Origin of the sequence: Virgifigura deserti, from assembly GCA_003576685.1 — a bacterium.
Classification (GTDB): Bacteria; Pseudomonadota; Alphaproteobacteria; order Dongiales; family Dongiaceae; genus Virgifigura; species Virgifigura deserti.
Map to the genome: position 1 here is coordinate 284,419 of QOZR01000004.1, position 56,061 is coordinate 340,479.

A 56,061-nucleotide genomic window follows, 5' to 3' on the forward strand; every position below is an offset into this window, starting at 1 on the left:
GACGCCGGGATCGGAGAGCAACGTCAAGGAGATCTACGACAAGTGCGCGGAGCTCGCGCGCGATCCCGCCAACGCCATCCTCAACCAGTTCTCCGAGTTCGGGAACTACATCGCCCATTACCACTGCACCGGGCGGGCGCTGCAGAGCGTCTTTGAGCATATCCGCGGCGGCGACCGGGAGCTGCGCCTCGCGGCCTTCGTCTCGGCGACCGGCTCGGCCGGCACGATCGCCGCCGGCGATTACCTGAAGTCGGTCTACGGCACGAAGATCGTGGCGGTCGAGGCCGCCGAATGCCCGACCATGCTCTGCAACGGCTATGGCGAGCACAACATCCAGGGGATCGGCGACAAGCATATTCCGCTGATCCACAATGTGATGAACACCGATCTCGTCGCCGGCGTGTCGGATCGCAGCACCGACGCGCTCGACGTCCTGTTCAACACGGACGTAGGTCAGAAATACCTCGCGACCCGGCAGAAGATCGACCCGGCCGTCCTTGCCGCGCTCGACGGGCTGGGGCTGTCCGGCATCGCCAACGTTCTCGGCGCGATCAAGACCGCCAAGCGCCTGGAGCTGACCGAGGCGGACGTGATCGTGACCGTCGCGACCGACAGCGCGGAACTCTATGCCAGCGAGCGCGCGGAGCATCAGGCGCGCCACTTCCCCGAGGGCTTCGACGAGATCCATGCGGCGGAGGTGTTCGCCCGGCATATGCAGGCCGTAACCGACGACCGGCTGATCGAGCTCAGCCATATCGAGCGACGAAGGATCTTCAATCTCGGCTACTACACCTGGGTCGAGCAGCAGGGCGTTCCGCTCGAGGACTTCGACCGTCGGCAAGACCAGGCGTTCTGGCGCGGCCTGCAGGAATCCGTCACGGCCTGGGACCGGCTGATCGAAGACTTCAATCAGCGCACCGGCGTCAACAGGCCCGCATAGAGACTCGGAGAGGAATAGTGACCCAGACCTACCTTGAACTTCGGCGCAAGACGGAGGAACGGGACAGAAGCCTCCACGAGAAGGTCGTTTCGCTCGAAGAGGCCGCGAAGCTGATCAAGGATGGCGAGACGCTCGGCATCGGCGGCAGCACCTTGTCACGGACGCCGATGGCGATGATCTGGGCCCTGATCCGCGCCGGCCGCAAGAACCTTTCCTGCTCGCGCAGCATCGTCTCCAGCGAAGGCGAGCTGCTGTTCGCGTCGGGCGCCAGCGACCACATCCTGACGAGCTGGTTCAGCCAAGGCATCGTCTGGGGCGTCTCCAAGGTGATGCGGCACTACACCGAGTCGCGGAAGGCGCGGTTCGAGGAATGGAGCCATATGGCCGTCGGCCTGCGCTTCCGCGCCGGCGCGATGGGCGTGCCCTTCCTGCCGATGCGTTCCATGCTGGGCTCCGACGTGATCCGCCGGCTCGAGGACGTCCGCGAGGTCGACTGCCCCTTCACCGGCGAGAAGGTGGTGCTTGTCCCCGCCCTGAATCCAGAGGTCGCGATCATCCACGTCCAGCGCTGCGACCCCTACGGCAACGCCCAGATGGACGGCCTGTCCTTCATGGACATCGATCTGGCGATGGCGGCGAACCGGGTCATTTTGACGACCGAGCGCATCGTCACGAACGAGCAGATCCGCCGCGCGCCCGACCAGACGAAGATCCCGTTCTTCGCCGTCGAGGCCGTCGTCGAGGTGCCGTTCGGCTGCGCGCCGCATGAGTGCTACGGCGTCTACGAGCCGCTCTTCAAGCATCTCGATTCCTATGCCGCCGCCATCAAGAAGGACCCGGAAGCGGCGATGAAGCAGTATCTCGACCGCTATTTCCATGGCCCAAAATCCTGGACCGAGTATCTCGAGCTGCTAGGGCTCGAGGAACTGTTGGACGCCGCCCGCCGCGGGAGAAGCATCTATGACGACTGAGACGACTCCATCCTACACGGCGAGCGAGCTGCTCGCCGTGATGAGCGGACGCATCCTCACCGACGGGCAGGTGGTGTTCGCGGGAGTCGGCATTCCGCTGCTCGCCGCCACGCTCGCCCAGCGCCTGCATGGTCCGGGCCTCACGATCCTGTTCGAAGGCGGTACCATCGGCGCGTTCGTCAAGCCCGGCGAGCTGCCGCCCTCGACCAACGAGCAGCGCTGCACCCGGCGAGCCAACATGCTGCTCGGCAGCACCGACGTGCTGCTGCTCCTGCAGCGCGGCTATGTCGATGTCGGCTTCATGGGCGGCGCGCAGATCGATCAGTACGGCAATCTGAACAGCTCCTATATCGGCGATCCCGACAACCCGACCACCCGGCTTCCGGGGACCGGCGGCGGCAACGACATCTCGAGCCTGACCCAGATGATCGTCGCGATGAAGCATGAGAAGCGCCGCTTCGTCGAGACCGTGGATTTCGTCACCAGCCCCGGCTTCCTTCGCGGCCGCACCAGCCGCCGGGACAGCGGCCTCGTCGCCGGTGGCATGCACCGGGTGGTGACCGATCTCGCGATCCTGGGGTTCGACGAGGAAGCGCGGCGTATGAAGGTCCTCGCGCTTCATCCCGGCGTCACCGCGGATCAGGTCCAGGAGAACACCGGCTTCGAGCTTCTGATCGACCCGCAGGTCCGGGTCACCGAGCCGCCGACGGAGAAGGAGCTCGCGGTCCTGCGGCACCTCGACCCGGACCGGCTCTACATTGCGTAACCCCCCTCCTCCACAAGGGGAGAGGGAAGAAACACCAACTCGATGGGGAGTCCTATGACCGGCTTGTCGAACACATTCGGGATCGCGATGCGGAACTTCACGGCCTATCCGCAGATTCCCGACGCCCAGGCGCTTATCGACTATGGCGTGAGGATGGAGGAGCTGGGGTTCGACTCGCTGTGGGTGTGGGACCACATCCTGCTCGGCGTCGATCCGCATTTTCCGATCATCGACGCGCTTTCGCTGCTGACGGCGGTTGCCGCGCGCACCAGGAAGATCAGGCTCGGCACCGGCATCCTGATCCTGCCGCTGCGCAATCCGCTGGTCTTGGCCAAGCAGCTCTCCAGCATCGACCAGATCTCCAAAGGCCGGTTCATCCTCGGCACAGCGGCGGGCTGGTACAAGCGCGAGTTCGATGCGGTCGGCGTGCCGTTCGAGAAACGCGGCAAGATCATGGACCAGAACCTCGAGATCATGACCCGCCTGTGGACCGAGGATAAGGTCGAGGGCGAGTATCCGCCCTATAATCTCCGCAGCTCGGTGATGTTCCCGAAGCCGGTACAGAAGCCGCGGCCGCCGATCCTGATCGGCGGCTATGTCGACCGCGTGCTGAAGCGGGCGGCGCTCGCCGGCGACGGCTGGCTGACTTACTTCTACACGCCGGAAGGCTTCACCAAGTCCTGGACCAAGATCCGCGACTTCGCCAAGGAAGGCGGCAAGGACCCCGACAGCCTGCTGAACTGCAACCAGCTTCCGATCATGATCGGCAAGTCGCGCGCCGAGCTGGAAGGCCCGATGATGGAGTGGCTCAGCAAGGAGTGGGACTACGCCTCCTGGAGCGACTCGACCAAGGAAAGCGCGATCATGGGCACCGTCGACGAGTGCGTCGCCCAGTTGAAGGCCCACCTCGCGGTCGGCGTCCAGAAGATCATCTTCGTGCCCTACAAGTACCAGATGGACCAGGTCGAGATCATCGCCCGGGAGATCATCCCGCGCCTGAAGAAATAGGCGGGGAGGTTTCGCGCCCCGAGGACCTGCGTTCGTAGCGGCGCGCCGGATCGTTGACCGGCTGCGACAGCGGGCCCGCGGCAAAGGAGGCAGCGCGGCGATCGTCCGGCACCGTGGCGTAGAGCGTCGTTCGCTGAATGGGGACGCGGCCGATCCCGCGGACCAGCGCCTCCATCCGCTCCGGCGACATCTCCTGGCCATGCGCCGCGCCGGCGGCCCGCGAAATGGTTTCGTTCATCAGCGTGCCGCCGAGGTCGTTGGCGCCGGCGCGCAGGCAGGCCTGCGCTCCTGCCGCCCCCATCTTCACCCAGGACACCTGAATGCTGGGAATATGCGGATGCAATGCCAGCCGCGCGACGGCATGCATCAGCACCGCTTCGCGGAAGATCGGCCCCCGGCGGGCGCGCCCCTTCAGATAGAGCGGCGCCTCCATATGCACGAAAGGCAGCGGCACGAACTCGGTAAAGCCGCCGGTGCGGGCCTGGAGCTCCCGGAGCCGCAGCAGGTGCCGCGCCCAGTGAATCGGCGTCTCGACATGGCCGAACATGATCGTCGCGGTGCTGCGGAACCCCACCGCATGCGCGGCCTCCATCACCTCCAGCCACTGCGCGGTGTTGATCTTGTCTGGGCAGAGGATCGCGCGCACCTCGTCGTCGAGGATCTCGGCCGCCGTGCCGGGCAGCGTGCCGAGGCCCGCCGCGCGCAGCTCGGCGAGGAAGGCCGTGACCGTCAGGCCCAGCGTCTGCGCACCCTGCCAGACCTCCAGCGGCGAGAAGGCATGGACATGCATTCCCGGGCTTGCCGCCTTCACCGCGCGGCAGATGTCGAGATAGGTGGCGCCGGTATAGTCCGGGTGGATGCCACCCTGCATACACACCTCGGACGCGCCCCGCGCCCAGGCCTCGCACGTCCGGCGCCGAATCTCGTCCAGCGTGAGGTCGTAGGGCCGGCCGCGAAGATTCTCGCTCAACTTGCCCTTCGAGAAGGCGCAGAACTGGCATTTGAAATAGCAGACGTTCGTGTAGTTGATGTTGCGGTTCACCACATAGGTGACCGCGTCCCCATTGACCTCGGCGCGCAGCGCGTCGGCCGCCGCGCAGACCGCGGTAAACTCCGCACCACGCGCCTGGAACAGCCGCAAGATCTCTGGCTCCGCGAGCGTGGCGCCGGCGCGTGCCTTCGCAAGAATCGCATCGAGCTCACGGCCCGCCTTGGCAGGCGCAGGGCCGCAGACAAGGGCAAGATCGGATCGGGGGACGTCCGCCTCCCGTCCCGGCGACCAGTCGTCCGCACGCCGAAAGCCTTCGGCGTCCACCGCCCGGATCACGGCCGTGCGCAACCGCGGATCGAGCCAGCGGTCGGGCGCCTGGGCAAAAGCAGGATAGATTGCCAGCCGCTGCACGAGCTGCTTGCCGGCCTCCGCCGTCGCGCGGTCGAGCGCGTCGAGATGCGGCCAGGGCGCCTCCGGGTTCACATGGTCCGGCGTTACCGGCGAGACGCCACCCCAGTCGTTGATCCCGGCCTCGACCAACCGGGTCAGAACGCCGGGGCTGAGGTTCGGCGGCGCCTGGATGTTCATGCGCGGACCGTATAGGAGCCGGGCCACCGCAATAGTCCACAGATGCTCCTCGAGCGCGGGCTCGGGTGCGGCGGCCATCCGGGTCCCCGGCTTCGCCCGGAAGTTCTGGACAATGATTTCCTGGATGTGCCCGTAGCGGTCGTGCAGATCGCGCAGCGCGAGCAGCGCCTCAATGCGCTCCGCCCGCGTCTCGCCGATGCCGATCAGAAGTCCCGAGGTGAAGGGCACCGCCGCCTCGCCGGCGAGGCGGATCGTCTCGAGCCGCGCGCCGGGCCGCTTGTCCGGAGAGCCGAAATGCGGACCGCCCCGCTCGCAGAGCCGCTCGGAGATGCTCTCGAGCATGATCCCTTGCGAGACGGACACGGCGCGCAGCGCCGCGATGTCGTCGGCGGCCATCAGACCGGGATTGAGATGCGGCAGCAATCCCGTCTCTTCGAAGACGAGGCGCGCAGCCTCGGCCAGATAGGACAGGGTCGTCTCGTGCCCGAGGCGGGCAAGCTCCTCGCGCGCGACACGGTACCGGTGCTCCGGCTTGTCGCCGAGGGTGAACAGCGCTTCGCCGCAGCCGGCCGCGGCGCCCGCGCGGGCGATCGCAAGGACCTCGTCGAGCCCGAGATAGGCAGCCTCACCCTTGCGCGGCGGATGGGCGAAGGTGCAGTAGTGGCAGACATCGCGGCAGAGCTGGGTCAGCGGGATGAAGACCTTGCGCGAATAGGAGACGACCGCGCCATGCGCGGCGTCGCGCAAGGCCGCGGCCGCCCGCATCAGGCCGTCGAGATCCTCGCACTCGGCCAGGGCGCGCGCCTCGTCGGGCGCGAGGCGACGGCCGGTCATCGCATCCCGGAGCAGATCCCTTGTCATGAGGCGTCCCGCAACGCTGAGGTCGTGAATGGCCGGTCCTGCGGCATGGCGCGGAGCCGCGCGACGATCCCGCGCTCTTCCAGATAGGCATAGGCCCGGGTCGGCGACGGCCGGGCGACGAACCGCCCGAGATCTTCGGGACGGTCGATATCGCGCGCCAGTCCCGGCAGGCGAACGACCCCGGGTTCGATTCCGTGCTGTCGAGCCGCTTCGCGATGTCGCCGGAAGCTCTCCGGCCCGAACCGGAAGGGGATGGCGTCGACCGGCGAGCAGGCTAACGCATTCGAACCGCCGTCGACGACGGCCGGCGCCAGCGTGACGGCGGGTGCCGGACCATGCGCCGCCAGAATCGAGTCGATCTCGGCAGCGGTTATCAGCGGGACATCGGCCGGAACGATCAGCATACCCGTCGCCTGCTCCGTTGCGAGAGTCTGCATTCCCGCCGTCACTGCGGCGGTGACGCCGCGCCCGTCCGTTTCGAGAACGAGCCGGGCGCCAAATGTCCGAGCGAGCCGGGCGAGTTCGCCGTCTGTCGTGACCAGCAGAAGGCCGGCCAGGCCGTGCACCGACGCAAGCGCGGACAGCACATCCTCGAGCATCGCCCGAGCCAGGCCCGACCGCTCCGCCGGAGCAAGCACGGGCGCCAAGCGCTGCTTCGCCCGGCGCAGATCCTTGGACGGCACGACGGCCCAGAAGCCCGTCTCAGCCATGGCGCCTCTCCTTCGCGGTGCTCCCAAGACGCTCAGCAAACGCCAGCACCGTCTTCGCCAGCCGTTCGCGATCCTGAAGGCTGCTCATGACAGTCCCGGTGAGCTCGATAGGCAGATCCAGGTGCGCCGCCTCCGACGCGTCCGCCCGGTCGAGGACGAGCCCGTCGAGCAACCCCCGGTAATGATCCGCCACCGCGGCGGACGAGGCGGGAATGCCGAGCTCGGCCATGATCTTCGCCGTCGGCCCCTTGACCGCCCGCCCGCCGACGATCGGCGACACCGCGACGACCGGTGCCGCGCAGCGCAGGAGCGCGGACCGAATGTCGGGCAGCGCCAGGATCGGATCGATGCTGAGATAGGGGTTGGACGGGCACAGCACCACGGCGCGCAGGTCGGGATCGGCGAGCGCCTGCAGCACGTCGGGGCTTGCCTTCGCCTCGGCAGCGCCCTCGAACGAGAAGCCGGTCGCGACGGGCGCGCAGCGAAGCCGAACGAAGTAATGCTGGAACGGCAACGCGCCGTCGGCCGTGTGAACGACGGTGCGCACCGGATCGTCAGTCATCGGCAGCAACCGGGCCCGAATGCCGAGCCGGGCGGCGAAGTCCCCGGCGATCGCCGTCAGGCTCTCGCCGGCGCGCAGGCGGCGCGTCCGCTCGACGTGGGTCGCGAGATCCCCATCGCCCAGCCGGAACCAGCTCTCGCCGCCGAGCGCCTCGACCGCCGCCATGAAGGTCCAGGTTTCGTTGGCCCGTCCCCAGCCGAGTTCGGTGTTGCTGAGGCCGGCGAGCGTGTAGGTGACCGTGTCGAGATCGGGTGAGATATGCAGTCCGAGATGCTCGAAATCATCGCCCGTATTGACGACGAGCGTCAGCCGGTCGGGACCCAGGACCCGATAGAGGCCGAGCGCCAGCTTGGCGCCGCCGACGCCGCCGCACAGGGCCAGCACTTGGCCATTATCATCTTTCTGCGTCGACCCGGCCATCAGCGAAACAGGTCCCGCTCTTTCGAGCGCAACAAGGCGGCCGCGTTTCGCGGCGGGGCGTCCCAGGATAAGCCCCGCACGAGCACGATCGGCAGCCCTTCGCCCGCCTGCCCCATCAACAGCGACGCGGCGGCGGCCAGTTCGTCGGCGACCGCCACTTCGGTCACGCGCATGGCGCGGCCGAACAGGTCCGGCGCGCCGACGAGGTCGAGAAGCGCCGGCAGCCCGGCCGCGCCGAGCGCCACGCCGACCACGCCGTTGCGCCAGGGGCGGCCGAAGCTGTCATTGATGACCACCCCGATCTCGACACCGAAACAGGCATCCAGCTGCGCCTTGAGCGCGGCGCAGGCGGCGTCGGGATCTTCCGGCAGCAGCAGGACGCGCTCGCTGCCCTGCGGGTGCTCGATGTTCGACTGGTCGACGCCGGCATTTGCCATGACGAAGCCCAGCCGGTGCTCGACGACCAGAACGCCGGGCCGGAAGCGCACCACCTCGCGCGCCTCGGACAGGATCACTTCCACGAGGCGTGGATCCTTGTCCACCGCGGCGGCCAGCTCACGGGCGCGCGGCGATGGCACGATGTCGGCCAAGTCGACATAGCGGCCCTCGGCCTTGGACACCACCTTCTGGGCGATCACTAGGACGTCGCGATCCTGCGGGACGATGCCGGCCCGCTCGAAAGCGTCGATCAGGATCGCCGCGAGATCATCGCCCGGACCGACCAGCGGCAGGTCCGGGATCGCGGTGAAGGTGACGGTCTTCGCATCCATTTCGACCGTCAGGACCCGGCAAGGCCGGTGATGCGGAGTCCGGCGCCGTCCGCCTTGTAACGCCTGTTGATGCCGATCAGGATCGAGGTCAGCGCCTCGGCCGCGACCGAATTGGCGATCGGCCCGGCGTCGATACCGCGCAGACCGATCGCCTCGATGAGGGCGATCACCGCGTCGCGCGCCTCCTTGGCATTGCCGCAGACCAGCACGTCGCAGTCGATGGCGGTGCCTTCCCGCAGCTTGTGCGCGGCGACGTTCTGAAAGGCGGAGACGACACGGACCCCATCGCCGAGGCGCCGCTGCGTGGCCTGCGCGACGCTGCCATGCGGCGGCAGCTGCACGGTCGCCACCTTTGGCGGTATCAGCGGAACGGTCGCGTCGATCACGATCTTGCCGGCGACCGCCGTCTCGATCTCGTCGAGCACAGCGTCGTGGTTGGAGAACGGAACGGCGACGACGACGATGTCGCCGGCTTGCGCGGCAGCCGCATTGTCCAGCCCGCGTACCGCAGGCGCGCCGTTGGCCGCCGCGATCTCGCGCGCCGCGGCTTCGGCTTTCTCGGCCGAACGCGAGCCGAGAATGACGGGATATCCCGCTGCCGCCCACCGGGTCGCGAGCCCTGAGCCCAGAGCGCCGGTGCCGCCGACGATCGCCAAGCTTGGCCGGTCATCGCTCATGGTCACTGCCTCGTCCTGAATTGGAGCGCCGTATCAGCCTAGAGCCATTTCGGTCAGCGGCACGATCTCGACGCCGGCCGCCTCGAGCCCGGAGCGGACGGACCGCGCCAGGGCGACCGCGCTGGGCTCGTCGCCATGCACGCACAGCGTATCGATCCGCCGCGGCAGGCGCTTGCCGTTGCGCGAAACGATCTCCTGGTTCAGCACCATGTTGACGACGTTCCGCGTCGCGACTTCGGGGTCCTTGATCACCGCGCCGGGAATCTTGCGCGAGGTCAGGTTGCCGTCATCCTCGTACTGGCGGTCGCAGAACCCTTCCCGCGCGACCGGCAGGCCGAGCGCCTCGCCCGCCTTCTCCATCTCGGAGCCGGCCAGGGCGACATAGACCAGGCTCGGGTCGACCGCCTTGATCGCCCGCCCGATCGCGCGCGCGAGATCGGCGTCCTCGGCCGCCATGTTGTTCAGCGCCCCGTGCGGCTTGACATGCGTGACCTTGGCATCCGCATAAGAGGCCATCGCCTGCAGCGCGCCGATCTGATAGGCCACCATATATTCGAGCTCCTTAGGGCTCGTGTCGATCCGACGACGCCCGAAGCCCCACAAGTCGTTGAAGCCCGGATGGGCGCCGAGGCTCACCCCCGCTGCCGTCGCCCGAGTGACCAGATGATGCATGGTCAGCGGATCGCCGGCGTGAAAGCCGCAGGCGATGTTGGCCGAGCGGACGATCGGCAGCAGCGCCTCGTCGTCGCCGATCTCATAGGCGCCAAAGCCTTCGCCCATATCCGCATTCAGGTTGATCTGCCGTGCCATTGCGTTGTATCCCGCCTTTGAATCCCGTTACCCGCCGCTCGCCGAAACTGCCGTTTCCGAAAACAATATGCCAAAGGAGTCCGGTGTTTCCCGGAGCGTCGTTGTGATACTAAGAATAGTAAGATAATAAGATAACCCGGAGACCGGAAGCAACGGATTTGTAGCCGGCCCGGGAAGCCTTGGGGGCGATGTGGCGGTTCGATTTCTACCCAGCGGTGACACGGCGCTGCTCGTCGAGTTCGGCGCGGCGATCGACCGGGCGCTGAATGACCGGGTGCTGCAGCTCCGCGCCGCCATCCGCGACGCGAAGCCGGCCGGGGTGATCGAGACGGTGCCGACCTTCCGCTCGCTGCTGGTTCATTACGACCCCTTGCAGACGACCGCCGCCGACCTAACGCGCGCCATCGAGGCGCTTCTGGATCACCGGCAGGAGCGGACTCGGACGGCGAAGCTCTGGCGCGTGCCGGTCTGCTATGACTTGCGTCATGCCCCCGATCTGGCAGAGGTGGCCGAGCGCAGCGGCCTCGACATCGATGCGGTCGTCTCCCTCCACAGCGGCACGCGATATCACATCTATATGATCGGCTTCGTGCCGGGGTTTCCCTATATGGGTGATCTGCCGGAGCGTCTGGCTCTGCCGCGGCGCACCGACCCACGGGTTCGCGTGCCGGCCGGGTCCGTGGCGATCGCCACCACCATGACGGCGATCTATCCGATCGAGAGTCCGGGCGGGTGGCATCTGATCGGCGCGACGCCGATCCGGCTATTCGATACGCGGCGAGACTCCCCGGCGCTGTTCTCCCCGGGGGATGCGGTGCTGTTCGACCCGATCACGGATGACGCGTTCGAAGAAATCCAGGCCGCGACGGAAGCCGGAACTTATCGGGTCCCCTGCGAGGAGACGAGTCCGTGACGACGGTCCACGGGGCTAGCTTGGCGGTGGTTGCGCCGGGCCTGCACACGACGATCCAGGACCGCGGCCGCTTCGGCCACCAGGATGTCGGAATGCCTGTCTCCGGCCCGCTCGACGATGTCGGCCTGCGGCTCGCCAATGCCCTGGTCGGCAATCCGCCCGGGATGGCGGCGCTGGAGATCCTGATGCAGGGACCGACGCTGGAGGTCGCGGCCGAGTCGGTGCGCGTCGCCCTGGCGGGAAGCGGCGCCGGGATCGAGGTCCTCGGCGAGGAGGCGCGCGTCGTGCCGTCCTGGCGCAGCATCACCTTGCGCCGCGGTCAGAGCTTCCGGATCCGTGCCCTGGCCGACTCCGCCTGCGCCTATCTGGCGGTCGAGGGCGGTTTCGCCATCGAACCCTGCCTCGGCAGCCTGTCGACCTATGTGCGCGGGGGCATCGGCGGCCTGCATGGTGGGGCGCTCCGGCCCGGGGACAACCTGCCCTTGCGGTTCGACGCCGCCACGGAACGCGACGAGGTCATGCTCCCCAAGACACCCGATCTCGCTCCGAACCGAACGATCCGCGTCGTCCTCGGGCCGCAGCAGGACTATTTCACGGACGCCGCGGTCGATACGCTGCTGTCGTCGGACTACCGGGTGTCGCAGAACGCGGACCGCATGGGCTTTCGCCTCGACGGGCCGATATTGGCGCACCGCGACGGCTACAACATCGTGTCCGACGGCATCGCGACCGGCGCGATCCAGGTGCCGGGTTCCGGCCAGCCGATTCTGCTGCTGGCCGACCACGGGACCGCCGGCGGCTATCCGAAGATCGCCACGGTGATCTCCGCCGATCTGCCCGTCATCGGTCGGCGTCGGCCCGGCGACGGCATCCGGTTTGCCGCGGTGACGGTCGCCGAGGCGGAGGCGATCCGCCAGCAGGAGGAAGCCGCGCTCCAGACGCTGATCCGCCGGCTGCGGCCCGTTTCCGAGGACGCCGGCATCGACCTCGCCGCGCTCTACAGCCAGAACCTGATCAGCGGCGTAGTCAGCGGAGCCGAGTGAAACCGGGATGGGAGCCCCTCACCCTTGAGGGCGTCGGCAGTTCTGCTTTAATAGGTCCTATTCATACGGTGTTGTGGACAATAGGAAGAGAAGACCCATTATGTCGCAGCTGGCGAGCACCTATAAGCGCAGCCGGATTCCCCTCTATCTCCAGGTTGCGAGCGCGCTGCGTCGACGCATCGAGGATGGCCAGTGGGAGCCGGGTCAGAAGATCTCCACCCTGGATGAGCTGGAGACAGAGTTTCAGGTCGCCCGAGTGACGGTCCGGCAAGCCGTCGACCTCCTGCAGAAGGAAGGCCTGGTTCATCGGCAGCAGGGCCGCGGCACCTTCGTCGCCGACCGTATCCAGAACAAGCGTTGGCTTAAGCTGGCGACGAGCTGGGATTCTCTGATTTCCACCATCAAGGACAACATCCCGAAAATCATTCCGGTTGAAAATCCGCCACCGCAGCCGCGGCTGAACGAAGGTGACGGCAAGCCGGCGGCGGACTATCTGTTCCTGCGCAGCGTGCAGCTCCGCCAGAACGAGCCCTTCGCTGTGGTCAATCTCCACTTGGCCCGTCACGTCTATGAGCGTGATCCGGACGCCTTCCTCACGCATACCGCGCTACCCATTCTCGCCTCTCTCGACGACGTCAAGATCGCGCAGGCGCATCAGAGCCTCGTCATCGGCAGCGCCGACACCGAAACCGCGCATCTGCTGAAAGTCGCCTTGAACTCGCCGACCGCCGAATGTCACTGCGTGGTGGTCGACGCAGAAGGAACGGCAATCTATGTCGCCGAGATCATCTATCCGGGCGATTGCGTGAAGCTTTATATCGACCTCCTTGAGAACGGCAGGGCAAGCCGGTCCCGCAAGAGCCGTTCATAAGCGCCGATCGGTGCTTGAAATCGGCAAGAAGAAAGGCCTAACATACTAAAAATAGGACGATAGGATTTTAAAACCGGATGCCCGGTGACGGTCGACGAAGCTGGCGCGGGCCAGCTCGGCACCGACACGGGACATCGCCGTTACGGGAGTGCGGGGATGACGGTAAAGGGGGTCGGTGGTCGTCTCATCCGAAAGGAGGACGACCGCTATATGCGCGGCCGTGGCCAGTTCATCGCCGATGTCCGATTGGCGGGCATGAAGGACGTCGCCTTCGTCCGCAGTCCCGTGGCCCACGCCCAGATCCGCGGCATCGATATCCCCGACACGCTGCGCCACGCGGTCTTCACCGCCGGCGACACCGATATCAAGCCGATCCGCGCGGTGTCCGGCCTCGCCGGCTTCAAGGTCTCCGAGCAGCCGCCGCTCGCCACTGGCAAGGTCCGCCAAGTGGGTGAGCTCGTCGCCATGTGCCTGGCCGGAACGCGCGCCGAGGCCGAGGACATCGCGGCCGCCGTGAGCCTTGATCTCGAGGAGCTGCCGGCCGTATCGGACATGCTCGAAGGCCGCAAGCCGGGGGCGCCCCTGCTCCATGAGTCCTGGGGCGACAATATCTTCCTCGAGACCCTGGTCGACGCCGACCTGTCCGCGACCGCGCGAACGGCGCCGATTCGCGTGACCCGCGAGATCCGCACGGCCCGCCAATCCATGGCCCCGATGGAGGGCAAGGGCGTAGTCGCCTATTGGGACAGCCGACTCGAGCAGCTCACCGTCTACAGCTCGACGCAGATGCCGCATATCGTGCGCACCGGGCTGTCGGGCTGCCTCGGCCTGGATCACGGCCGGATCCGCGTGATCGCCCCGGATGTTGGCGGCGGCTTCGGCTATAAGGGTATCCTGTCGCCGGAAGAGGTCTGCGTCTGCTGGCTGGCGATCAAGTCCGGCCTTCCGGTGCGGTGGATCGAGGATCGCCGCGAGCACCTGATCGCCGGGACTAATTGCCGCGAGCACCATTACCTGATCACGGGCTATGCGGATCGGGACGGCAAGCTTCTCGGCATCGACTGCGAGGCAACGGTCGATTCGGGTGCCTATTCCGCCTATCCCTTTTCCGCCTGCCTCGAAGCGGCGCAGGTCGCCAGCATTCTGCCGGGCCCTTACGACTTTCCGGCCTATCGCTGCAAGACCTACTCGGTTGCCACGAACAAATGCCCGATCCTGCCCTATCGCGGCGTCGCCCGAACCGGTGTCTGCTTCGCGATGGAGCTGCTCATCGACGCGATCGCCCGCGAAGCGGGGCTGGAGCCGCATGAAGTGCGGCTCAAGAACCTCGTGCGCCCGGAGCAGATGCCCTTCGACAACATTACGAAGAAGCATTTCGACAGCGGCGATTATCCGGAGTGCCTGCGCCGCGCTGTCGCGGCGATCGATCTGCCGGCCGTTCGCGACCGGCAGAAGCGGGGCGAGCCGGACGGGCGTCTGATCGGCGTCGGGGTCTCGATCTTCTGCGAGCAGGCGGCGCACGGCACCTCCGTCTATTCCGGCTGGGGCATTCCGATGGTGCCCGGCCACGAGCAGGCCACCGCCCGCGTAACGCCCGACGGCGGCCTCGAGCTTCGGGTCGGCATCCAGTCCCACGGCCAGGGGCTGGAGACGACGCTGGCCCAGGTGGCACACCAGGTGCTGGGCATCGATCCGGAGAAGATCAGCGTCGTCCATGGCGACACCGGCTACACGCCCTACTCCACCGGAACCTGGGGATCGCGCTGCATGGTGATGGCCGGCGGCGCGGTGACCCGCGCCTGTCAGGAGATCGCCCGGCGCGCCGCGCGGATCGGCGCTTGGCTGATGCAGACCGACGAGGCCAAGGTCACGGTGCGGGACGGCATGGTGGTCGGCCCGTCCGGCAGCGTCACCCTCGGCGAGATCGCGAAGGTCTGGTATCTGCGACCACAGGACCTGCCGAACGATGCCGATCCCGGAGGGCTCGAAACGACGGCAGGCTACAAGCCGGTGCGCGACTCGGGAACCTTCAGCTATGCCGCGCACGCGACGGTGGTCGCCGTCGATACCGAGATCGGCGCGGTGGAGATTCTCGATTACGTGATCGTCGAGGATGGTGGCGTGCTGGTGAACCCGATGATCGTCGACGGCCAGGTCTATGGCGGCACCGCGCAGGGCATCGGCACCGCGCTCTATGAGGAGATGCCGTTCGACGAGGCGGGTCAGCCCCTCGCCTCGACCTTCGCCGACTACCTTCTGCCGGGTCCGACCGAGGTGCCGGAGCTCCGCATCATCCATATGGAGACCCCCTCGCCCTATACCGAGTTCGGGGTCAAGGGCATCGGCGAAGGCGGGGCGATCGGCCCGCCCGCGGCGATCGCCAACGCGGTCAACGACGCGCTGCGTCTGCTGGGTGCGGAGCTGTGCGTTTCGCCGATGACGCCGCGGCGCATCGTCGACGCGATCGCAGCCGTGAAAGAGTCCGGCGCGCGGAGAGCGGCGGGAGACGCGGCGTGAAGCCGGCGCAGTTCGATTACGAACGGCCGTCGAGCGTCGCCGAGGCGCTCGACCTGCTGCGGCGCGAGGATCTATTCGTCAAAGTCCTGGCCGGCGGACAGTCGCTCGGCCCGATGTTGAACCTGCGCCTCGTGCAGCCGGACCTGCTCGTCGACATCACGGGCATTCCCGAACTGAAACGCGCCGAGCCGGATTCGGACGGCATCACGCTGGGCGCCTGCATCACCAATGCCGACATCGAGGATGGCCGAGCCCCCGACGTGACTGGCGGCGTCCTGCCGGCGATCGCCCGCGGCATCGCCTATCGGGCGGTCCGCAACCGCGGCACGATCGGCGGCAGCCTGTCCCACGCCGACCCGTCGGCGGACTGGGTTTCCGGCCTCGCCGCACTCGGCGCCGAGGCGATCATCCGGGGCGGCCCCCAGGGCGACTCCGGGCGGCGCACCCTGCCGATCGAAGACTATATGGTCGGTGTGTTCGAGGCGGCGCTCGAGCCGGGTGAGATCCTCGAGGCGGTCCGCATTCCGCGGCTGTCGGCGCGCGCCCGCTGGGGCTACTACAAGATCTGTCGCAAGACCGGCGAGTTCGCCCATGCGATCGGCGCGGTGCTGTACGATCCCGAGCGGTCGGTCTGCCGGGCGGTGATCGGCGCGACGGAATCGACACCGCTCGTCGTGGCGGATGCGGCGTTCCTGTTCGGCGATCGGCCGTCGGACAATCTCGCCGCGACCTACGACACCGCCGCCGCGGCACGATTGCTCGACCGGAAAGGGATGACTGACCCGTTCGAGAGACAGGTCCATCTGGCCGCCCTGAGGCGGGCCGTCGACCGGGCGAGCCTGCAATGAAGACGATAAGCCTGACGGTCAACGGCAAGGCGGTGACGGCCGCGGTCGAGCCACGGACGCACCTGGCCGACTTCCTGCGCGAAGGCCAGCTTCTGACCGGCACCCATCTCGGCTGCGAGCATGGCGTCTGCGGCGCCTGCACCCTGCTGATCGACGGATCACCGGCGCGCTCCTGCATCACCTATGCCGTCGCCTGCGACGGCGCCGAGATCACCACGATCGAAGGGCTTGACGAGGACGCGACGATGCGCCGGCTGCGCGACGCCTTCTCGCGCGAGCACGGCCTTCAATGCGGCTACTGCACGCCCGGCATGCTGATCACCGCGCGCGACATCGTCACGCGCCTGCCGGACGCCGACGACCGGCGGGTGCGCTTCGAGCTCAGCGGCAATCTCTGTCGCTGCACCGGCTATGTCGGCATCGTCCGCGCCGTTCGTCGGGTGATCGAGGAAAGACAGAAGAACGGATCGGCGGCACGGCCGGAGGCCGGAACGACCCCTGGAACGTCCCTTGGGCCGGTCGGATCGGGCCACGCACGGACGATGCCGGCGAACGGCCCGATCAAGCGACAGATGGCGACCGCAACGACCACCGCGCCGGCGGCCGAGCCGACGCGGTCGCCGTCCGGCCAAGCGAAGCCCGGAATGGAAATCCGGCAGTCCTTCACGGTCAACCATCCGCCTGACCGCGTCTGGGCTTTTTTCGACCAGATCGATCAGGTGGCGGCGTGCATGCCGGGCGCAAGCCTGACCACGCCGCCGCGCGACGATCATGTCGCCGGCAAGATCCGCATCAAGCTCGGCCCAATCAGCGCGGATTTCGCAGGCGATGCCGATATCGAACGCGATGCCGCGAACAAGCGCGGCGTGATTCGCGGCGGCGGCCTTGACACGCGGAGCCGCTCCTCGGCCCGGGGCGAGATCCGCTACGCGCTGTTCGAGGAAAAGGGAGGCACCGCCACGCGCGTCGAGGTCGATGTCGGCTTCACGCTGACCGGTCCGCTCGCCCAGTTCAGCCGATCCGGCATCGTCAACGATTTGGCCAGCCGCCTGACCGCCGCATTCGCGCAGAACCTCCGGGTGCGGATGGACCGCGCCGCCGGAGGTTCGCCCGCCGAGCCGGAGCCCTCGACCGAGCAAACCGCCGAACTGAACGCCGGCGCGCTCGTCCTCTCTGTTCTCTGGGCGCGAATCAAGAGCCTCTTCGGCGCGCTCTTCCGGCGCTAGAGTACGATCCGATCAGGTTGACCCAACCTGATCGGTGAAAATCGTCCTCTCATTCAAATGATTAGGGCCCTCAGCCGCCGAGATAGGCCTCTCGCACATGCGGGTCGTCAAGCAGGTCCTGGCCAGTGCCTTGGAGCGCCACCTGACCGGACTCCAGCAGATAGGAGCGGTCGCACATCTCCAGCGCGGCATAGGCGTTCTGCTCGACCATCAGCACCGTTGTCCCCTGGGCGCGGATCTCCATGATGATATCGAAGGTCCGCTCCACCAGGTTGGGGGCAAGGCCCAGCGACGGCTCGTCGAACAGCACCAGCTTGGGCCGGCTCATCAGCGCGCGGCCGATCGCCAGCATCTGCTGCTCGCCGCCCGACAGCGTCCCCGCCATTTGGCTGCGCCGCTCGGCTAGCACCGGAAAGCGCGTGAAGATCCGCTCCATGTCTTCGGTCAGCGCGCTCCGGTCGGTCCGCAGGTAGCAGCCCATCTCGAGGTTCTCCTGCACCGTCATGTAGGGGAACACCCGGCGGCCTTCGGGGCAGTGGGCGATGCCGAGCGCCAGAATCCGCTTCGCGGAGGCTTGCGTGATGTCCTCCCCCTCGAAATGGATGCTGCCGCCGACCGGCGGCAGCAGGCCGGAGATCGCCTTCAGGGTCGTCGTCTTGCCCGCCCCGTTGGCACCGATCAGCGTCACCAGCTCGCCCTGGTTCACGGTGAGCGAAACCGCCCTGAGCGCGTTGACCTTGCCGTAACAGCAATCGAGGCCGTCGATCTCAAGCACGTTTCGCCCCCTCCCCTCGCACCCCGTGCCCGAGATAGGCGCGGATCACCTCCGGGTTCTGCTGGATCGCCGCGGGCGGGCCTTCGGCGATGATCTTGCCGTGGTTCAGCACAACCACCCGGTCCGAGACGCCCATCACCATCCGCATGTCGTGCTCGACCAGCAGAACGGTGATGTTGCGCGCCCGGATCCGGGCGAGCAGCCGCATGAAGCTCGAGGTTTCCGCCGGGTTCATTCCCGACACCGGCTCGTCCAGAAGCAGCAGCGACGGCCGGGCAGCCAGGGCGACGGCGACCTCGAGCAGCCGCTGCTCGCCATAGGGCAGCGCGCCGCCCAGTTCCGACGCCCGCCGGGCGATGCCGACGAACTCGAGGATCTCCACGGCCTCTTCGCGCAGCCGCTTCTCCTCCGCGCGGACCCGCGGCAGCCCGAGCAGCGTCTCCCAGGCCGTGCAGCGGCCGCGGCGGTGCAACCCGATCAGAATGTTCTCGAAGACCGTATTGGTGTCGAATACGCTGGTCTTCTGGAAGGTCCGCACCACGCCCAGATCCGCCACCTCGTGCGGGCGCAGGCCGGTCAGCACGGTGCCGCGGTAACGGATCCGGCCCTTGGTCGGCCGCAGGAAGCCGGTGATCACGTTGAAGGCGGTGGTCTTGCCGGCGCCGTTCGGACCGATCAGGCTGACGACCTCGCCCTCATGAACCGCGAAGTTCATATCGGCGACGGCGACGAGCCCGCCGAAATGGACGGCGACGTGCTCGATCTCCAGAACGGGCTCCAGAACGGGCGCGGCGGTATTCGGAATCGCGCTCATGGCCTTACTCCGCCTGTCGCTCGGCCGGGCGGGCATTCGACAGCTCCGCCGGCTCGGGTTCCGCGAGCGGACCGACGCGGCCCTCCCACCAGCTTCTGATCGCTGGCACGATGCCGTCGGGCAGGAAGAAGACGATCAGGATCATGAAGGCCCCATAGATGATCCACTGGATCTCCGGCCCCGCGAACGAGCGCAGGACCACGGGCAGGATGCCGAAGATCAGACCGCCGACGATCGGCCCGGCCAGCGTGCCCTTGCCGCCGGTGATCACCATGATCACCATGGTCACGGTGTAGATGAACAGGAAGATGTCGGGGTCGATGATCCGGACATAATGGGCATAGAGCCCGCCGGCGGCCCCGGCGATCGCGGCCGAGACGACCGCGGCGAGGATGAGATAGCGGGTCACGTCGATGCCAACCGAGGTCGCTAGCGGCTCGTTCTCGCGCAGGGCGATCATTGCCCGGCCGACGCGCGACAGCACCAGCCGCCGGATCACCAGATAGGACAGGATCGCGACGCCCAGGACCAGGTAGTAGTTCGGCTGCTTCTTGTAGATCGTCTCCTCCCACAGCCCCGGGATCCCGAAGGTGAAGGGCGGGATCGCGCTCAGCGCCATCGGGCCTTCCGTCAGGTCCACCCAGTTGAGCGCGACCAGCCGGACCACCTCGGCGAAGCTGATCGTGACGATCACGAAGTAGGCGCCGCGGACCTTGAACGAGATCCGGCCGATCACCCAGCCGAAGAAGCCGGCGACGACGATGCCGGCCAGGAAGGCGAGCCAAACCGGCTTCGGCGCGACGGCGAAGCGATAGCTCTCAGTCAGCTGCAGGTCGAAGCCGAGCGAGAGCAGCGCGCTGGTATAGGCGCCAATGCCGAAGAAGGCGACGTGCCCGAGGCTGAGCTGGCCGGTGAAGCCGAGCAGCAGGTTGAGGCTCATCGCCGCGATCGTGAAGATGCCCGTGGTGATCAGGATGTGCAGGAAATACAGGTCCGTGAGCCACAGCGGCACCGTGAGGAGAACCGCGAGCCAGAGGCAGAGCAGGGCTGTCTTCATCCGATGCGCTCCGCCCGGGCGAACAGGCCGGTCGGCTTGAACAGCAGCACGATGATGATCAGCAGGAAGCCCATCGCGTCGCGATAGCCCGACGAGACGTAGCCTGCCCCCATCTCCTCGACAAAGGCGAGGATGAAGCCGCCGATGGTTGCCCCCTTGATGTTGCCGAGCCCGCCGAGAATGACGATCGCGAAGGCCTTCAGGGCGGCCAGGTTGCCCATCGTCGGCGTCACCACGAAGACCGGGCCGAGCAGCGCCCCGGCCGCCGCGGCCAGCCCCGAGCCGAGCGCGAAGGTGGCGGTGTAGACAAAGTTGATATTGACGCCCATCAGCGCCGCGGTGTCGCGGTCCTGAAAGGTGGCGCGCATTGCCTTGCCGAGCTTGGTGCGGTGGATCAGCAGCTGGGCGCCGAGGATCAGCAGCACCGCGACCACGAAAACGAAGACCCGGACCCAGGAAACCGAGACCGGGCCGAGGACCAGCGGCTCAACCGGGAACGGCGTGTTGATCGACTTGGCGATGCCGCTCCAGACCAGCTGCTCCGTGTTCTGCATGACGATCCAGGCACCGATCATCACCAGCATTGTGGTGTCGATATTGGCGCCGCGCAGCGGCCGAAGCAGAGTGATCTCGATCAGCGCGCCGAGCGCGACGCCGAGGATGACGGCGATGACCAGGGTGGCGAAGAAGTCGAGCCCGAGCACCATGGCGAAGAAGAACATCATGTAGGCACCGAAGGCATAGAGCTCGCCGTGAGTGAAGTTCACCACCTTCATGATGCCGAAGATGAGAGTCAGCCCAATCCCGAGCAGCGCATAGGTGCCGCCAAGGATCAGCGTGTTCAGGAGATGCTGCAGCAGCTGGTCCAAGAAGCGACTCCCTCGAACCGTCGAAAGAAGGGGCCCCGGGGCCGCCCAGGCCGCCCCGGGGATCGGATGATTTCGTTCAGAAAGAGGGCTGGATGATCTCGCCGTTCTCGATCTTCACGACATAGACCGCAGGGACGTTCTGGCCGCTTTCCATGCCTTCCGGCCCCTGCTTGATGAAGCTGATGTCGCCATTGACGCCTTCGACCTTGACGTCCCAGAGCGCCTCGCGGATCGCCTCCGGCTCCGCCTCGCCGGCCTTCTCGATCGCCGCCGCGATGGTCATGATTCCGTCATAGCCGCGGAAGCCCTCGGTCAGGCCGGCGAAGTTGTAGCCGCGCTCCTTCCACTTATCGACGAACTGGACCGCCACCTCCGGATTCGGCGCGGCCTCGGGGAACCAGGGCGCGAAGAACAGCAGATGGTAGCTGCCGTCAGCGGCAGCACCGGCCTGGTCGATGAGCTGATCCGGCGACTGCGAGCCGCCGGTCGTGATGATCGTCTGCGGCAGACCCAGGGACTTCGCCTGCTTCAGCACCAGCGTGAGCTGCTCCACCGCCGTCGTCACGAACAGCGTATCGGCATCCGACGCCTTCAGCTTCGAGAGCTGCGCGCTCAGATCCTGCGCGTCGGCGGACATGGTCTCGACCATCCCAACCTCGACGCCGTTCTCCTTTAACATCGTCCTGAACTCGTCGGACGCACCGAGGCCCCAATCGTTGTTGACCGCCAGAAAGTCGGCCTTCTTGATACCGAAATCGTCGATTTTGTCGGCGAAGGCCTTGGCCTCCATTTCCGAGGTCGGGGAAATGCGGAAGACCCACGGATTGCCTTGGGTCGTGATCTTGCCGGAGGAGGAGGTCTCGACGACCATCGGGATCTCGTACTCCATCAGCTTCGGCATCACCGCCAGCGTGTAGGTAGAGCTCCAGGCGCCCATCATCACCGGCACCTCGTCGCGGACGATCAGCTTCTCGGCCGCGGCCACCGCCTCGGTCGGATTGCTCTTGTTGTCCTCGATGATGAGCTCGACCTGCTGACCCAGGATACCCCCATTGGCGTTGAGCTCGTCGGCCGCGATCCTGGCGCCGTTCGTCACGTAGTTGCCCGACGCCGCCACGGCACCCGTCAGCGGCTGATTGACGCCGATCTTGATGGTTTCCTGAGCCGATGCGATCTGCGGCACCGCCGCGAGCGCGACGGCGGAGAGCGTTAAGGCGACTGCTTTGATCCAGTGACTCATCCGTAACTCCTCCTCTGTTGCGTTATCGCCGGTGATGGCGCGCCGTGAACGGCTTAGTTCTTATTATTCTAATCATAGGACGATAGGATTATAGGGCAGGTTTCCGAAGGCTGGCAAGTGGCCGACGTTTCGAGTTTTCGAGGAGTTCAATGTGAAATGGGACGGGATCAGCTGCCATGCGGCGCTTTGCGGGACCGAATTCGTTCGATTTTCGGCGGGACTCGCGAGTCTGGTACGCTGGCGCTGCTTCGCGCCGGCCTCGTCGGCATATGCTTGTGAGGCGGCGGAAGACGGCCTGAGGCTGGGCATCGCGAACGCCTGGAACCCCCGCCAAGTAGGCAAGTTTCCGATTGCCTTCTTGGCGGCCTATTTCGCGACAGGACTTGTTTTAGGGATCAGGCGCAGTCCGGCTGTCGTACCAACGGCCCGAAAGATTGACTCGTTTTCCGTCATGATAGGGGCGGGTTTCAAACCCGCCCCTACAGCGGTTGATCGGTCACGCTCAAAAACTGCCGGTGTTATTCCGCGTTGAGCCGCTGCCGCTCCGTCGTAGGCGCCGCGCCGAACGCCGCCTCCATCTCGCGTCGTACCCGCACCGCCTCGCTCGTCTCGTCCACGACGACATCGCTCCAGCGGACGGCTGCGCCGGCCTTGATCGGGTGGCGCAGCTTCACGCCGTGCGCAAGTCCGATCGGCAGCCCACCCAGGCGCAGACTGTCGGCCGCTGGCATGAGCTTGCCCCACACGGTGAAGCCGCCCTCGCCGTCGAGCATTTCGCCCGCCGCCAGATCGCGCTTGGCGGTCGCGACCGCGTCGCCGCGGAAGCCGGTGGGCGCGCCGGTCGGCTCGAGACGCAGGCCGGCGCTGGCAACGGAGATGCCGAGTTCGAGCCCGATCAGGTGATAAGGCTTGTAGAGCACCGAATATCGACCCGACGGGTCGGTCACCAGACCATATTCGGCGAAGCATCGCTCAACATAGTCGGAGGGCGCCTCGAACACCACATAGACCCCCCAGCGAAGATCGCGGAAGACGGGCCTGCCGTCGCGCTCCAGCGAGGAGACAACCTCGACCTGCCCCTTGTGGTGGAGCCGGCCGCCCTCCGCCCCCCCCTCTGCCATGGGCCGCAGCACGCGCGGCAGGTCGTCAACGCCGCAGGACGGGAAGCAGAGCCCGTCCGGCGCCGGCGTGAGCCCCGTCGCGTTCGCCACCGCCGTCATCTCGATCGCCGATTTCGTGCCGTCGAGGAAGGAGTTGAACATCTGCGGGTTCAAGCCGCCCTGCCTCGCCTGCTCCGGCGTCAGGCCATAATGGGTCCAGACCGTCTCGGGCGTCGAATGATGATAGTCGGGGAGGTACTTGGTGCCCTTGCCGGCGGCAATCACATCGAAGCCGCAGGCCCGCGCCCAGTCGACCTGCTCGGCGATGAGGGCGGGCTGGTCGCCATAGGCGAGGCTGTAGACAATTCCGGCGGCGCGCGCCTTCTGCGCGAGCAGCGGACCGGCCAACGCGTCGGCCTCCACATTGACCATGACGATATGCTTGCCGTTGGCAATCGCCGCGAGCGCATGGGCGATGCCCGCCGGCGGATGGCCGGTCGCATCGATCACCACATCGGTCGCCGGATGCGCGATCAGCGCCTGCGCGTCTTCGCCGACCCAGGTCGTGCCGTCGTCGACCGCTTCGCCGATGGACCGTGCCGAAACGCTCTCCGGTGGCCAGCCGACATGGGCGAGACTCGCCTTCGCGCGCTCGGGAGCCAAGTCGGCAATACCCAGGACATGGAGTCCCGGCGTGCGGCGCGCCTGAGCGAGGAACATCGAGCCGAACTTGCCGGCGCCGATGAGGCCGACGCGGAGCGGCTTGCCCGCCGCGTCCCGCTCGAGCAGCAGCTTGTGGAGATTCATCGTTCTGCCCTACTCCGCGGCCGTGCGGCGCCGACGCTCATACTCGCCCAGGCAGTCGTCCGGCAACATCTCGATCGGCGTGAAGTCCTGGTTCGCGATCCAGGTCGGCCGCTTGAAGCGGCGGATAGCATTATCGCAGCGATTGAGCGAAAGGTAGAGAATCCAGCGCGACCATGGCGTCAGATTGGAACCCGAGGCGTGAACCAGATTGCCGTGGAAGAGCAGGACCGATCCGGGCGGGCCTTTGGGTGCCACGATTCCGCCTTCGTCGACCAGCCGGGCAATCGTCTCGTTGTCCGTCGTCCAGAGCGGATAGCTGGTCGTGGTGACGTCGTGGCCCGCCGCGAGCCGCCCTTCTCGATGGCTCTTCGGAATGAACATCAGGGGCCCGTTGAACTCGTTCGCTTCGGCGAGGAAGAGCGCGATGTTCATCGCACGCGGCGTCGGCATGTCATCGTCGCTGTACCAAGTTGCATAGTCCTGGTGCCATTGCCACACGGCACCGTCGAACGCCGCCTTCGCGTTGATCTTGAACTGATGCATGTAGAGCTTGTCCGAGCCGAGCAGCTGGATGCCGGGCTCGACCAGGCGCGGATGGCGCGCAACCAGTTCGAAGACCGGGTTCCAGGTCTGGACGTAGAAGGCGCTGCGTGGCGCCTCCGAGCCCTTCTCCCGGATCACTTCCTCCCGCTGCTGCGCGAAGATGCCGGGCAGTTCCCCGGTCAGAAGCGCCGCCTCTTCCGGCGAGAACAAATTGGGCAGGAAGAGATAGCCCTGCTCCTCGAACTCCGTGATCTGGGCTGGCGTAAGCTTCATCACGTTTTCCTCCTCATGAGGCTTGTTCCGACACTGCCGCTTTCGTTGTTCCCCGGGGCGTCCACTGGGACGCTCTCGGCTTCGATCGAGTGGACCAGGTTGGCGATCGCCGCCTCCGCATGTCGACGCGCAAGGTTTTCGGCTTCGGCCGCGTCGCCGCGAATGACCGCGTCGAGAATCGCCGCATGCTCGTCCCAGATGGTCTGCGGCGCGGGATAGCGGTGCAGATAGCCGCCCATCACGCGGCGGATATGCTGCCAGTGCAGCGCCGCCGTCTCCACGATCAGCGGATTGCCCGAGAGTTCATGGACGAAGAGATGGAACTTCATGTCCGCCGCGATCATCCGGCTGACCGAGCCGGAATCGACCGCCGACCGCCCGTCCTCGATGAGCTTGGGCCCCCAGAGCTTCGCGTCGGCCGTCCCGCGCAGCGCGGCGCCGCGGCAGGCAATGCCATCAAGGGCACTGCGCACTTCATAGAGATGCGAGATGAACACAGGGTCGAGCGAGGAGACCACCGCGCCGCGCCGGCCCGTGTCGCGCACGAAGCCCTGCGTCTTGAGCAGGTGGAGCGCCTGGAGGACCGGCTGTCGCGAGACATTGAGCCGCTCAGCAAGTTCGTCCTGGGTCACCCGCTGGCCCGGCGCAAGCTCGCCCTCGCAGATCGCGTCGAGAATCGAGCGATAAACGCGGTCGGCAAGCGGCAACTGAACCGGAAGGCGTTCCATTGAGAACTCATGTCTCGTGATTTCGTATACGGTATTCGACTCTGCTTCCAGAATCAATATGGCCGGTTGTAACAAGGTACGGAAGTGGGCGTTGGACAACCGTTCGGAGGTTGCAAATTCCATTATAATTAACACCGTAAGATTGTAAAAATAGAGGCGCCACAAACGAATTCGGCGCCGCATCCCTCTGGTTTAACTCGAAAACAGGCTCAACCACTAATAACACTTAGATACTGTGTTACATACCATTCTACAAAACACCTTGCGGTTTTCTGTCTGAAGTGTAAATTACCGATTCTAATATCGGCCTATGAGGCCGACAGACAGGAAGGAGCTGACGATGACGGTACGTCTTGGCGACACGGCGCCGGATTTTACGCAAGAGTCGACGGAAGGCCCGATCCGCTTCCATGAGTGGCTGGGCGACAGCTGGGGCGTGCTGTTCTCGCACCCGAAGGACTTCACCCCGGTCTGCACGACCGAGCTGGGCGAAGTCGCCAGGCTGAAGCCCGAGTTCGAGAAGCGCAACGTCAAGGTGATCGGCCTCAGCGTCGATCCGCTGTCGGATCACAAGGGCTGGGCGAGCGACATCGAGGAGACGCAGGGCACGGCGCTGAACTTCCCGCTGCTGGCCGACGCCGACCGCAAGGTCTCCGACCTCTACGGCATGATCCATCCCAACGCCAACGACACGCTGACAGTGCGTTCGGTGTTCATCATCGGGCCGGACAAGAAGGTCAAACTGACCATCACCTACCCGGCCAGCACCGGCCGCAACTTCGACGAGATCCTGCGGGTGATCGATTCGCTGCAGCTGACCGCAAACTACAAGGTCGCGACGCCGGTGAACTGGGAGCACGGCCAGGACTGCATTATCGTCCCGGCGGTGTCAGACGCTGAGGCCGACAAAGCCTTCCCCAAGGGCTACAAGAAGCTGAAGCCCTACCTCCGAATCACTCCGCAGCCGAACCTGTAACGCGCTGCGCGACCTTCTTGGACGAAGCCCTGGAGCATTCGGTGACCCATGTTGGCAAAACTTAACCTCGCGCAGACCAGTCCGCTCACGTCGGAGCATGCTCAGCAGCTCGACGGCCTGATCGAGACCTTGTCGCCCGAGGAGGCGATCTGGATCAGCGGCTATCTCGCGGGCTTCGTCCGTCGCGCACAATCCGCCGCCCAGGCCGCCAATGTCGCGCCGGCGGCAAGCTCGACTCCGATCCTGATCGTCTATGGATCGGAGACCGGCCACGCGGCCGCGCTAGCCGAACGCACCGGCGAGCTGGCCCGGCAGAAGGGGCTGTTCGCAACGGTCAAGGACACGGCCGAATTCCGGCCGCAGGATCTGAAGGCGGTCAAGCGACTCGTCGTGGTGACGAGCACGCATGGCGAGGGAACCCCGCCCGACACCGCCGCCGATTTCTACGAGTTCCTGCACGGCCGGAAGGCGCCCAAGCTCGACGGCGTGAAGTTCGCCGTGCTCGGCCTCGGGGATTCCACCTACGAGCATTTCTGCCAGACCGGCAAAGATGTCGATAAGCGGCTTCAGGAGCTCGGGGCGGAGCGAATTCATGCCCGGGCGGATTGCGACGTCGACTACGAGGATCAGGCCGACCAGTGGATCGAGGCCGTGCTCGGCTTCTTCACCAAGGAAGACGGGCCGTCGACCCCGAAGCTGAGCGTCGTTCAGGGTAGCGGGACGACCGGCGCCTCCGCCACGGCGCATCCGCAGCATGTTTACGGTGCCAAGAACCCGTTCCCGGCCACCCTTCTCGAGTCGATCACTCTCAACGGCCGCGGATCGGACAAGGAGACACGCCATATCGAGCTGTCCCTCGCGGACTCCGGGCTGACCTACGAGCCCGGCGATTCGCTGGGCGTCGTCCCGCAGAACGATCCGGCGATGGTCGATGAGCTGATCGAAGCGCTGAAGCTCGATAGCGAGGAGCGCGTGCCGCTCGGCAGCGCCGGCGAGGCGCCGCTTCGCGAAGCGCTTTCCCACCATTACGAGATCACCGTGCTGACGCCGCGCTTCCTCGAGCTCTATGGCGGTGCGGCAGAGGCGGCGACGCTCCGTTCGCTGACGGCAGCGGGCAACCGCTCCGAGCTGATGGCCTACACGGCCGGACGGCAGGTCATCGACGTGGTCACGGAATTTCCGGTCGAAGGGCTCGGCGGCAAGGCGCTTGTGGAGATGCTGCGCCGGCTTCAGCCGCGGCTCTATTCATTGGCGTCGAGCCTCGAGGCCTATCCGGAGGAAGCCCATCTCACCGTGTCCGTCGTGCGCTATGACAGCCACGGGCGGAAGCGCAAGGGTGTGGCTTCGGCTCACCTCGCCGAGCGCTGCGAGCTCGACGGCACCGTTCCGGTCTATGTCGAGCACAACAAGAACTTCCGCCTGCCCGCGGACGGTTCGGCGCCCGTCATCATGGTCGGCGCAGGAACGGGCGTCGCGCCGTTCCGCTCCTTCCTGCAGCATCGCGAAGCCGCCGATGCGTCCGGACGGAACTGGCTGTTCTTCGGCGAGCGCCATTTCAGGACGGACTTCCTGTATCAGCTGGAGTGGCAGCGCTTCCTGAAGGACGGCCTGCTGAACCGCATGGATGTGGCGTTCTCGCGCGATCAGGACGAGAAGGTCTATGTCCAGCGTCGCCTGCTCGAGCGAGGCCGGGAGGTTTATGGCTGGCTTGAGGAGGGCGCGCATCTCTATGTCTGCGGCGATGCGAACGGGATGGCGCCGGACGTGCATGCGGCGCTGATCGCGATCCTCGGGCGGGAAGGCGGTTTGGCTCCCGAGCAGGCGGAGGACTATCTCAAGCGCCTGCAGCGAGAAAAACGCTACCAACGCGACGTTTATTGATCGGATCAGGCATCGCCATGACCACCACAAGCAAGAGCTTGGGCCGCAGCCGGGACGTCACCCAGCCGCTGGACAAGCTTCACCCCAACGAAACCATCAAGGCCGAAAGCAATCTGCTTCGCGGCACGATCGCGCAAGGGCTCGAGGACCCGATCACCGGCGGGATTTCGGCCGACGATCAGCAGCTGCTGAAGTTTCACGGCAGCTATCAGCAGGACGATCGCGACCTGCGCGACGAGCGGCGCCGTCAGAAGCTGGAGCCGGCCTATCAGTTCATGGCGCGCGTGCGCCTTGCGGGCGGCGTCTGCCAGCCCTGGCAATGGCTGAAGCTGGACGAGCTCGCCTGCCGGTACGGGAACGGGACCCTTCGCCTGACGACGCGCCAGACGTTCCAGTTCCACGGCGTCATCAAGAAGGACATGAAGCGCACGATCCAGGGGCTCGACGCGGCGCTTCTCGACACCATCGCGGCATGCGGCGACGTCAATCGCGGCGTGATGTGCGCGACCAACCCGGATTTCTCGGCGGTTCACGGCACCGTCTACGAGCTTGCGAAGCAGGTGAGCGATCACCTGCTGCCGAAGACCCGGGCCTATCACGAGATCTGGTTGGACGAGAAGCCGGTGGCCGGCAGCCCGGCGGAGGAGGAGCCTATCTATGGGCGGACCTACCTGCCGCGCAAGTTCAAGATCGCCTTCGCCGTTCCGCCGTCCAACGACGTGGACGTTTATGCCCACGATCTGGGCTTTATCGCGATTCGCGAGGGCGACGATCTGGCCGGGTTCAACGTGACCGTCGGCGGGGGGATGGGCCGGACCGACAACGAGCCCAACACCTATCCGCGGCTCGCCGACGTGATCGGCTTCTGCAGGCCGGAGCAGGTCGTCGAAGTCGCGGAGCAGATCGTCGGCATCCAGCGGGACTTCGGCGACCGTGCCGACCGCAAGCGCGCGCGCTTCAAATACACCATCGACGAGCGCGGCCTCGATTGGTTCAAGGCCGAGTTGACGCAGCGGCTGGGCTGGAGCCTCGACGAAGCGCGGCCGTTCCGGTTCGATACGAACGGCGACCGCTATGGCTGGACCGAAGGGCTCGGCGGCGCGTCGCACTACACGCTCTTCATCGAGAATGGGCGGGTCCAGGATGTCGACGGAATCTTGCTCATGACCGGCCTGCGTGAGATCGCGCGCGTGCATGCGGGCGAGTTCCGCCTGACGCCGAACCAGAATTTGATCATCGCCAACGTGGCCGCCGACAAGCGCCCTGATATCGAGGCGCTTCTGAAGACCCACGGGCTCGACGGCACGCAGAGCGTCCTTCGCCGCGCGGCAATCGCCTGTGTCGCGCTACCGACCTGCGGGCTGGCCATGGCCGAAAGCGAGCGCTATCTGCCGCATCTGATCACCAGGTTCGAGGAAATCGTCGCGGAGTGCGGGCTCGAGGACGAGCCGATCACCATCCGCATGAGCGGCTGCCCGAACGGCTGCTCCCGCCCCTATGTCGCGGAGATCGCCTTCACCGGCCGCGCACCCGGAAAATACAATGTCTATCTCGGCGGCGGCTTCCACGGGCAGCGGCTCAATACGCTGTTCCGGGAGAATATCGGCGAGGAGACGATCATCGAGGAGCTGGGACCGATCATCCGGCGCTATGCGGCGGAACGCACGGCGGGCGAGCGCTTTGGCGACTTCGTGATGCGCGCCGGCTATCTCGACTGAGTCGAAGCGGCGCACGTCCTGCTTTCGTCTCCTCGGAGCCTCGGCCGCTCTTGAGTCTTGTCCTGCCTCCGAAGGTCGGACAGAATTTGTTCGTGGACGAACAAATTCTTATGGGAGGCGAGAATGGCAGTCGAAACGTCCGCCGGTCCGGCCAAGGGCAAGCTGGTCATCAGGAATATCGGCCTTCTGCTGTCGGGCGATCTGGACAAGCCGATCCTCGATGCCGATACGATCGTCGCCACGGACGGCAAGATCGAGGCGGTCGGCCGACAGGGCGATCTGGACACGGACCAAGCCGCGACGGTGATCGACGCGCATGACGTCTGCGTCGCCCCCGGCCTGATCGACAGTCACGTGCACCCGGTGTTCGGCGACTGGACGCCGCGGCAGAGCCAGCTCAACTGGATCGACAGCTTCCTGCATGGCGGCGTGACCACGATGGTCTCGGCCGGCGAGGTGCACCTGCCCGGCCGGCCCAAGGACATCGTCGGCCTGAAGGCGCTCGCCGTCACCGCCCAGCGCAGCTTCAGCGCCTTCCGTCCGGGCGGCGTCAAGGTGATGGCGGGCGCGCCGGTAATCGAGAAGGGCATGGAGGAGCACGACTTCAAGGAACTGGCCGAGGCCGGCGTCAGCCTTCTCGGCGAGGTCGGGCTGGGCAGCGTCAAGGCCGGTGAGGAAGCCGCCCGCATGGTCGCCTGGGCGCGCAAATACGGCATCCAGAGCACGATCCATACCGGCGGGCCGTCGATCCCCGGCTCGGGCCTGATCGACAAGGACGTGGTACTGGAAGCCGACGCCGACATCATCGGCCATATCAATGGCGGCCACACCGCCCTGCCCGAGGGGCATGTCTGCGAGCTGTGCGAGCGCTCGACGCGGGCGATCGAGCTGGTCCATAACGGCAACGAGCGAGTGGCCATCGCCGCGCTGAAGGCGGCGCGCGACCTGAAGCAGCTCCATCGGGTAATCCTGGGTACCGACAGCCCGGCCGGTTCAGGCGTCCAGCCGCTCGGCATCCTTCGGATGATTTCGCTGCTGTCCGGCCTGGGCGGGCTGTCGGCGGAAGCGGCGATCTGCCTCGCCACCGGCAACACGGCGCGTATCCGCAACCTCGCGGGCGGACTGATCGAGCCCGGACGCAGCGCCGATTTCGTGCTGATGGATCGCGCCCAGCACACGGCCGGCCGCACGATCCTGGAAAGCATCGCGCTGGGCGACATTCCCGGCATTGGTATGGTGGTCATCGATGGCATCGTGCGCACCGGCCGAAGCCGCAACACGCCGCCGGCCGAACGGCTGCCGGAAGTGGTGACGGCCTGAGCGATCCAGGCGCCCGCGCGGAGCCGTCCGTCACAGGGTGAGATAGGCGCGGCGGACGTCCTCGTCCGCGGCGAGCTCCTTCATGGTGCCCTGATAGCGGATGCGGCCCTTCTCGATGACATAGGCGCGATCGCTGACCACGCTGGCGAAGTGGAGGTTCTGCTCCGACAGAATGACGGTCACGCCCTCCTTCTTCAGCTCCAGGATGGCGTGGGCCATCATCTCGATGATGCGCGGCGCGAGGCCCTCCGACGGCTCGTCGAGCAGGATCATCGCCGGGTTGCCCATCAGCGTGCGGGCGATGGTCAGCATCTGCTGCTCGCCGCCGCTCATGCGACCACCGGGCCGGTCGCGCATCTCGGCCAAGTTCGGAAACAGAGCGAACAGCCTCTCCGGCGTCCAGCTTGCGCCCTCCCGGCGCGGCGGCTGGCGCCCGACCTCCAGATTCTCCATCACCGTCAGGTCGGTGAAGATCCGGCGATCCTCGGGAACATAGCCCAGGCCGAGGCGCGCGATCTCGTGGGGCGGCCGGCGCGAGATGTCCTGCCCGGCGAAGGCGATGTGTCCTCTCCTGCTCTCGACCAGGCCCATGATCGAGCGGAAGGTTGTCGATTTGCCCGCTCCGTTGCGCCCGAGCAGCGCGACCACCTCGCCGCGCGCCGCCTCCAGGGCGACATCGAACAGGATGTGGGCGCGGCCGTAGAAGCTGTTGAGCTTCTCTATCGTCAGCATCTGTCCGGTCATCAGGCGGCGCTGTCCTTGTCTTTCCCCTGCCCGAACATCGCGCCGCTCCCGAGATAGACCTCCTGAACGCGCGGATCGCCGCGCACCGCGTCGGGCGGGCCAGCGGCGATCATCTCGCCCCGGTTCAGCACGATGATCCGGTGGGCATGGGTGAACACCACGTCCATGTCATGCTCTGTGAACAGGACGGCGATGCCGCTCTCGCGCACGAGGTCTGCGGTCAGCGCCATCAGCTCGATACGCTCCTTCGGCGCCATGCCGGCGGTCGGCTCGTCCATCAGCAGCAGGCGCGGCCGGCTGGCAAGCGCCATGGCGAGCTCGACCCGTTTCAGATCGCCATAGGCCAGCACGCTGCAGGGCCGTTCCGCCTGGCCCGCCATGCCGACCCGCTCGAGCAGCGCCGTCGCCTCGTCCCGGTAGAGATCGGCGGCGCGCCGCCAGAAACCGAGCATTCGGCGATGATGCGACAGCAGCACCATCTGCACGTTCTCGCGCACGGACATCGACCGGTATGTGGCGGTGATCTGGAAGGTCCGCCCGACGCCAAGGCGCCAGATCTTCCGGGGCGATTTGCCGATCAGGCTGGTGCCGGCGAGCCGAACCTCGCCGGCGTCGGGTTGCAGTTGCCCGTTCAACAGGTTGAAGCAGGTCGTCTTGCCGGCGCCGTTCGGGCCGATCAGGGCCAGAAGCTCGCCGGCATCCAGCGTGAACGCCACGTTCCTGACCGCCTGCACGCCGCCGAACGACTTGGCGAGGCCTTCCACCTCCAGAACGCTCATCGGGCGACCTGCTCCCGCAGACGCGGGGAGAAACGAGCGCCGAGGCGGCTCTGGAGCGCGCCGACGATGCCTTGGGGGAAGACCAGCACCAGCAGGATGATGGTCAGGCCAAGCAGCAGGCGCCAATAGTCGGTGTAGCGCACCATCTCGGTTTCCAGGCCGTGGAACACCGCCGCGCCGACGATCGGCCCCGACAGCGTCTGCACGCCGCCGAGCAGCACCATCACCAGACCGTCGACCGAGATCGGGATGTCCAGCAGCGTCGGGAACACGCTACCCTTGGCATAGGCATAGAGCCCGCCGGCCAGCCCGGCGAAGGTGCCGGCGAGGGTGAAGGCGAGCCACTGATATCGTGTCACGTCCAGGCCGATGGCGTCCGAGCGCAGCGGCGAATCGCGCCCGGCCCGCAGCGCATAGCCGAAGGGCGCGAAGATGATCCGGCGCAGCAGCAGCACCCCGCCGGTGCAAAGCACCAGCGTCAGATAGTAAAAGACCCATTTCGGCGAGGCCCAGGCTGCGGGCCAGACGCCGAGAATGCCGTTGTCGCCGCCGGTCACGCTGTACCATTGGAACGCCACGGACCAGACGATCTGGGCGAAGGCCAAGGTCAGCATCGCCAAGTAGACGCCCGACAGGCGGACGCAGAACCAGCCGAACAGCAGCGCCCCGACACCGGCCGCGAGCGGCGCGACGACCAGCCCGGTCACCATGCCGGCGTCGAAATGTTCGACCAGCAGCGCGGCGCCGTAGGCGCCGAGCCCGAAATAGGCGGCGTGGCCGAACGAGATCATGCCGCCCGGCCCCATGATGAAATGCAGGCTGGCGGCGAACAGCGCAAGGATCAGAACCTCGGTCAGGACTACCAGTGCATAATCCCCAAGCACCGCCGGCAGCGCGATCAAGGCCACAATCAGAGCGAGGCCGGCGAACTGCAGGCCGCGACCGGCCGGATACAAGGGTGGTTCGAGCGCATGGCTCTCGCCGCGCGCCGTCGCGGGGGCCCGGCCGAGCAGGCCGTAGGGCCGCACCACCAGCACCACGGCCATGACCAGGAAGACGAGGACCAGCGTGATCCCGGGAAAGATGAGGATGCCGAACGCCTGAAGCTGCCCGATCAGCAGCGCGGCGAGGAAGGCGCCGGTCACGCTTCCCATGCCGCCGACCACGACGACCACGAAGGCCTCGACGACGATGTTGATGTCCATCTGCAGATTGACTGCCTCCCGCGGGATCTGCAGCGCGCCGCCGAGGCCGGCGAGCGCCGAGCCGAGAAACAGCACGGATGTGAACAGCCAAGTCTGGTTCACGCCCAAGGCGGCCGTCATCTCCCGGTCCTGGGTCGCCGCGCGCACCAGCGTGCCCCAGCGGGTCCGGTGGAAGGTCAGCCAGAGCAGCCCGAGCACCGCCGGGCCGAGGACGATCAGGAACAGCTCATATTGCGGGAAGGGCAGGCCGAAGATGCGGACGACGCCGTCCAGACCCGGCGCGCGCGGTCCGAGCAGGTCTTCCGGCCCCCAGATGGCCAGCGCCACATCCTGCACCACCAGCACCACCCCGAAGGTGGCGAGCAGCTGGAATAATTCCGGGCTGCGATACAGTCGGCGCAGCAGCAGAACCTCCATCGCGACGCCGAGCAGCCCGACGGTCAGCGCCGACAACAGGATCGCGCCCCAGAAGCCGACGGCGCCGCTCCACATATCGGCCATCATGTAGGCGAGATAGGCCCCCAGCATGTAGAACGAGCCATGGGCGAAATTCACGATCCGGGTAACGCCGAAGATGATCGACAAGCCCGCCGCGACGAGAAAGAGCGAGGCGGCCTGTGACAGGCCGCTGAGAAACTGCGCAACGTAAAAGGCCATGGTCCCGTCCCGTGTTGAGGGATGCTCGCCCCGTCATCCGCCAGCGGCCGCAGCGGCGCCGGCGCGCGAGGGGCATGTGGACCCCCGCGCGCCGGCTCACGCACCCGTTTATTCGGGGCGACGCTCTGCAACCACCGCGTCGGGCGGCAGATAATCGGCGCCGTCGGCGTAACGCCAGTCGGTCATGACGCCACGGCCATCCTCAAGGGCAATCTTGCCGACATAGGCCCCCATGGTGGCCTGATGGTCGATCGTGCGGAACTCGATCTCGCCGAACGGGCTGGAGACGGTCAGGCCTTCCATGGCGTCGACCAGCGCCTCGGTGTCGGTCGAGCCGGCCTTCTCGATCGCTGCGGCGATCGCCTTGAAGGTAGTGTAGCCGACGACCGAGCCGAGCCGCGGATAATCGTCGAAGCGCTCCTGGTAGGCGTCGATGAACGCATTGTGCTCCGGCGTGTCGATCTGGTCCCATGGGTAGCCGGTGACGATCCAGCCTTCCGGCGCCTCGCCCTTGAGCGGATCCAGATATTCCGGCTCGCCGGTCAGCAGGCTGACGACCGCCCGGTCCTCGAACAGGCCGCGCAGGCTGCCTTCGCGGACGAAACTCGAGAGGTCGGCGCCGAAGGTGACGTTGAAGATCGCGTCAGGCTGCGAGGCGGCGAGCGCCTGCACGGTGGAGCCGGCGTCGATCTTGCCGAGCGCCGGCCACTGCTCGCCGACAAACTCCACATCCGGACGCTTGGCTTGCAGCAGCTCCTTGAAGATAGCCACGGCGGACTGGCCATATTCGTAGTTCGGCGCCACCGTTGCCCAGCGCTTGGCCGGCAGCTTCGCCGCTTCTTCCACCAGCATGGCCGCCTGCATGTAGGTCGAAGGGCGCAGGCGGAAGGTATAGCGGTTGCCTTCCTCCCAGGTGATCGCATCGGTCAAGGGTTCGGCCGCCACGAACAGCACCTGATTGTGGGCCGCGAAGTCGCTGACCGCCAGGCCGACATGGCTGAAGAACGTGCCGGCCAGCACGTCGACGCCCTCGCTGGTCACCAGCTCATTGGCGATTCGCACGGCATCGCCGGGCTTGCCGCCGTCGTCGCGCGAGATGACCTCGATCTGGCGGCCGCCGAGCAGGCCGCCCTTCGCGTTCACCTCCTCGACCGCCAGCTCCCAGCCATTGCGGTACGGGATGGTGAAGGCCGGGAGGCCGGTATAGCTGTTGATCTCGCCGATCTTAATCGAATCGGCGGCCCAGGTCGGATCGGTGAAGCCCGCCGCGGCCGCCACGGCGGCTGCGGCACCCCAGAAGTATCGTTTGATCCGCTGCATTCTTCGCCTCCCTGTTTATGATGCCCGGTTGACCGCCAAGCATTGTTGATCCTGGCGTCCGGTTATTTCAAGCCGTCCTGCCCCTTGATCTCGTGCTTCGTCAGCCCGCCAACGCGCGGCAGCGGCCGTCCGGTGTCGGTCACCGCGATGGCGACGACAATCTCGCCGGCGCGGGGCGCATCCGGCACGCGCACCTCGATCGCATCGAAGTGGCTACGGACATAGGCGGCATCCTTGTGCCCCAGCGGCACGTCGATCGGCGTGCCGAGGCCGCCCATCTTCTTGGCTGAGGGGATCAGCGCCGCCCCTTTCTCGAGCGCCGCCCGGACAGGCGCGCCCATCTTCGGATGCAGAATGGCGGCGGCATGCTCCAGCTCGCCGCCCTCGCCGACGATGGCCGCTTTGCCGTAGCTCTCCGCCTGACCGGGCTGGATGCCGAGCGCCTCGACGCAACGCCGCGCCAGCAGGCCGCCCAGCTCCTCGCCGATCGCGATGAGCTCCGACAGGTCCTCGACATAGCAGCCGGCGAACGGATTTTCGATCACCGCGCAAGCGACCGCCCGACGGGTCGGCGGCTCGACCGGGCGGCCCATCTCCTGCCGCGTCTCGTCGATAATGGTCAGCAGCTTGCGTATCTTGGCGCTCATCGCAGTCCATCCTCTCCCTTGATCTCCGACACAGCCAACCCTCCGACGCGGGCATGCACGCGCGGGCCCGTGGTCATGACCAGCACGACCACGATCTCATCGGCCGCGGGCGCGCCCGGCACGCCGACTTCCATGGCGTCGAAATGGCTGCGCACATAGGAGGCATTGATATGGGTGATCGGCACGTCGAGCCGGGTACCGGGGGATCCCACCTTCTTGGAGGACGGTACGATCGCCCTGGCGCCGCCGAGTGCCTCGCGCATCGCATAGCCGCCCGGCACATGCCACAGCGCGCCATGCTCCAGCTCGCCGGCGGCACCGACGATGGCACCCTTGCCATAGCCCGCGGTTTGCCCAGGGTCGCCGCCGAGCGCGGCGATCAGCCGCCGGGCCATGTCCAGCCCGACCGGCTTCAGCGCCTCCATCATTGGCAGGATGTCCTCCACATACTGGCCGGCATAGGGGTTGCGCAGAACCGCGCAGACCGCCGCGCGCCGCAGCGGCTCGGCGGCGGGCGGGCCGAACTCGTGGCGGACTTCCTCCAGCACGGTCTGAATTCGTCTCACCTCGATCAGGCTCATGCCGGCTTCTCCCAGGTCGTTTCGGTGGCGAGCGACAGCGGGCCGATCACACGATAGGCCTGCCGCAGCATCAGCACCGCACCATAAATCAATCCGCGCGCGCGCAACGCATCGGCGCGGCGTGCGCCAGCATCGAGCGCCGCCTGGACGGCCTCGGCCGGCAGCGCGCCGACTTCGACCGTGACGAGCCGTTCACCCAGGTCGCTGTCGTCCTTCATATCGCTGGCGGGAAGCCGGCGAATCGCCGGATGCGCGACATCGACCTCATTGGCGATCAGCGTGGCGCCGATATCGGCCGCCACCGCAGTCCGGGCCAGGACCGTCACGGCGTCGGCGATCCCGAAGCTCTGGCTTCGGCCGCGCCAGCCGCTGGTGGCAAGGCCGCGCACCGGCAGGTCGTGCGTCACGCGGATCGCACCGTCCAGGCTGGGCAGCGACAGATCGGCCACCAGACCGGCGGACAGGGAGCGGCCCGGCATGAGATGGAGGGCGATGTCGCCGCCATCATTGACATAGGCGCGCTCGAGTTCGGCCGCTTCGGTGATCGCCGCCAGAACCTCGTCGGCAACGGCGCCAGCCACGGCCGCCATCGGCGTGACGAAGACGTCGCAATGCGGCCAGCAGGCCTCGACCATGCGCCGGGCGACCGGTCCCTCGACCTCGGGCGGCACATCCCCGATCGGACGGCGCAGCACCGGTAGTTCCGCTACCAGCCCTTCGAGGACATCCTGGAAGCGGGCCCAGGCTGCGGCATGGGCCTGCCATATTGCGGCGCGATTGCCGAAGGCGCCGACGATCAGGTCGATCGGGCCGTGCTGCAGATGCAGCCGGCCGTCCGGCAGCATGCGGCCATGACAACCGCCGCTCATCAGCCGGACTCCTGCAGCGGCCAGGGATTGCCGGCATGCCAGAGGGTGACGCGCTTGCGGTCGACCTGGGCCACCGCCTCGATCGGCTGCAGCCAGTCGATATGGCCGCCGAGCGCGGCATAGTCGTCCCGCCGCAAGGTGAACTCGATCGGTGCGACGATCGCCGGCGTCGGCACATAGCCGAAGGCATTGGCCGGCATCCGCGTGACGTCGACCATGAGGGTAATACCGCCGCCCGGCCAGACATAGACCGGCGCGCCACCGCAGGTGACGCGGGTGAGCGCGTCGCGCACCGATCGGGTCAGGCGCACCGGATTCTCGGTGACGCCGGCGCGCAGGCTGCCGCCCGCCCCGGCCATGAACAACACCGTGCAGAGCGCCGGTTCGCAGTTCTCGCCAATGCGTTCAACCACCCGGACCATCGGCTCCGGCATCGGCACCGGCACGGGCGTCAGTGTGTCGTCGAGCACCAGCCAGGCGCTGTCCTCCCCCGTGGTCGACACCATCAGAAGACGCAGGCCCGGCCGGGCAATTTTCGGATCGATCTTCTCGATGATGGTCAGCGGGTCGGTGATGTCGGTGCCGCCCCAGCCGGTCCCCGGCTCGGCGACCTGGAAATAGCGGCCGGGCGTTGACCGGCGGCCGCGCACGCGAATGCCGGAGGGCGGCATGTCGAGGCAGCGGCCGGCCTGATGCTCGGTCAGCACGCCGGTGATGTGGTCGTCGACCACGATCACCTCGTCGACATGGCCGTGCCACTGCTTGGCGAACATGCCGATGGTCGCGCTGCCGCAGCCGACCCGCATCCGGTGCTCCTGAACCCCGTTGATGACCGGCGGCTTGCCGGCCTGGACGGTCAGCGCGGCGCCGCCGTCGACGGTCAGTTCGGCCGCGCCGCCATTGCACAGGTTCAGAAGCATCTCACAGGTGACGACGCCCTCCTTCTTGGAGCCACCGGTCAGGTGGCGCACGCCGCCCAGCGCCAGCATCTGCGAGCCGTATTCGGCCGTGGTGACATGGCCGACCTGCTCGCCTCTGCAGCGCACCGCCGCCTGCTCGGGCCCGACATAGCGATCGGTGTCGATCTTCACCTTGACTCCGCAATAGCTGAAGATGCCTTCGGTCACGACGGTGACCATGTCAACGCCTTCGATAGTACTCGACACGATGAAGGGGGCCGGCTTGTAGTCGGGATAAGTCGTGCCGGAACCGATGCCAGTAACGAACAGCGAGGACGGCTGCACCGGATTGCCGCTCCAGTCGTTCTGCAGGAACGGCACCATCTCGCCATTCTGATCGATGGTGCGCTCGGCGAGAAGAATCGGATCGACCCGGGTCAGTTTGCCGTCGAAATTGCCGTAGCGGTCGCAGGCGCCTGTCCTGCCCGGGCGGATGCGGCACAGAACCGGGCAGGCGTCGCAGGTGACGATCTCGGTATTGGGACCGGCATCGGCGGCGGGGGCATCGGTCATCGTGCGATCCCATGCGCCTGCAGGGCGGCAAGGACGCGATCCGGCGTCGCCGGCACATGCGTGATGCGGACGCCGGTCGCGTGGTGGATGGCGTTCAAGATCGCCGGCGCGGTCGGGATCAAGGCCGGCTCGCCGATCCCCTTGGCGCCGTAGGGGCCGAGCGGCTCGCGATCCTCGATCAGGATGCACTCGATGTCCGGCACGTCGCCGAAGGTCGGGATCAGATAGTCGTGCAGGTTCTCGGTGCGGCCGGGCACATACTCCTCCATGAGCGCCAGGCCGAGGCCCTGCGCAACACCGCCATGGATCTGGCCCTCGACCTGGATCGGGTTTATCGCTCGGCCGACATCGTGGGCCGCGACGATGCGCAGCACCTTGACCGTGCCGAGCTCCAGGTCGACCGCGACCTCGGCCATCTGCGCGGCGAAGCCGTAGCTGGCATAGGGCACGCCCTGGCCATCGGCGTCCAGCGGCGTCGTCGGCGGGTCGAAGCTGCCGGTCGCCGACAGCACGTCGCCGCGCTCATCGACCGGCAAGGCCGCCAAGTCGAGCATGCGCGCGCCTGCGGCATCGCGGGCCTGCACCCTCCCCTGCTCCAGCACCAGCTCGGCATCCTCACCGGCGTTGAGGCGGCGCAGCAGCTCGGCCCGCAGGGCGGCACCGGCTTGCTCGGCCGCCTTGCCGGAGACGAAGGTCTGGCGCGACGCCGATGTCTTTCCGGCATCCTCGGTCAGGTCGGTGTCGCCCATGATCAAGTCGAAGCGCTCCATCGGCACGCCGAGCGCATCGGCGGCAATCTGCACCATGATCGTGTTGGAACCCTGGCCGATATCGACCGCGCCGTTATAGAGCGTGATCCGACCGTTCGGCTTCAGCCCGACCCGCATGGTCGAGGGATTCGATAGCGAGGTGTTGCCGATGCCGTACCACATGCAGCCGACGCCGACGCCGCGGCACTCGATGCCGCCAGCCCGATTCGCCGCCTCGGCCGCGGCACGGGCCGTCTGCCAGCGGGGACGCAGTGCCTCCAGGCAGGCGGCGAGCCCGCAGCTCGCCTGCAGCACCTGGCCCGTCGCCGTCGGCTGACCGACGCGCAGCGCGTTGATCCAGCGGAACTCCAGCGGATCGATGTCCAGCCTCGCGGCGAGGTCGTCCATCAAGGCTTCATGCGCGATGGCGGCTTGCGGCACGCCGAAGCCGCGGAAGGCGCCGGCCGGCGGATCGTTGGTGTAGAGCGCCCGGGTCAGCGCGCGAACCTGCGGCACGTGGTAGGGACCCGTGCAATGGACCGGCACCCGGTTGGCGACGGTCGGCCCCCAGGAGGCATAGGCCCCGGTATTGAAATCGCCGGCGAAGTCGAAGCCGAGCAGTCTGCCCTCAGCATCGGCCGCCGCGCGGGCGCGGATCTGCGCGGGATGGCGCTTAGTGGTCGAGGCCATCGATTCCGGCCGCGCGTAGATGCAGCGGACCGGCCGGTTCAACGTCCAGGCGGCAACCGCAATCAAGGGCTGAAGCGACAAGTCCAGCTTGCCGCCGAAGCCGCCGCCAACGGCCGTCGGGACGATACGCACCCGGTCGCGCGGAATGCCCAGGACATGGGCGATCTCGTCGCGGTCCATGTAAGGCGTCTGGGTGCAGGCGACCACCTCGATGCGGTCGCCGACCCGGCGGGCATAGCCGGCCTCCGGCTCGATATAGGCATGCTCGACGAAGCTGGTTTCCACCGCGATCTCGGCCGTGGCGGCAGCGCCCGCGAACGCCTGCTCGACATCTCCCTTCACCACCCGGCCGCGCACCAGGACATTGTCCGGCACGGCCTCATGCAGGGCGGGCGCACCGCCGGCGCGGGCCTGATCGAAGCCGATGGGCGGCAGCGGCTCCCACTCGATGGGAACGGCGTCATCCGGCAGAGTCTCAATGGTCTCCGCGTCGCCGACGAGGGCGAGCACCGCCTCGCCGCGATAGCGCACGATGCCGTCGGCGAGCGCCGGCTGGTCCTTAATGTCCGGGTAGATGCCGAAGCCGTTGACCGGCACCTCGGCGGCGGTCAGCACGGCGGCCAAGCCGGGCCATGCGCGGCGCAGCGCCTCCAGATCGCCGACTCGGAATCGGGCCCGGCCATGGGGCGACCGCACTGCGCGCAGCCACAGCGCATCCGCCGGCGCGCTGTCGGCGCCATAGCGTTCCGTCCCGGTGAGCTTGGCGAGGCCGTCGGTCTTCGCGACAGGGGCGCCCACTGCCCGCCCTGTCTCCGGCACCAGGAACTCAAGTTCGGGATCGGCCGTGTGCAGCACCGCCTCGACGATCTTGCGATAGCCGGTGCAGCGGCACAGCACGCCGCCGAGGGCGTCCTCCACCTGCTGCCTGTCGGGATGCGACGTATGCGCGAGCAGATCGCTTGCCGCCATCAGCATGCCTGGCGTGCAGATGCCGCATTGAGCGGCGCCGAACCGGTGAAACGCCGCCTGCAGGCGATTGATCCTGTTGTCGCGCGCCAGGCCTTCGACCGATTCGACGGCGCGGCCGGCGGCCTGACCGACGGGAGTCAGGCAGGCACAGATCTGGCGGCCGTCGATGCGCACAGTGCAGGCGCCGCAATCGCCGGCGTTGCAGCCTACCTTCGTCCCGGTGAGGCCAAGCTCCTCGCGCAGCACGTCGGACAGCCGGCGCACCGGCGGCACGCGCAGCGTGACTAGCCGACCGTTCACGGTGAAGGCGAGCTCGGGCAGATCGGAGGTGTCAATGTCGAACGCTTCGGTCATCGATCCTCTGTCAGCTGGTTGAGAGCACGCCGCACGAGAACCAGGGCCGCGTCGCGCCGATAGGCGGCGGTGCCGCGGACGTCATCGATCGGGCTGAGCGGCGCCAGATGGGCCGTCGTGACCCGCTCGGCCAAACGATCGTTCAGCGGCAGACCAATCAGGTCGCGCTCCAACTTGAAGAGACGCCGGGCGACCGCGCTGCAGGAGCCGATCGCGACACGCAGGCGGCCGACCGTGCCATCCGGCGCCGCTTCGAGGACGGCCGCGACCATGACGATCGAGATCACCAGATAGCGGCGGGCGCCCAGCTTGAGCCATGTTGATCGTGTCCCCTGGCGCGCGTCCGGCGCCGGCTTCGGGATGAGCAGCGCGGTCACCAGCTCGTCGGGGCGACGGATCGTCCGGCGATTGCCGGTCACGAACTCGGCGACAGGCACGCGACGCTCGCCATCGACCGAGGACAGGACAACCTCGGCATCGAGGGCCAGCAGATTGGGTGTGCCGTCGGCGGCCGGCGAGGCATTGCACAGATTCCCGCAGAGCGTGCCCGCATTCTGGATCTGCATGCCGCCGACCTCGCGCGCCGCCAGCTTGTAGCCGTCGAACCAGGGCGGCAGTCGGGCTTCGATGAGGTCGGTCCATGTTGTCAGGGCGCCGACGCGGACATGGTCCCCCTCATCGACGATGCCGCGCAGCATTCTAAGGCCGGTGATGTCGAGAACGTCATCGCCAATCGGACGGCCGACGCGCGCCGGATAGTAGTCGGTACCGCCCGCGATCACCGTCAGGGGCGATGCGACCAGCAAGGCCAGAGCCTCGGACAGATCGACAGGCCTGAAATAACTGCGCATAACCTCCCAGACGTACCGTTGTTGCGGTAATTAAATTTGTTCGTGTACGAATAACGATCGTACCAGGTACGACAAGCTGTCAAGAGTCTTCGGCCAAGGGACTTGGGAGGACGCAAAGCACGATGATGGGATCGGCCCCAAAGCCGCCTGTGCCGTCGGCCGGCATGGCCGAAGAGCCGCCCTACCGGCTTACGGAGCAGGTTGGCCATCTCCTGCGCCGCGCGCATCAGCGTGCCAGCGCCATTTTCCAGGAGCGGATCGGCGACCGGAACCTAACGCCGACCCAGTTCGCCGTCCTTGCGACGCTGCTGGAGAACCGGCCGCTGTCGCAGAACCAACTGGGCCGTGAAACCGCCATGGATCCGGCAACAATCCAGGGCGTGGTGGCCCGCCTGCGCGAACGCGGCCTTGTCGACCGCATCCCAGCCCCTCAGGACCGCCGGCGCTTTCTGATTCGATTGACAGATAAGGGGGCAGCGCTCGTGGAATCGGCCGTCGCGGACGCGCGCAGGGTCACGCAGGAGACGCTGGCGCCACTGAGCCGCGAGGAGCAAGCCACCTTCCTGGCCCTGCTGCGCAAGCTCGGCTGACGCGAGTATTATCTTTGGCTGTTCGCCGGACGCTCGGGTTCAGCCGGCCTTCGAGCGTCCGGACGCTCGAGTCGCCGATCGTGTACGGTTGGAGGATCGAGTGATCGACTTGATCTTCCCGCGAGGCCGGCCAGACAACGCGGCGATCTTTTCATCCTGAGCCTCGATGATCGCCGTGGCCGGCGCATCGCCATCGAGCCCGCCCAGTTCAGAGCTCGCGACCTTGCGGTTCGAACTGAGCGATCCGTCCTCGTAGACAACATCGAACATCACGAACTCGCTGCTGCCGGGTATCTTACGGGCCATCGTTTATCTCCATGTCCAAAAGGAAGGGACCGGTCGCCTGCAGGTGGCTGGCGTCGGCCATATGCATCGCTACGGCGATGGAAGCGGTGTTCCCGTGATTGAGCCTCCAGCTTCGCACTCACAGGAGGATCGGCAGGCGGGTCGCATGGGAAGCGACGAGCCCCGCCCGTGGATAGATTGAAGATCAGATAGCGGATTTTCCCCGCGGGGAATCAGCCCTTACGCGGCTATCACGGTGAGCGTGACCGCACCCGCGCTCACGACTGGCTTTCCCCTGAGGTTTCGTTGGACGTCTGATCGCCGCCAGCCCGTTCGAGCTTGGCCTTCATGGCCTTCTCGTCCTTCGCTGCCAGCTTGTCCGCCTTGCGGGCCGCCTTCTTCCGGTTTCGTTCGGCTCGCTCCTGGCCGTAGTTCGGTCGTCGTGCCACCGGCTTCTAAACCCTCCTTACGAATACTCTTAACGCTATCGATGAACGTTGCGCCGTTGCCGCGCTGGCCCTCACCTCAAACCAGCGCGCCGAGCCAACCCACCGGAAGGTCCCATGGAAGGCCCCGCCGACCTTGGCGAGCGAATGGCGCTAAGACCGCGCGAGCAGTCATTAATGGTGATGGTTCAACCCGGAAAACGATCCCGCAATATCAGCGGTCCGCGCCGCGCGAAATGACGGCGGCCTTCAAGAAGGGGTTGCATCCGAAAGATGGACGGCAGCCTAGAGGCTGCCGTCCGGCATTACTTCGCCGGGGCACCAGTGCCCAACGGCGGGTCAGACCGTCTCGAGATTGTCGGCCGCGAGCTTGCCGCGCTCGTTCACTACCTCGAACTTCACCTTCTGCCCCTCGTTCAGGCTCTGCATGCCAGCACGCTCGACGGCGCTGATATGGACGAACACGTCCTTCGAGCCGTCCTCCGGCTGGATAAAGCCGAAGCCTTTCTGGTTGTTGAAGAATTTAACAGTTCCGACAGCCATGATGGCCTCCTTGACATGAATAGAAACCGCCCCGCGGACATCGCGCGGCATCATGCAGTTTTCGGCCTCATGAATATCTTGAAGAGCCAGACGACAGGTCGGCAAGAGATTCGGGAAGAAATGAAGCAAAAATCCACAGCCGTTATATGGAGCAACTCACGTCCAACCGCAACTCCGATCTTCCTTGGGGAGAGCCAGTAACCTACTTGGGCACTGGTTCAAAGTTGCTGGCCCCGTCCACGCCGAGGCTTAGAGCTCAAGCGTTAGCGGCAGAACACCAGCACCACAGCCACCGACGCGTCAGGCCGCGTCGACTTTGGACTGCGCGAGATAGTGATAGGCTTTGTCCCGCAACCGCGACCACACGACACCGCTAGCGATCTCTTCCGGGGACCACTGGGCGTAGCAGAGGTCGTAGAGCCACTGCTCGCGCGGATACAGGGTCGGATCTTCGACCGCGTCGAGATCGTGATCGGTGACGGGCCAGGCGATGCTGGCCGGTGAGATCGCGATTGCGGGAATGCCCATCAGCAGCGCGTCCACGGCCGAGCTGGAGGAGTAGGTCACGCAGGCCCAGCAATCGGTCAGAGCATCGTGAATCGTCCCCGTCGGGGGAAGGTCGATACGGACCTGCCGGTCATCCGACAACGACCGCATCATCCGCTTGAGGTCGATCGGTCGCGTGCCGGGATGCGGACGCACGACGATCGGCCGGTCCGTCTTTTGCTTCACCGCGTGGATCGTGGAGGCCATCCATGCGACGATGTCGGCGCCCTGGAGCGACGCATCGTTCGGGATCTGGCCGACGATCAGGATGTGGGATCCTGTGACGCGAAAGGGCTTCAGCTCGAGATCGAACTCGCGCCGCAGATCTTCCCAGCGATCAGAAGGCGCGCCGGCGTTGCAGAAATCCGCCGTGTTATAGAATGGGCCGTTCAGGCCGACCCGGAAGTGAGTCAGAACGTCGACGACGGCCCGCTTGTTGCCCAGCCGGCGAAGGAACGCCCGGACGCCCTTGTCAGTTCGAGAGATCCGCCGGCCCAGGAACGGGGTTTCCAGCACGATGAGCGTGCCATCATGCACCGCACAGATGTTCCGCCGTGTCTCCTTTGTCTTATTTCCCTCCTTCGGGCACCCATAGATCACGGCGATATCGCAGGGAGCGTATTGAGCCGTGGTGACCAAGTCGACGTTTTCGCCAGCCTTCTCGAGCGACTGATAAAAGGCCAGAAGCCCTGCTCTTCGGTCCTGTCGGAGATGACTTGCAGACTCTAAAAATACGTTGATTTTCACCATGGCCCGGCCCCATCCGGTGTACTGGCTTCGGCGATCAGGTAACATGCCAGTAAATGTACGCAGATCACCGCGTCGAGTTGGCATTCACAAAAAGTAGTAGATCGACCGATGCCAGTCGAGCCCTCGGCACAAGACGCCTGGTTCCATGGAATTATATTAAATTAACCATGATTTCTTGTTTGCAGGCATCGCCGGGTCTAGCTACCTCCCGACGCCAACTCGACCGCGGCCCGGAACAGGTCGTGATCGGGTTCGGCCAACGCTTCGCAGGCCGTCATATGGTTGCGATCGGGTAGCGGCATGTGCCGAACCGGCGTGCCAAAGGCCGACCAGCGTTCGCCGAACGTCTCGCTCTGCCGATGAAATTCGGAACTCTCCCGACCGCCGACCGCAAGGACCAGGGGCGCCGCGGTCGCCGGCTCGACGAAGATCGGACTCGCCGCCCGTGCCTCGTCGGCAGCGAGACCGAGCTTCGCGTTGATCGAGGTGCCGATCAGCGGCTCCAGTTCGAACACGCCGCTGATCGACAAGCCGCTCTTCACTAGGTCGGCGGGCAGATCGGACGCGTGCCGCGGCCAATCGGTCGCCATCATCATCGCGACAAGCTGCCCGCCCGCGGAATGGCCCGACAGATGGATGCGGTCGCGATCGACGCCCAGCGTCGCCGCCTCGCGCCAGATCCAGGCGAGCGCGCGGCGCATCTGCTCGACGATATCGCCGACCCGCACCGCCGGACACAGGGCGTAGTTGACGACCGCCGCGGCGATTCCCGCTTCGACCAGCGGCGGCGCGATGAAGCTGAAATCCTTCTTATCCAGCGCCTGCCAGTAGCCGCCATGCAGGAACATATGCAGCGGCGCCCTTGCCGATTCCGGACGGAACAGGTCCAGGGTCTCGTTCGGCCCGCTGCCGTAAGCAAGGTCCAACAGGGCACGCCCGCCGCCCTCGGCGCGGGCGGCAGCGCTGCGCTCCGCCCAACGCGCGAAGATCGCCGGGTGGTCCGGCACGGCAGCGCGAGCATTGTATTGGGCCTCACGCCAAAGGGGATCGTGGGGGGCGGTCATCCTTCACTGCTTCCTGTCGGCTCAGACACCCAGATAGCGGTGCATGATTGCCGGTTCCGCAGCCAGCGCGGCCGAACTGCCCGACCACGCCACGCGCCCCTTTTCCAGAACGTAGTGGCGGTCAGCGAGACGGCTCAACGCATCCAGGTTCTTGTCGATGATCAGGATCGACTGGCCGATCGCCTTGAGACGGGCGATGCAGTCCCAGATCTCGGCCCGGATCAGCGGCGCCAGCCCTTCCGTCGCCTCGTCGAGGATCAGCAGACGGGGATTGGTCATCAAGGCACGCCCGATGGCGAGCATCTGCTGCTCGCCGCCCGACAGCGCCTGTCCGAGATGTGCGCGACGCACGGCAAGGCCGGGAAACAGCTCGAACACGCGATCCGTGCTCCAGGGCGCGTCCCGGTTGGCGCCACGGTTGACAGCCGTCGCGACCAGATTCTCCCACACGGTGAGCGTGGGGAAGATCTGCCGGCCCTCGGGAACGAGTCCCAGACCGGCACGCGCAATGCGGTGGCTAGGCAATCCCGTGAGCGGCTGCCCTTCGAAGACAATGCGACCGCCGGACGGCCGGAGCAGACCCATGACGGCGCGCACCGTCGTGGTCTTGCCCATGCCGTTGCGGCCGAGCAGGGTGACCACCTCGCCCGAGCCGATCGCCAGATCGACGCCGAACAGGACTTGACTGGTGTCATAGCCGGCCTCGAGCCCGACCACCTCCAGCATCACGCCCCCTCCTCGCCAAGATAGGCGGCGCGGACGTTCGGGTCGGCGCGGATAGCGGCCGGCGTGCCGGTGGCGATCGCCCGGCCATAGACCAGAACCGTCACCCGGTCGGCGAGCGCGAACACCGCGTCCATGTCGTGCTCGACCAGCAGGATCGAGACCTCACCCTTGAGCCGCGACAGCAGCGCGACCATCGCCCGGCTTTCCTCCGGTCCCATGCCGGCCATCGGCTCGTCGAGCAGCAGCAGCCGGGGACCGGTCGCCAGCGCCATGGCGATTTCGAGCTGGCGCTGCTCGCCATGCGCGAGATCGGCGGCGCGGATCCCGGCCCGCCCGCCGAGCCCGAGACGGTCGAGCAGTGCCTCCGCCGGCTCGATCAGTCGACGGTCGCGACCGGCCGGCCGCCAGAACCGGAAGCTGTGGCCGGCACGGGCCTGCACCGCCAGCGCCACATTCTCGAGCGCCGTGAAGCCGCGGAACAGACTCGTGATCTGATAAGAGCGGGTCAGCCCCAGCCGGCAGCGCCGCTCGATCGGCAGATTGGTGACGTCCTGCCCGGCGAATCGAATCGCGCCTTGATCCGGGTTCAGCTCGCCGGCGAGTTGGGCGATCGCCGTGGTCTTTCCGGCCCCGTTCGGACCGATCAGCGCATGCAGCTCGCCCACCTCGACCCCGAGCGACAGCCGATCTGAGGCGGTGAGCGCGCCGAAGCGCTTCACCAGGCCCTGCGCCTGCAGCAGCGGGTCAGCCATCGCCTCGATCTCGACCCGCAAGCCAGCCATACAAGCCTCGCTTGGCGGTGAGGACCACCAGGATCAGGATCGGCCCCAGCACCAGGCCCCAATGGGACGTATAGGTCGAGAGCGTCTCCTCCAGCACCAGCAGCGCCGCGGCGCCCAGGATCGGCCCGACCAGGGTACCGAGGCCGCCCAGAATCACCATCACCATGATCTCGCCCGAACTCGTCCAGTGCAGCGGGCTGGGGCTGACGAAGCCGGTCTGGTTGGCGAGCAGCGCGCCGGCGAGGCCGGCGCCGGCGCCGGCGATGACGAAGGCGGTGAGCTGGTAAGGATAAGGTGCGACGCCGAGGGCGCGCAGCCGGCGCTCGTTCTCCTTCGCCGCGCGCAGGACCCGGCCGAACCGGCTGCCGACCAGTCGGCGGCACAGCAGGGTAAAGCCGACGAGCAGCGCCAGGCACAGATAATAGAACCAGACGTCGTCGCCGAGATCGACGCCCGGCAGCGTGTTGCGCCACCAGAGGCTGATGCCGTCCTCGCCGCCATAGCGCGGCAGCGAGACGAACAGGAAGAACAGCATCTGCGCGAAGGCGAGCGTGATCATGATGAAGGCGACGCCGCGCGTGCGCAGGCAGATCGCCCCGATGGCGAGAGCCAGCAGCGCCGAGACGACCACCGCCGCCGGCCATGCCACCAGCGCCGCCTCGCTGCCGGCGATCGCGACCGGCCAGCTCAGCACCGGCGAGCCGTCCTGGGCATGGACGAACAGGATGCCGACGACATAGGCGCCAGCCCCGACGAAGGCCCCGTGCCCGAAGCTGACCAGGCCGCCATAGCCGAGGATCAGGTCGAGGCTGACCGCCGCGATGGCATAGATCACCACCCGGGTGCCGAGGCTGATGTAGAAGGGCTGATCGAGCGCCAGCATCGCCGGCGGCAGCAGCGCCAGCAGGACAAGGCCGGCCAGCGTCACCAGCCCGGCCCGCGTCGGCCGCCCCAACCGGCGGGATCCGGCCGCCGAATCAAGCATGCGCCCTCCCGAACAGGCCGTTCGGGCGCCAGGCGAGCACCACCGCCATCAAGATGTAGATCGCCATCGAGGCGAGCGACGCGCCGACGGAATCCGCATTGGCGGGCGGCAGCACGATACGCAGCAGCACCGGCAGGAACACACGCCCGAGCGTGTCGACCAGCCCCACCAGCAACGCCCCGACCAGCGCGCCCTTGATCGAGCCGAGTCCGCCTATGACGACCACAACGAAGGTCAAGATCAGGATCTGCTCCCCCATGCCGACCTGCACCGACAGGATCGGCCCCGCCATCACGCCGGCCAGCGCCGCAAGCCCGGCCCCGAGCGCGAAGACGAGCGTATAGAGTCGCGCAACATTGATGCCGAGCGCGCCGACCATGGCACGGTTGGTGGCTCCGGCACGGATCAGCATGCCGAGACGGGTGTGCGCGATCAGCAGATAAAGCAGCACCGCGACCAGCGCGCCGACGAGGATCATCGCCAGCCGGTAGGCCGGATAAGGCACGCCCGGCAGAATCTCGACCGTGCCGGCGAGCCAGGATGGCACGTCCATGAACAGCGGACGCGCGCCCCACAGGATCGACGCCAGCTCGTTGAGGAACAGAATCAGCCCGAAGGTCGCCAGCACCTGGTCGAGATGGTCGCGGTCATAGAGCCGGCGCAGCGCGATCATCTCGATCGCGACGCCGACCAGCGCTGCCGCCGGCACTGCCGCCAGCAGACCGAGCAGGAAGCTGCCGGTCGCCCCGGTCACGCTCGCCGCGACGAACGCGCCGATCATGTAGAGCGAGCCATGGGCCAGATTAATCAGCCCCATGATGCCGAATACCAGCGTCAGCCCGGCCGCCATCAGGAACAGGGTAAAGCCGAGCTGCAGGCCGTTCAGGATCTGCTCGAGAACGAGAAGGGTGGGCATGGCTTTGCTTTTAGGTGCCTGATGCTAGAGCGCTGGCACACCCCTCACCCCGACCCTCTCCCCGCCTGCGGGCTTCGCCCGCGATTCTGATTAGTAGCCTTAGTAGCCGGCGAAGCCGGCGGGCGGGGAGAGAGAGCGACCCGCGTCAGCGGGAGGGTGAGGAGGAGCTAGGCGACACAACTCACATGCTGCACTCGTCGGTGTAGGCGTCCTTGTGACTCTCGAACGCCTTCGCCAGCACCTTGTTGACCGTGCGCCCCTGCTCGTCGGTCACGACCTCACGGACATAGATCGCCTGCACCGGGTGGTTGTTGGCGCCGAACGCGAAGGCGCCGCGGACCGAATCGAACTCCGCCTTCTTGAGCGCGGCCCGGAACGCGTCGGCATCCGACAGGTCGCCATCGACCACGCGGATCGCCGAGTCGATCAGCAGCGCCGCGTCGTAGCCCTGGCTGGCATAGAGCGAGGGCAGCCGGCCATAAGCCTTCTCGAACTCGGTGACGAAGGTGCGGTTGGCCTCATTGTCGAGGTCGCGGTTCCACTGCGAGCTGTTGATCGCGCCGACCGCCGCCTTGCCGACGGCGCCCAGGATCGCCTGATCGAAGGAGAAGCCCGGCCCGAACAGCGGGATTTCGCTCTTGAGGCCGGCCTGATCGTACTGCTTGATGAAGTTGATCCCCATGCCGCCGGGCAGGAAGAAAAACACCGCATCCGGCTTGGCCGCCCGGATCTGCGCGATTTCAGCGGCGTAGTCGAGCTGGCCGAGCTTGGTATAGGTTTCGCCCGCGATGCCGCCGTCATAGAAGCGCTTGAAGCCAGCAATGGAATCCTTGCCCGCCGGATAGTTCGGGGCGAGCAGATAGACATTATCGTAGCCCTGGTCCCGCACGTACTGGCCGACCGCCTCGTGCAGATTATCGTTCTGCCAGGCGACATTGAAATAGTTCGGGTGGCACTGGCGCCCAGCAAGCTGCGACGGCCCGGCATTGGGGCTGATATAGAACACATCCGCGCGGACCACCTTGGGCACCACCGCCAGCGCCAGATTCGACCAGACGATGCCGGTCATGATCTGGACCTTGTCCTGCTGCAGCATGCGTTCGGCGATCTGGGTCGCGTTCTGCGGCTCGCGCGCGTCGTCGGCGATGGTCAGCTCGACCGGCACGCCGCCCAGCTCTCCGCCGCGGAGCTTCACCGCCAGCTCGAACCCGTCGCGAATGTCGATCCCGAGCGCGCTGCCGCCGCCCGAAAGCGTGGTGATCATGCCGATCCTGACCGGCTCCGCCGCCGCAGGCACGGTCGCAAGCGCGATGGCCGCCGCCATCGCGGTTAATGTCAGTCGCATGGGCCTGGTCTCCCTCCCCTGCCGTTGCGGGTGACCGAACCGGCCGCCCGTATATTGCTTATTGCAGGGCCATTTATACGGGGCGAGGTGGGCTTTGACAAAGTCCGCGTGGCGAACTCAGACCTTTGTTCGCGGCTTAGCCAGCGTATCCCAGGCGGCCATGGCGCAGTCGATGATTTCCGCCAGCGTCGCGCGCGAGGCGCCGTCGCGGGCCTGAATGGAGAGGCCCTGGAGCACGGTCGTGTAGAAGGCGGCGAGCGCGGCCGTATCGGTGCCGGGCGGCAGATCGCCCTCGGCGACGCCGCGCTCCAGCCGGCGGCGAAGCGCATCGAGCCCATCCCGCCGGCACTCGGCGAGATGATTGCGTACCGCCTCGTTCTCCGGCGTGCCGAGCGCCCCAGCGAGCACGATCATGCAGCCGCCGGGTTTTTCCGGCGCCGCATAGGCATCCGCATTGCCGCGCAACATCGCCTCGACGGCCGCACGCGCCGTCGGCTGCTCACGCAAGGCACGCTCCGTCGCCACGCCTTCGATATCGTTGTAGAGCGCCACGGCCTCGCGGAACAGCGCCTCCTTGCAGCCGAAAGCGGCGTAGAGGCTCGGCCTGTTGATGCCCATCGCCGCCGTGAGGTCGCCGAGCGATGCGCCCTCATAGCCGCGTTCCCAGAAGACCTGCATGGCCCGCTGCAAGGCGGCGGCCCGGTCGAAGCTGCGCGGGCGTCCCCGTTCGGCCATCCTCCGATCCTTTCTGTACCGATCAGAAAATAAATCGCTTGACCTCCATTCACAAGCCGATTAGCCATTACGTACCAATCGGTACATAAAAGGAGATCGACATGTCGGAGCTTACAGGCAAGGTGGCGCTGGTGACCGGAGGCAGCCGCGGGATCGGCGCGGCGATCGCCAAGCGGCTGGCGCAGGACGGCGCCGATGTGGCGCTGACCTATGTGAGCGCCGCGGACAAGGCGCGCACCATCGTCGCGGAGATCGAGGCGGCCGGCCGGCGCGGCCTCGCGATCGCGGCCGACAGCGTCGATCCGGACGCCGTCACAGCCGCCGTGGAGCGGACGGCAGCCGAGTTCGGCCGGTTCGACATTCTCGTCAACAATGCCGGCATCTTCCCCTTCGGGCCGCCCGAGGCCGTGACCGTCGAGGAGATCGACCGAACGCTCGCGATCCATGTGCGTGCCGTTTTCGTCGCCTCCCAGTCCGCATTGCGCCATATGGAAGCCGGCGGGCGCATCATCTCGATTGGCTCCTGCCTCGCGCAGCGGGTGCCGCATCCGGGGGTCAGCCTCTATGCCATGAGCAAATCGGCGCTCATCGGGTTCACCAAGGGACTCGCCCGTGACGTCGGCGCGCGCGGCATCACCGTCAACGTGGTCGATCCCGGTTCCACGGACACGGACATGAATCCGGCCGATGGCCCGGATGCGGAGGCTCAGCGAAGCTTCATGGCCGTAGGGCATTACGGCAGCGCCGACGACGTCGCCGCCATGGTCGCTCATCTCGCCGGACCGGGCGGGCGCTTCGTCACCGGCGCATCGATCGCCGTCGACGGCGGATATGCGGCCTGATATCGGAGAAGAGCCATGGCTTGGGCCATTCTCGTCGGTGCCGGTCTGCTGGAGATCGTCTGGGCCATCGCTCTGAAATACACGGACGGCTTCACGCGGTTCTGGCCCAGCGTCATCGGCATCACTGCCGCCGCGGTAAGCTTCTTCATGCTGTCGACCGCGCTGAAGAGCCTGCCGGTGGGCACGGCCTACGCCGTCTGGGTCGGCGTCGGCGCGCTCGGCGTGGCAATCGCCGGCATCGTCGCGCTCGGTGAAGATGCCTCGCCGCTCCGGCTCGGCTTCCTTACGCTGATCCTGGTCGGCATCATCGGCCTGAAGGTCGTCGAGGGATGACGCGCAAAACGGCGGCATACCCGACGAGGACCACGATCCGGGTTGCAACCGACGCAATACTGATTAGGTCGGATTGAGAGGAAGGGAGGCGACCCTTCGCTCACCCCACGATCCAGAAAAGGACGGGCCGTCATGAAACTCTCAGCCCAGCAGATCGATAGCATTGAACGCCAGCTTGGAGCGGAGCCGATCGCCGAGGACAACCCCGCGATGGACACGCTCAAGAATCAGTTCGGCGACCACACCTTCTATGCGGATACGGAGGGCCTCAGCGTGTTGGAGCCGCTGGGGACCGACAGCGGCAGCCAGCGGGCAACCGTCGTGCAGGTTGCAGCCTGGGCCGACGATCAGAAGACGGCGCTCGTGCCGCATGATCCGCTGGTCCGCGATATCGTCGTCGACCTCGACTCGGAGCGTCCGCAGGGATGATCTGAACGACCGGCCGCCAACCTCCGGCCCCTAACCTTAAGCCGCTGGGCCGGAGCGCCTTCCAAGCAAGAGAAGCCCACCAGGCTTTGGCGGCGTGACGGGATCTGTTGATCGATCAGCCGCTCGGGAACCGCCCGAAGGCTGGGCGGTTTTGTTCATATATGCGTCCAACCCAGTAGTCCGGAGGAGGAAGTGATGAAGCAGGTCGTCACGAAAGCTCAAGAACGAGACGTCGCACGGCCGCTGATGCTCGGGTTGCTCGCTGCGGGCTCTGCGCTCGCCCTGCTCGCCCATGCCGCTCTCGCCCAGGCGGCCGACCAAGCCGAGCTGGAGGTGGCCGAGGCGCAGGAGTACGGTCCGTACATCGCCGACACGGACGGCCGCGCCCTTTATATGTTCGAGGCCGATAGCGAGGGAAACAGCACCTGCTATGACGCCTGCGCTGAAGCGTGGCCGCCGCTGCTGACAGCGGGCGAGCCCGCGGCGGGACAACGAGCGCAAGAAGGCCTGCTCGGGACCACCGAGCGGAAGGACGGCGCGATGCAGGTCACCTACAACGGCTGGCCGCTCTATTATTTCGTGAAGGATAAGGGCCCGGGCGAGACGACCGGGCAGGACGTCAAAGGCTTCGGCGCCGAATGGTATCTCGTCTCGCCCGAGGGCGAGCCGATCCATGAAGGAGGCCACGAAGAGTCGTCGCAGCAGTGACCGACACGCCGCGGCGCCGATGTTGAGCTCGGTGCCGTGGTGCCGACTTACCGCCTCAATCTGCGGACCGCCGGCACCAGGGCGCCGGCGGCGGCACCGGCGAGAGCAAGCCCGGCAAAGAGCAGCGGCCGGTTCTGGGAACGCCAGCCGCCGTGAATCCCGGTTCCGTGTGGCATCGGCTCGAACAGATTGCCGTCCGTCACCGGGGCCTCCTCGGCTCGGCGGAAATAAAACTGCATCACACGCATCGCGACCCATCCCGCCAGGCGAGGCGCCACGGTGCCGCCGAGGTGGGCCAGTCTCGCCGGCACGCCCACCGTCGCCGCGCGCCGTGGCCGCTGCGCCAGCCTGACGATCGTATCGGCCACTGCCTGGGGATCATAGACCGGCGGCGCCGGCTTCAGCACGCGGCCCGTATAGTTGGCGCCGTGCCGGATTCCGGGCGTGTTCATGAAGGATGGAAACACGTCGCACACGTGGATGTCCGGCCAATCGACGAGTTCCGCCTCCAAGCTCTCGGATAAGCCGCGCAGGCCCCATTTGCCGGCCGCATAGG

The 56,061-nt window shown here is 66.7% G+C and carries 55 protein-coding genes (2 of these 55 cut by a window edge); 19 read left to right on the plus strand and 36 right to left on the minus strand.

Annotated features, from left to right (window positions below; all coding sequences use genetic code 11):
- The 4 genes in view from DT069_RS09100 to DT069_RS09115 are tightly spaced (at most 54 nt apart) and all read left to right on the plus strand, a layout consistent with a single transcriptional unit that may run on beyond the window.
- Positions 1–940: the 3' portion of a pyridoxal-phosphate dependent enzyme gene (locus tag DT069_RS09100; protein ID WP_119459978.1), read on the plus strand. Its footprint begins 557 nt before the window's first position; only the last 940 of its 1,497 coding nucleotides appear in the window; its start codon lies beyond the left edge, outside the window; the stop codon is at positions 938–940.
- 17 nt (positions 941–957) lie between these two features.
- Complete coding sequence (locus DT069_RS09105) at positions 958–1,911, plus strand: CoA transferase subunit A (RefSeq protein WP_425450115.1); 954 nt, start codon at positions 958–960, stop codon at positions 1,909–1,911.
- A complete protein-coding gene (locus DT069_RS09110; protein ID WP_119459979.1) occupies positions 1,901–2,677 on the plus strand; it encodes a CoA-transferase subunit beta in 777 nt (258 codons plus the stop codon). Before DT069_RS09105 ends, DT069_RS09110 begins: the two co-directional genes overlap by 11 nt.
- 54 nt (positions 2,678–2,731) lie before the next feature.
- Positions 2,732–3,685, plus strand: coding sequence for an LLM class flavin-dependent oxidoreductase (locus DT069_RS09115; protein WP_119459980.1), 954 nt, complete (start codon positions 2,732–2,734; stop codon positions 3,683–3,685).
- Here the strand turns inward: DT069_RS09115 and cofH are convergent.
- The 6 genes from cofH to DT069_RS09145 are packed head-to-tail and all read right to left on the minus strand — an operon-like array spanning position 3,663 to position 10,074.
- The gene (gene cofH / locus DT069_RS09120; RefSeq protein ID WP_119459981.1) at positions 3,663–6,125 is read right to left on the minus strand and encodes a 5-amino-6-(D-ribitylamino)uracil--L-tyrosine 4-hydroxyphenyl transferase CofH; all 2,463 of its coding nucleotides are present in this window, start codon (positions 6,123–6,125) and stop codon (positions 3,663–3,665) included. The two genes, DT069_RS09115 and cofH, sit on opposite strands and share 23 nt — an antisense overlap.
- The gene (gene cofC, locus DT069_RS09125) at positions 6,122–6,835 is read right to left on the minus strand and encodes a 2-phospho-L-lactate guanylyltransferase (RefSeq protein ID WP_119459982.1); all 714 of its coding nucleotides are present in this window, start codon (positions 6,833–6,835) and stop codon (positions 6,122–6,124) included. Before cofC ends, cofH begins: the two co-directional genes overlap by 4 nt.
- Positions 6,828–7,817: a 2-phospho-L-lactate transferase gene (cofD, locus tag DT069_RS09130; protein ID WP_119459983.1), complete on the minus strand. Its 990-nt coding sequence runs from the start codon at positions 7,815–7,817 to the stop codon at positions 6,828–6,830. The genes cofC and cofD overlap by 8 nt, the downstream gene beginning before the upstream one ends.
- Positions 7,817–8,587, minus strand: coding sequence for a coenzyme F420-0:L-glutamate ligase (gene cofE, locus DT069_RS09135; RefSeq protein WP_119459984.1), 771 nt, complete (start codon positions 8,585–8,587; stop codon positions 7,817–7,819). The genes cofD and cofE overlap by 1 nt, the downstream gene beginning before the upstream one ends.
- 8 nt (positions 8,588–8,595) lie before the next feature.
- Entirely contained in the window at positions 8,596–9,264 is a 669-nt protein-coding gene (npdG, locus tag DT069_RS09140) for an NADPH-dependent F420 reductase (protein ID WP_119459985.1), read from the minus strand.
- Between the two features lie 33 nt (positions 9,265–9,297).
- Positions 9,298–10,074 (minus strand): LamB/YcsF family protein, encoded by a 777-nt coding sequence (locus DT069_RS09145; protein WP_119459986.1) that lies wholly within the window; start codon positions 10,072–10,074, stop codon positions 9,298–9,300.
- Positions 10,075–10,264: 190 nt separating this feature from the next.
- Here DT069_RS09145 and pxpB point away from each other — a divergent pair, with 190 nt between their 5' ends.
- From pxpB to DT069_RS09175, 6 genes are all read left to right on the plus strand, one after another.
- On the plus strand, positions 10,265–10,987 hold the full coding sequence (gene pxpB, locus DT069_RS09150) for a 5-oxoprolinase subunit PxpB (protein ID WP_119459987.1): 723 nt from the start codon (positions 10,265–10,267) through the stop codon (positions 10,985–10,987).
- On the plus strand, positions 10,984–12,030 hold the full coding sequence (locus DT069_RS09155; protein ID WP_119459988.1) for a 5-oxoprolinase subunit C family protein: 1,047 nt from the start codon (positions 10,984–10,986) through the stop codon (positions 12,028–12,030). Before pxpB ends, DT069_RS09155 begins: the two co-directional genes overlap by 4 nt.
- A 100-nt stretch (positions 12,031–12,130) precedes the next feature.
- The gene (locus DT069_RS09160; RefSeq protein ID WP_119459989.1) at positions 12,131–12,901 is read left to right on the plus strand and encodes a GntR family transcriptional regulator; all 771 of its coding nucleotides are present in this window, start codon (positions 12,131–12,133) and stop codon (positions 12,899–12,901) included.
- Positions 12,902–12,985: 84 nt separating this feature from the next.
- Positions 12,986–15,418: a xanthine dehydrogenase family protein molybdopterin-binding subunit gene (locus DT069_RS09165; RefSeq protein WP_425450116.1), complete on the plus strand. Its 2,433-nt coding sequence runs from the start codon at positions 12,986–12,988 to the stop codon at positions 15,416–15,418.
- Positions 15,415–16,266 (plus strand): FAD binding domain-containing protein, encoded by an 852-nt coding sequence (locus tag DT069_RS09170; RefSeq protein ID WP_119459991.1) that lies wholly within the window; start codon positions 15,415–15,417, stop codon positions 16,264–16,266. The genes DT069_RS09165 and DT069_RS09170 overlap by 4 nt, the downstream gene beginning before the upstream one ends.
- Complete coding sequence (locus tag DT069_RS09175; protein ID WP_119459992.1) at positions 16,263–17,492, plus strand: xanthine dehydrogenase family Fe-S subunit; 1,230 nt, start codon at positions 16,263–16,265, stop codon at positions 17,490–17,492. The genes DT069_RS09170 and DT069_RS09175 overlap by 4 nt, the downstream gene beginning before the upstream one ends.
- Positions 17,493–17,562: 70 nt before the next feature.
- Here DT069_RS09175 and DT069_RS09180 read toward each other — a convergent pair whose 3' ends face one another.
- The 8 genes from DT069_RS09180 to DT069_RS09215 form a co-directional block, all read right to left on the minus strand.
- Positions 17,563–18,267, minus strand: a complete 705-nt coding sequence (locus DT069_RS09180; protein ID WP_119459993.1) for an ABC transporter ATP-binding protein — start codon at positions 18,265–18,267, stop codon at positions 17,563–17,565.
- A complete protein-coding gene (locus DT069_RS09185; protein ID WP_119459994.1) occupies positions 18,260–19,081 on the minus strand; it encodes an ABC transporter ATP-binding protein in 822 nt (273 codons plus the stop codon). Before DT069_RS09185 ends, DT069_RS09180 begins: the two co-directional genes overlap by 8 nt.
- Before the next feature lie 4 nt (positions 19,082–19,085).
- Complete coding sequence (locus DT069_RS09190) at positions 19,086–20,138, minus strand: branched-chain amino acid ABC transporter permease (protein ID WP_119459995.1); 1,053 nt, start codon at positions 20,136–20,138, stop codon at positions 19,086–19,088.
- Entirely contained in the window at positions 20,135–21,007 is an 873-nt protein-coding gene (locus tag DT069_RS09195) for a branched-chain amino acid ABC transporter permease (RefSeq protein WP_119459996.1), read from the minus strand. The genes DT069_RS09190 and DT069_RS09195 overlap by 4 nt, the downstream gene beginning before the upstream one ends.
- Positions 21,008–21,083: 76 nt before the next feature.
- Positions 21,084–22,247, minus strand: a complete 1,164-nt coding sequence (locus DT069_RS09200; protein WP_119459997.1) for an ABC transporter substrate-binding protein — start codon at positions 22,245–22,247, stop codon at positions 21,084–21,086.
- A 518-nt stretch (positions 22,248–22,765) separates the two neighbouring features.
- A complete protein-coding gene (locus tag DT069_RS09205; protein ID WP_119459998.1) occupies positions 22,766–24,154 on the minus strand; it encodes an NAD(P)H-dependent oxidoreductase in 1,389 nt (462 codons plus the stop codon).
- 9 nt (positions 24,155–24,163) lie between these two features.
- Positions 24,164–24,970: a phytanoyl-CoA dioxygenase family protein gene (locus DT069_RS09210; protein ID WP_119459999.1), complete on the minus strand. Its 807-nt coding sequence runs from the start codon at positions 24,968–24,970 to the stop codon at positions 24,164–24,166.
- Positions 24,970–25,881, minus strand: a complete 912-nt coding sequence (locus tag DT069_RS09215) for a GntR family transcriptional regulator (RefSeq protein ID WP_425450117.1) — start codon at positions 25,879–25,881, stop codon at positions 24,970–24,972. The genes DT069_RS09210 and DT069_RS09215 overlap by 1 nt, the downstream gene beginning before the upstream one ends.
- Positions 25,882–26,038: 157 nt before the next feature.
- Here DT069_RS09215 and DT069_RS09220 point away from each other — a divergent pair, with 157 nt between their 5' ends.
- The 4 genes from DT069_RS09220 (at position 26,039) to DT069_RS09235 (ending at position 31,593) form a co-directional block, all read left to right on the plus strand.
- Positions 26,039–26,674, plus strand: a complete 636-nt coding sequence (locus DT069_RS09220) for a peroxiredoxin (RefSeq protein ID WP_119460001.1) — start codon at positions 26,039–26,041, stop codon at positions 26,672–26,674.
- 48 nt (positions 26,675–26,722) lie between these two features.
- A complete protein-coding gene (locus tag DT069_RS09225; RefSeq protein ID WP_119460002.1) occupies positions 26,723–28,555 on the plus strand; it encodes an assimilatory sulfite reductase (NADPH) flavoprotein subunit in 1,833 nt (610 codons plus the stop codon).
- Between the two features lie 17 nt (positions 28,556–28,572).
- Complete coding sequence (cysI, locus tag DT069_RS09230; protein ID WP_119460139.1) at positions 28,573–30,273, plus strand: assimilatory sulfite reductase (NADPH) hemoprotein subunit; 1,701 nt, start codon at positions 28,573–28,575, stop codon at positions 30,271–30,273.
- Between the two features lie 123 nt (positions 30,274–30,396).
- Positions 30,397–31,593 (plus strand): amidohydrolase family protein, encoded by a 1,197-nt coding sequence (locus tag DT069_RS09235; RefSeq protein WP_119460003.1) that lies wholly within the window; start codon positions 30,397–30,399, stop codon positions 31,591–31,593.
- Positions 31,594–31,623: 30 nt separating this feature from the next.
- Here DT069_RS09235 and DT069_RS09240 read toward each other — a convergent pair whose 3' ends face one another.
- The 10 genes from DT069_RS09240 to DT069_RS09285 form a co-directional block, all read right to left on the minus strand.
- Positions 31,624–32,337, minus strand: a complete 714-nt coding sequence (locus DT069_RS09240) for an ABC transporter ATP-binding protein (RefSeq protein WP_119460004.1) — start codon at positions 32,335–32,337, stop codon at positions 31,624–31,626.
- Positions 32,337–33,116: an ABC transporter ATP-binding protein gene (locus DT069_RS09245; RefSeq protein WP_119460005.1), complete on the minus strand. Its 780-nt coding sequence runs from the start codon at positions 33,114–33,116 to the stop codon at positions 32,337–32,339. The genes DT069_RS09240 and DT069_RS09245 overlap by 1 nt, the downstream gene beginning before the upstream one ends.
- On the minus strand, positions 33,113–34,978 hold the full coding sequence (locus DT069_RS09250; protein ID WP_119460006.1) for an ABC transporter permease: 1,866 nt from the start codon (positions 34,976–34,978) through the stop codon (positions 33,113–33,115). Before DT069_RS09250 ends, DT069_RS09245 begins: the two co-directional genes overlap by 4 nt.
- Positions 34,979–35,086: 108 nt before the next feature.
- Complete coding sequence (locus DT069_RS09255) at positions 35,087–36,298, minus strand: ABC transporter substrate-binding protein (RefSeq protein WP_119460007.1); 1,212 nt, start codon at positions 36,296–36,298, stop codon at positions 35,087–35,089.
- Between the two features lie 62 nt (positions 36,299–36,360).
- The gene (locus tag DT069_RS09260) at positions 36,361–36,945 is read right to left on the minus strand and encodes an amino acid synthesis family protein (protein WP_119460008.1); all 585 of its coding nucleotides are present in this window, start codon (positions 36,943–36,945) and stop codon (positions 36,361–36,363) included.
- Positions 36,942–37,526 (minus strand): amino acid synthesis family protein, encoded by a 585-nt coding sequence (locus tag DT069_RS09265; protein WP_119460009.1) that lies wholly within the window; start codon positions 37,524–37,526, stop codon positions 36,942–36,944. Before DT069_RS09265 ends, DT069_RS09260 begins: the two co-directional genes overlap by 4 nt.
- Entirely contained in the window at positions 37,523–38,395 is an 873-nt protein-coding gene (locus tag DT069_RS09270) for a UPF0280 family protein (protein WP_119460010.1), read from the minus strand. Before DT069_RS09270 ends, DT069_RS09265 begins: the two co-directional genes overlap by 4 nt.
- Entirely contained in the window at positions 38,395–39,867 is a 1,473-nt protein-coding gene (locus DT069_RS09275) for a 6-hydroxynicotinate reductase (protein ID WP_119460011.1), read from the minus strand. Before DT069_RS09275 ends, DT069_RS09270 begins: the two co-directional genes overlap by 1 nt.
- Positions 39,864–42,629: a molybdopterin-dependent oxidoreductase gene (locus DT069_RS09280; RefSeq protein WP_119460012.1), complete on the minus strand. Its 2,766-nt coding sequence runs from the start codon at positions 42,627–42,629 to the stop codon at positions 39,864–39,866. The genes DT069_RS09275 and DT069_RS09280 overlap by 4 nt, the downstream gene beginning before the upstream one ends.
- On the minus strand, positions 42,626–43,480 hold the full coding sequence (locus DT069_RS09285) for an FAD binding domain-containing protein (protein WP_119460013.1): 855 nt from the start codon (positions 43,478–43,480) through the stop codon (positions 42,626–42,628). The genes DT069_RS09280 and DT069_RS09285 overlap by 4 nt, the downstream gene beginning before the upstream one ends.
- A 122-nt stretch (positions 43,481–43,602) precedes the next feature.
- Between DT069_RS09285 and DT069_RS09290 the strand changes: the two genes are divergently transcribed.
- Entirely contained in the window at positions 43,603–44,070 is a 468-nt protein-coding gene (locus DT069_RS09290) for a MarR family winged helix-turn-helix transcriptional regulator (protein ID WP_425450118.1), read from the plus strand.
- A 39-nt stretch (positions 44,071–44,109) separates the two neighbouring features.
- Here the strand turns inward: DT069_RS09290 and DT069_RS09295 are convergent, their stop codons facing one another.
- The 11 genes from DT069_RS09295 to DT069_RS09340 form a co-directional block, all read right to left on the minus strand.
- The gene (locus tag DT069_RS09295; RefSeq protein ID WP_425450119.1) at positions 44,110–44,340 is read right to left on the minus strand and encodes a hypothetical protein; all 231 of its coding nucleotides are present in this window, start codon (positions 44,338–44,340) and stop codon (positions 44,110–44,112) included.
- A 293-nt stretch (positions 44,341–44,633) separates the two neighbouring features.
- Positions 44,634–44,804: a hypothetical protein gene (locus DT069_RS24590; RefSeq protein WP_162913080.1), complete on the minus strand. Its 171-nt coding sequence runs from the start codon at positions 44,802–44,804 to the stop codon at positions 44,634–44,636.
- 336 nt (positions 44,805–45,140) lie between these two features.
- The gene (locus DT069_RS09300; protein ID WP_119460141.1) at positions 45,141–45,344 is read right to left on the minus strand and encodes a cold-shock protein; all 204 of its coding nucleotides are present in this window, start codon (positions 45,342–45,344) and stop codon (positions 45,141–45,143) included.
- A gap of 300 nt (positions 45,345–45,644) precedes the next feature.
- Positions 45,645–46,427 carry a glycosyltransferase family protein gene (locus DT069_RS09305; protein WP_162913081.1) on the minus strand — a complete coding sequence of 261 codons (783 nt, stop codon included), beginning with the start codon at positions 46,425–46,427 and terminating at the stop codon, positions 45,645–45,647.
- 410 nt (positions 46,428–46,837) lie between these two features.
- Positions 46,838–47,704: an alpha/beta hydrolase gene (locus DT069_RS09310; protein ID WP_119460016.1), complete on the minus strand. Its 867-nt coding sequence runs from the start codon at positions 47,702–47,704 to the stop codon at positions 46,838–46,840.
- A gap of 21 nt (positions 47,705–47,725) precedes the next feature.
- Positions 47,726–48,430 (minus strand): ABC transporter ATP-binding protein, encoded by a 705-nt coding sequence (locus DT069_RS09315; RefSeq protein WP_119460017.1) that lies wholly within the window; start codon positions 48,428–48,430, stop codon positions 47,726–47,728.
- Positions 48,430–49,212, minus strand: a complete 783-nt coding sequence (locus DT069_RS09320) for an ABC transporter ATP-binding protein (protein WP_425450120.1) — start codon at positions 49,210–49,212, stop codon at positions 48,430–48,432. The genes DT069_RS09315 and DT069_RS09320 overlap by 1 nt, the downstream gene beginning before the upstream one ends.
- Positions 49,175–50,197, minus strand: a complete 1,023-nt coding sequence (locus tag DT069_RS09325; RefSeq protein WP_119460018.1) for a branched-chain amino acid ABC transporter permease — start codon at positions 50,195–50,197, stop codon at positions 49,175–49,177. Before DT069_RS09325 ends, DT069_RS09320 begins: the two co-directional genes overlap by 38 nt.
- The gene (locus tag DT069_RS09330; RefSeq protein WP_119460019.1) at positions 50,190–51,113 is read right to left on the minus strand and encodes a branched-chain amino acid ABC transporter permease; all 924 of its coding nucleotides are present in this window, start codon (positions 51,111–51,113) and stop codon (positions 50,190–50,192) included. Before DT069_RS09330 ends, DT069_RS09325 begins: the two co-directional genes overlap by 8 nt.
- A gap of 181 nt (positions 51,114–51,294) precedes the next feature.
- Positions 51,295–52,458, minus strand: coding sequence for an ABC transporter substrate-binding protein (locus DT069_RS09335; protein ID WP_119460020.1), 1,164 nt, complete (start codon positions 52,456–52,458; stop codon positions 51,295–51,297).
- A 117-nt stretch (positions 52,459–52,575) separates the two neighbouring features.
- Positions 52,576–53,193 (minus strand): TetR/AcrR family transcriptional regulator, encoded by a 618-nt coding sequence (locus DT069_RS09340; protein ID WP_119460021.1) that lies wholly within the window; start codon positions 53,191–53,193, stop codon positions 52,576–52,578.
- A 101-nt stretch (positions 53,194–53,294) separates the two neighbouring features.
- Between DT069_RS09340 and DT069_RS09345 the strand changes: the two genes are divergently transcribed.
- The 4 genes from DT069_RS09345 (at position 53,295) to DT069_RS09360 (ending at position 55,505) form a co-directional block, all read left to right on the plus strand.
- Positions 53,295–54,035: a 3-oxoacyl-ACP reductase family protein gene (locus DT069_RS09345; RefSeq protein WP_119460022.1), complete on the plus strand. Its 741-nt coding sequence runs from the start codon at positions 53,295–53,297 to the stop codon at positions 54,033–54,035.
- Positions 54,036–54,050: 15 nt separating this feature from the next.
- On the plus strand, positions 54,051–54,368 hold the full coding sequence (gene sugE, locus DT069_RS09350) for a quaternary ammonium compound efflux SMR transporter SugE (RefSeq protein WP_119460023.1): 318 nt from the start codon (positions 54,051–54,053) through the stop codon (positions 54,366–54,368).
- Positions 54,369–54,500: 132 nt separating this feature from the next.
- On the plus strand, positions 54,501–54,797 hold the full coding sequence (locus DT069_RS09355; RefSeq protein WP_119460024.1) for a hypothetical protein: 297 nt from the start codon (positions 54,501–54,503) through the stop codon (positions 54,795–54,797).
- A 195-nt stretch (positions 54,798–54,992) separates the two neighbouring features.
- Positions 54,993–55,505 (plus strand): COG4315 family predicted lipoprotein, encoded by a 513-nt coding sequence (locus DT069_RS09360; protein WP_425450121.1) that lies wholly within the window; start codon positions 54,993–54,995, stop codon positions 55,503–55,505.
- Positions 55,506–55,552: 47 nt separating this feature from the next.
- Here DT069_RS09360 and DT069_RS09365 read toward each other — a convergent pair whose 3' ends face one another.
- A protein-coding gene (locus DT069_RS09365) for an SDR family oxidoreductase (protein ID WP_119460025.1) crosses the window boundary here: on the minus strand, positions 55,553–56,061 show its 3' portion. The gene runs 460 nt beyond the window's last position; only the last 509 of its 969 coding nucleotides appear in the window; its start codon lies off the right edge, out of view — the gene reads right to left on this strand; it ends in the stop codon at positions 55,553–55,555.

What these genes read in the sequence shown, in the direction of transcription:
- DT069_RS09340 (WP_119460021.1), bottom strand. Translation starts at nt 53,193, where the DNA reads ATGGCCGAACGGGGACGCCCGCGCAGCTTCGACCGGGCCGCCGCCTTG.
- DT069_RS09225 (WP_119460002.1), top strand. Translation starts at nt 26,723, where the DNA reads ATGTTGGCAAAACTTAACCTCGCGCAGACCAGTCCGCTCACGTCGGAG.
- DT069_RS09300 (WP_119460141.1), bottom strand. Translation starts at nt 45,344, where the DNA reads ATGGCTGTCGGAACTGTTAAATTCTTCAACAACCAGAAAGGCTTCGGC.
- DT069_RS09330 (WP_119460019.1), bottom strand. Translation starts at nt 51,113, where the DNA reads ATGCCCACCCTTCTCGTTCTCGAGCAGATCCTGAACGGCCTGCAGCTC.
- DT069_RS09270 (WP_119460010.1), bottom strand. Translation starts at nt 38,395, where the DNA reads ATGAGCGGCGGTTGTCATGGCCGCATGCTGCCGGACGGCCGGCTGCAT.
- DT069_RS09345 (WP_119460022.1), top strand. Translation starts at nt 53,295, where the DNA reads ATGTCGGAGCTTACAGGCAAGGTGGCGCTGGTGACCGGAGGCAGCCGC.
- DT069_RS09295 (WP_425450119.1), bottom strand. Translation starts at nt 44,340, where the DNA reads ATGTTCGATGTTGTCTACGAGGACGGATCGCTCAGTTCGAACCGCAAG.
- DT069_RS09275 (WP_119460011.1), bottom strand. Translation starts at nt 39,867, where the DNA reads ATGACCGATGCCCCCGCCGCCGATGCCGGTCCCAATACCGAGATCGTC.
- cofC (WP_119459982.1), bottom strand. Translation starts at nt 6,835, where the DNA reads ATGGCTGAGACGGGCTTCTGGGCCGTCGTGCCGTCCAAGGATCTGCGC.
- DT069_RS09285 (WP_119460013.1), bottom strand. Translation starts at nt 43,480, where the DNA reads ATGCGCAGTTATTTCAGGCCTGTCGATCTGTCCGAGGCTCTGGCCTTG.
- DT069_RS09110 (WP_119459979.1), top strand. Translation starts at nt 1,901, where the DNA reads ATGACGACTGAGACGACTCCATCCTACACGGCGAGCGAGCTGCTCGCC.
- DT069_RS09320 (WP_425450120.1), bottom strand. Translation starts at nt 49,212, where the DNA reads ATGGCTGGCTTGCGGGTCGAGATCGAGGCGATGGCTGACCCGCTGCTG.
- DT069_RS09240 (WP_119460004.1), bottom strand. Translation starts at nt 32,337, where the DNA reads ATGACCGGACAGATGCTGACGATAGAGAAGCTCAACAGCTTCTACGGC.
- DT069_RS09355 (WP_119460024.1), top strand. Translation starts at nt 54,501, where the DNA reads ATGAAACTCTCAGCCCAGCAGATCGATAGCATTGAACGCCAGCTTGGA.
- cofH (WP_119459981.1), bottom strand. Translation starts at nt 6,125, where the DNA reads ATGACAAGGGATCTGCTCCGGGATGCGATGACCGGCCGTCGCCTCGCG.
- DT069_RS09160 (WP_119459989.1), top strand. Translation starts at nt 12,131, where the DNA reads ATGTCGCAGCTGGCGAGCACCTATAAGCGCAGCCGGATTCCCCTCTAT.
- DT069_RS09255 (WP_119460007.1), bottom strand. Translation starts at nt 36,298, where the DNA reads ATGCAGCGGATCAAACGATACTTCTGGGGTGCCGCAGCCGCCGTGGCG.
- DT069_RS09210 (WP_119459999.1), bottom strand. Translation starts at nt 24,970, where the DNA reads ATGAAGCTTACGCCAGCCCAGATCACGGAGTTCGAGGAGCAGGGCTAT.
- DT069_RS09145 (WP_119459986.1), bottom strand. Translation starts at nt 10,074, where the DNA reads ATGGCACGGCAGATCAACCTGAATGCGGATATGGGCGAAGGCTTTGGC.
- cofE (WP_119459984.1), bottom strand. Translation starts at nt 8,587, where the DNA reads ATGGATGCGAAGACCGTCACCTTCACCGCGATCCCGGACCTGCCGCTG.
- DT069_RS09315 (WP_119460017.1), bottom strand. Translation starts at nt 48,430, where the DNA reads ATGCTGGAGGTGGTCGGGCTCGAGGCCGGCTATGACACCAGTCAAGTC.
- DT069_RS09215 (WP_425450117.1), bottom strand. Translation starts at nt 25,881, where the DNA reads ATGCGGCGCCGAATTCGTTTGTGGCGCCTCTATTTTTACAATCTTACG.
- DT069_RS09310 (WP_119460016.1), bottom strand. Translation starts at nt 47,704, where the DNA reads ATGACCGCCCCCCACGATCCCCTTTGGCGTGAGGCCCAATACAATGCT.
- DT069_RS09335 (WP_119460020.1), bottom strand. Translation starts at nt 52,458, where the DNA reads ATGCGACTGACATTAACCGCGATGGCGGCGGCCATCGCGCTTGCGACC.
- DT069_RS09115 (WP_119459980.1), top strand. Translation starts at nt 2,732, where the DNA reads ATGACCGGCTTGTCGAACACATTCGGGATCGCGATGCGGAACTTCACG.
- cofD (WP_119459983.1), bottom strand. Translation starts at nt 7,817, where the DNA reads ATGGCCGGGTCGACGCAGAAAGATGATAATGGCCAAGTGCTGGCCCTG.
- DT069_RS09175 (WP_119459992.1), top strand. Translation starts at nt 16,263, where the DNA reads ATGAAGACGATAAGCCTGACGGTCAACGGCAAGGCGGTGACGGCCGCG.
- DT069_RS09280 (WP_119460012.1), bottom strand. Translation starts at nt 42,629, where the DNA reads ATGACCGAAGCGTTCGACATTGACACCTCCGATCTGCCCGAGCTCGCC.
- DT069_RS09220 (WP_119460001.1), top strand. Translation starts at nt 26,039, where the DNA reads ATGACGGTACGTCTTGGCGACACGGCGCCGGATTTTACGCAAGAGTCG.
- DT069_RS09360 (WP_425450121.1), top strand. Translation starts at nt 54,993, where the DNA reads ATGAAGCAGGTCGTCACGAAAGCTCAAGAACGAGACGTCGCACGGCCG.
- npdG (WP_119459985.1), bottom strand. Translation starts at nt 9,264, where the DNA reads ATGAGCGATGACCGGCCAAGCTTGGCGATCGTCGGCGGCACCGGCGCT.
- DT069_RS09250 (WP_119460006.1), bottom strand. Translation starts at nt 34,978, where the DNA reads ATGGCCTTTTACGTTGCGCAGTTTCTCAGCGGCCTGTCACAGGCCGCC.
- DT069_RS09190 (WP_119459995.1), bottom strand. Translation starts at nt 20,138, where the DNA reads ATGAAGACAGCCCTGCTCTGCCTCTGGCTCGCGGTTCTCCTCACGGTG.
- DT069_RS09245 (WP_119460005.1), bottom strand. Translation starts at nt 33,116, where the DNA reads ATGAGCGTTCTGGAGGTGGAAGGCCTCGCCAAGTCGTTCGGCGGCGTG.
- sugE (WP_119460023.1), top strand. Translation starts at nt 54,051, where the DNA reads ATGGCTTGGGCCATTCTCGTCGGTGCCGGTCTGCTGGAGATCGTCTGG.
- DT069_RS09235 (WP_119460003.1), top strand. Translation starts at nt 30,397, where the DNA reads ATGGCAGTCGAAACGTCCGCCGGTCCGGCCAAGGGCAAGCTGGTCATC.
- DT069_RS09325 (WP_119460018.1), bottom strand. Translation starts at nt 50,197, where the DNA reads ATGCTTGATTCGGCGGCCGGATCCCGCCGGTTGGGGCGGCCGACGCGG.
- DT069_RS09265 (WP_119460009.1), bottom strand. Translation starts at nt 37,526, where the DNA reads ATGAGCCTGATCGAGGTGAGACGAATTCAGACCGTGCTGGAGGAAGTC.
- DT069_RS09200 (WP_119459997.1), bottom strand. Translation starts at nt 22,247, where the DNA reads ATGAGTCACTGGATCAAAGCAGTCGCCTTAACGCTCTCCGCCGTCGCG.
- DT069_RS09260 (WP_119460008.1), bottom strand. Translation starts at nt 36,945, where the DNA reads ATGAGCGCCAAGATACGCAAGCTGCTGACCATTATCGACGAGACGCGG.
- cysI (WP_119460139.1), top strand. Translation starts at nt 28,573, where the DNA reads ATGACCACCACAAGCAAGAGCTTGGGCCGCAGCCGGGACGTCACCCAG.
- DT069_RS09205 (WP_119459998.1), bottom strand. Translation starts at nt 24,154, where the DNA reads ATGAATCTCCACAAGCTGCTGCTCGAGCGGGACGCGGCGGGCAAGCCG.
- DT069_RS09185 (WP_119459994.1), bottom strand. Translation starts at nt 19,081, where the DNA reads ATGAGCGCGATTCCGAATACCGCCGCGCCCGTTCTGGAGCCCGTTCTG.
- DT069_RS09290 (WP_425450118.1), top strand. Translation starts at nt 43,603, where the DNA reads ATGATGGGATCGGCCCCAAAGCCGCCTGTGCCGTCGGCCGGCATGGCC.